This window comes from Candidatus Flexicrinis affinis (assembly GCA_016716525.1).
In the GTDB taxonomy this organism is placed as follows: Bacteria; Chloroflexota; Anaerolineae; order Aggregatilineales; family Phototrophicaceae; genus Flexicrinis; species Flexicrinis affinis.
Map to the genome: position 1 here is coordinate 1 of JADJWE010000005.1, position 57,671 is coordinate 57,671.

Consider the following 57,671-nt stretch of genomic DNA (forward strand, 5'->3'; position numbering starts at 1 on the left):
CTGAAGTCCTCGCCAAGTTCCGACCTCGCGCTCTGCGACAATCGAAACGGATTTCTTTCGGGAGTCGACGAGCCAATGGCCAACAAAACAGTGCGACGCAGCATCAACATCACGCCGGAGATGCGCGACATGCTGGCGCAGATCGCCGCCAAACAGGGCCGGGACATCACCGAAGCGGACCTGATCCGCGACGCGATTCGGACTGTCTGGACCAGGCAGACCAGATTGTCGGCAGCCGCCGACACTTCCAGAAATCACTGCAGGCGCATCGAGGCGATTTGAAGCGGCGCTCACGTTTCACCTGCATCGTCATCATTCACCGGTCGCGACGCTCCACGACGGCGAACCGGGTCGATGCGATCGACGAGGCGATCATCGCCGCACGCCGGGATCGCGAGCGGCTGCAAGGCCGTATCGACGCCGTGCGTGACCTGAAAGCCGAGTCGCGAGCAAGGCGATTAGTGTCGCCGCGACTTCGCCTCGGGGGCGGGCGAAGCGGATCGGACGCGGCACCGGGCCGCAAGGACTGAAGGCGACGCTCAAGTACCTGCATTATCGCGACACGCGGAACAATTCACCGCGCAGGCCCAGGACGAACGCTGGCAGGATCGCGGCCCGGGGATCCCATTACGGCGAAATCTTCAAGGAAAGGGATGCGCTGAAAAGCCAGCACGTATTGCGTTGGACGTGGGTGATCTCGCCGGCGCCGGACCTGATGGAGCTGGTGCCGGAAAGCCAGCGCGCCGCGACCTGATGTACGACCTGACCGACCGGGTGGTTGAGGGATTACTACACCGAGCGGGCCTCGACGTGCCGGAATACAGCTAGGTCGCGCACTGCGCGACAACCACGGTGAAGGACGGCCAGCTGTCGCGCGACCACCTGCAGGCCGCATGTGATCCGCCCGGCACCACGCCGTCCACGGCTTGACCGCCTGCCGGTCTACAACAACGCGACGCGCGGGCATGACCGGCTTTCGCGAGATCGCATCACGCCATTCGCCGATGCGCTCGACGTGCGGATCGGCTCCCAGTGGCGCGGCTGCGCGAAGAGCCGGCCCGCAACGAACCTGACAGCGCCGTGTCGCGTTAGGCGGGCAGCGTGATCTACTGGTTATTCACCGGTGGGCGTGACCTCGTGTCCGGATTGCTGTGGCCGCTGCTGTGCCTGACGCCGGTCCTGCTTGTCATCACGGCGTCCGGACTTGGCGCAGGCATCCGCCGAAGCAGCGACGATCACGCACGGCGCCCCGCCATGGCACGTGCCCTGCTCGTTCTCGTTTATGGCGTCACACACTGCTCACGTCGCGTCGCTGTTTCTGGTTGTGGTCGGCGATCAGGCGGTCCGCCGCGGAGTGCCAGCGCCAACAACCGCGTGACGTCAATCGTCGGCGCGCCGGGCGGCTTCAACAGCGCACGCCTTTTCCTGTTCGCAGCGCTGCTCGTATTCACCCTGCTGTTCACGGGGATCGGCGTGCACAGCCTGCTGCGTGACGGCGGCTGGCTGCGCGAGCGTATGGACTGGCTGAGGTCGCCGCGTGTCAGGCGCAGCGGCGCTCCGGATCGGCGTTTGCACCCTGCGCCAGTATCGCCGCTTCCGCCGTCCAGACGGCGAAGGACTGACGCTGCTCGGCGCATTCTGGGGCGAGCAAAAGCGACGGCTGGACGCTGGGACGGGGCGTTTGTGTTTGGGTGGCGAAGACATCGCGCGCGGACTGCTGACGCTCGGCGGACCGGGATCCGGCAAGACGCAGGGCATCATCCTTCCCGCCATTGCCGACCGCATGCTGGCCGGCCACTCGCTGGTGATCGCCGATCCGCAAGGCGAGCTGAAGGCACACATCCTGAGGTACGCCGCCGTCACGCGCCATCTCGTGGTCGTCCACGATCCGACCAGCGCCTCCGGCCCGCGGTACAACCTCGCCGAAGGCATCGACAACGTCTCCGACGCGCGGTCGATCTCAGACGTGCTGGTGCCGACGGTGCTGGGCGACAACCGGTTCTGGACCGACAGCGCGGCCGCCCTGCTGGCTGCCTGCCTGATCCGGTTCAATACGCTGGGCGCGATCTACAGCGCGATGCGAGACGTCAAGGCGTTGGCGAAAACGCTCACGTCGCGGAAGGACGACGCCGCGCTGCTGGCCAACGGTTTCGCCGCGTCGGTCGGGACGGACGGAAAGGTCGCAGCCAACATCATCGCCACGCTGGCAACGGCACTGACGGGCTGGGCGTCCGCCGACGTCCGCGCCAATACGTCGATGTCGGATTTCGACGCCGCGCTGATCGTCGAACGGCCGACGGTGGTCGTGCTGACCTGCCCGGGCCGGATGCGCGCGGTGATGCCTCGTATCTGGGCGCGACGCTGCGCAAGCTGATGCTCGACCTCGGACGATCGGCGAGCAGAACAAAGGCCCGCTGCCGGTTCCGGTCGGCGTGATCCTCGACGAGTTCCCGACGCTCGGCAAACTCGACAGTCTGGTGGCGGATGTCAACCTCGTCCGCAAGCGGCGCATCTCGATCCTGATCGGCGCGCAGACCAAGGGGCAGTTCGAGCTGATCTACGGTCGCGAAGGCACGCAGGCGCTGCTCACCGGGCTGGCGACGCAGGTGATCTACGGCGGTTGCGATGCCGACACCGCGGAGTTCTACAGCAGGGCCAGTGGAACGGCGACCACCGACGCCAACACCGACGATCCGGACAGCCTCCTACGCCAGCGCCCGCTGCTGACCGTCGACGAAGTGATCACGCCGCAGGTCGGCAACTGCACGATTTTCGCGCGCTACGTTGAGGCCGGATTCGCCACGCAGGTGATCCTGAACGCCCGGCTGACGCGCTTCTACGAGCGCGAGGACTGGAAGCGACGGCTGCGCGGGGCGGGTGACGATGCGCTGCTGCTGGAACGCGGCATCGAACGCGTCCGACGATCACCGGCGGCCGAGCTCGAGGATTCGGTTACGACGGAGGATGAAGAAAAGCCGTCGACGATCGAGATTGCCGCGCGGCAGGTGCTGGCCGAGACCGACACGGGTGACGAAGCGAAGCTGAAACAGGGGAGGCTGCTATGAGCCTGAACAAGAAATCGATGGTCCGTGAGATCGGCCGGCGAACGCGTCTGACTAATCGCGACGTGCAGGCGGTCATCGAGACGCTGATCGACGTGTGGACCGACGAACTGGTCAGCGGCGGCCGGATTGAGATCGAGAATTTCATGGTGATCACCACACATCCGGCGAACAAGCGTGTTCTCGTAAGGATGAGTAAGCGCCTTTTGAGCCTATGCAAGACCGAATTGGGTAAAAGGTACTAGCGAGATACAATTCATTTCGCATCGTTTCCTTATCTCAGCGCTTATGTCGAACAGCCTAGCAGGCCAAACCCTTGGGAAGTATGAACTGCGCGACCTGCTTGGTGAAGGCGGTATGGGTGCGGTTTATCGTGCCTACGACCACAGCCTGAACCGGCAGGTAGCTGTCAAAGTCATCAGCCTCGCCAAGAACGATCCCGAGCTGCAAGCCCGCTTCATCCGCGAAGCGCAGACCGCTGCCGCGCTCGAACACAGCCACATCGTCCGCGTCTACGACTACGGTATCGATCGCGAGATCAGCTATGTCGTGATGCAGCACCTGACCGGCGGATCGCTGTCCGAGCGCATCAAGCAGGCGACGCGGCAGGGACGCCCGCTCGCCAGCCTCAGCGAAGTGTCGCTGCTGCTCGACCAGCTCGCCAGTGCGCTCGATTACGCCCACCTTCAGGGCGTGATCCACCGTGACATCAAGCCGCAGAACGTCATGTTCAACAATCAGGGACAGGCGTTCATCGTCGATTTCGGGATCGCCAAGCTGATCTCGGGGTCGACCAACCTGACCCATTCTGGCATGGCGATGGGCACGCCAAGCTACATGTCGCCTGAGCAGTGGGCGAGTAGGGAACTCACACCCGCTGCCGATCAGTACGCGCTCGGCATCATGACCTATCAACTGATCTCGGGCCGGCTTCCGTTCGAGGCCGAAACGCCGCTGCAGGTCATGTACAAGCACATGAACGATCAGCCGACGCCGCTGAGCACGTTCCGGCCGGACATCCCGCCCTCGCTGCTGCTGGTGATCGACCGCGCGCTGTCGAAAGACTATCATCAGCGGTTCCCCAACTGCACCCAGTTTGCGCAAGCTTTCGGCGCCGCGGTGAGCGGGACGCAAGCCGGCAGCACGGAGTACTTCACGTTCAAGCTGGCAGCGGCCAAACCGTCCGGGTTGCCCTACACTCCGACCCCAAGCCAACCTCCGCCGGCGACACCGACGCCCGGCAGCAGTCCGTCGATGCCGGCGCTTCCTGCGGCACGTCCGGCACAGCGCTCGCGCGGTTTGCTGATCGGCGTGATCGGCATCGTTGCGACCGTAGCAATTCTGGCCGCGCTGCTGCTCGGCGGACGCGGCACAGGCGACGTCGAGATGACCGTGACTGCCCAGCATCTGACGCTAATTGCAGCAGGTCTGTCCACCGACAGCGCGGCGACGCAGCGGAGCGGCATCGAAGTCCTCGTAACCGATACACGTGAGCCGACAGTTACGGACACGCCCAGCGCGACACGGACCGCCACGCAGACCGTTCCGCCGACAGCGACCGCGACGCTGAGTGCCCGCGAAGCCGCGCTGGCCACGGTGAATGCAGCGCCGGCGCTGACCGAGACGCAGCGCGCGCTCACGCCGACCGAAGACTTCGAGGCGACGATTCGGGCGGAGATCACCAACGTATATCTCGAGGCGCTGACCGAGACGGCGACGCACCGACCGCCGACTGCCACCCTCACACCAACGCCATCCTTCGCCGCGACGAACACGCCCACCTACACGCCGTCGGTTACGGCATCACACACACCAACATTCACCCCAACCGACACGGCAACGGCCACCAGCACCGATACCCCGACCGTAACCCCGTCGAACACGCCGACGGCAACCGCGACGCTCACCTTCACGCCAACCGAGGATGTTGCGGCAACGCTGGCCGTCGAGCTGACGGCCGCGTTCATCGTCGGTGAGACGGCAACTGCCGAGTCATGGACAGACACGCCGACGGCCTCGTTCACGCCAACCGTGACGGCGACTCCCACAGGTACGCTGACGCCGTCATCGACGCATACGTCAACCGCGACTCCGACCGATACGCCGACATTTACGCTTACACCCACGGACACGCCAACCGCGACGCCGACGGCGAGTGACACACTCACTCCGACGCTGACCTCGACGCCGACAGAAACAGCGACTGCCACAGACACTGCCACAGCGACGCCAACGCTCACCGCCACCCGGACACCGACGCTCACCTTCACGCCAAGCGTGACCCCAACCCAGACCGCGACGTCCGATCAGCCGACGCCGACATTGACCCCGACTGAGGTGATCACTGGTAGAGTGGCATCGTCGCAAGCCGTGAACGTGCGGCAAGGGCCCGGGACAATATACGATCTCGAATTCGTCTTGCGTTCCGGAGCGCAGTTCACGGCATCGGGTCAGAACAAGGACGCTACCTGGCTGAAGATCAGGTCCGAGGACGGTCGTTCCGGCTGGATTGCGTCCTCACTCGTTAGGCTCGACACTTCCCTTCCTGATCCTGGTTACGTACTACGGAATGCAGACTGGACTCCGGTCGAGCGCGAGTTCGATGGGGTGCCCATGATGCTTGTCCCCGCTGGATGCTTCGACATGGGAAGCGAGAACGGAGCGTCCGACGAACGGCCTGTGCATGAGCAATGCATTCTAGAGCCATTATGGATCGACAAGACTGAAGTCACTCAAGAACAATTTCGACGTTTCGGCGGAGTACAAGCACGTCCTAGTGTATTCCAGGGAGAAGACCTTCCCGTCGAGAACATTACTTGGTTTGAAGCACGCGACTTCTGTGCCTTGCGCGGAGCTCGCCTGCCTTCCGAAGCAGAATGGGAATACGCGGCACGCGGTCCAGATAACTTGGCATATCCTTGGGGCGACACGTTTGAGTCGCCACGAGTAGTATTTAGGCAAACTGCAGGCGGGTCTACGAATGAAGTGGGAACCCTTGGGTCAAATGCGTCATGGGTAGGTGCGCTTGACCTAATCGGCAATGTCTGGGAATGGACTGAAAGCGATTATGCGCCTTTTCCCTTCAGTGGAATGGGTGTCACCCCTCCAATCAACACCAGTTCATCGACACTTCGAGTTCTCCGGGGTGGATCATACACAAGTCCTGCAGAGAACTTGAACGCGTTGCGTCGCTTTGCGCCTCAAGCGACTTACATCTACTCCAATATCGGCGTTCGGTGTGTGAAGGACCACGAATCTGGTGAGTCAATCGACCCCGACAGTGCGGACAGTAGTACCGTAGAAAGTATGGTTGAGGCTACATCTGCATTTGAGCTTCCTCAGAATTTGCCTATACTGATCAACTCGGTCGAGATCCCTGGTCGAGTCATCTCGCCCCAGTCAGTCAATGTTCGGTCTGGGCCAGGAACCAACTATGGAATAATCGCAGTCGCACAACCGGGTGAGATCGTGACTGCTGTTGGCATCAGTACGACGGGAGATTGGGTACGGATACGTGTCGCTGCAGAGCGCGTGGGGTGGATTTCCTCATCTTTTGTGGAGCTAGACGGTTCATTCGACGATTCCGGTCTTATACTGCGTAATTTGGATTGGGATCCCGTCATCCGTGATTTTGGAGCAGCGAACATGGTCCTTGTTCCATCAGGATGTTTCGAAATGGGGACAGAAGGTGCTGAGCCCGCCCTACGTCCGACACACGTTGTATGCATAGAGAAGCCTTACTGGCTCGATCAAACAGAGGTGACGCAGGCGCAGTTTGAATCGAGTGGCGGAATCAAGGCCAAGCCAAACTACTTCACTGGATCAAGCAATCCCGTTGAACAAGTAACTTGGTTTGAAGCACGCGATTACTGCCTAAGCATTGGTGCCAGACTTCCGTCCGAAGCGGAGTGGGAATTCGCGGCACGAGGTCCTGACGGTCTTACGTATCCTTGGGGCAATGAACCAACAAGCGACGTAGCAAGTGTTCTTTCAGAACCGCGCGCCAGGACCGCAGCCGTTGGACGCTATCCCGATGGAGCTTCGTGGGTTGGTGCGCTTGACATGTCCGGCAATGTCTGGGAGTGGACGAGCAGTGTCTACGCTGGATATCCATACGGCAGTCAGAGCGAAAGCGAAGCTACTAGCGCCGATCTCCAACGGGTTATTCGTGGAGGATCATGGGTCTATGATCCCCGAGATCTTAGAAGTGTTATCCGAAGTAGAATCGGTCCGAGCTATTGGAACAAGTATCTCGGCTTTCGTTGTGCGCGAGACTATGACGGCAGTTGAGTTGATTGATTAAGCAAGCTCATATTGGTCGTTGTGGTGGCTGTCTATATTGCCTGCAAGCCTCTATTACCCATATCGTCTCACGTGCCGGCTCCCGCTGAAGCTAAGCGCGGATCTGCGCGATGATCGCCCCCAGCACGGTGTCGGCCTGAGCGTTCGTCACGCGCGCCGGCCGACATCGAGTTCCAGGTACGATAACGGCGCAGTCGGCCATCGGCTGCGCTAGACTCCTAGCGAGCGCTTGTTGAACTGAGTGACCCTCACAACTCCAGATCGAACGTATCCACTGGATCACGGGGTTCCCGGGGGGTATGCGTATCGTGCAGGTGCCAGTCTGCATCATCTTTGATCACCGCGTGCGCGCCGCTCATGAATGCAGAGATGTCGTGAAAGCCTAGCGGCTCCCATTTACCGGATAGCCCTTCGAGCTTCGCCACCGCCGGCGCGAGATCGGGGCCTTCCATGATCCCCGGCACCAGAAAGCTGCGGAACTCGGCCTCGAACTTCCGCGAGGCGTCTTCGTCCGCGAAGTGACCGACTTCCAGCCGGCGCGCTTCGGTCGGGTAGACCGTGTCGTCCATGCCGTGCTCTTCAAGATACGTCCCAAAGTCCGGCGGCAGCTGCGGGAACTCGATCAGCACCAGCGCGGTGCCGAGCGACTCACCCGCCGGCGTCTCGACCGGCCGATGGTGCATCTGCCAGTAATGCCGCTCCGGTTCGGGCTGATCGTTCTCGGCCCGGTCGATCAATTCCTGCCACACGTCGGGTGCAGGCGCATCCAATGAGCGTCCGCGGCCGGCCAATTCCGCCTCGCGCTGCGTTGTAAAGCGATCGGGCGGGCCTTCGAAGAACAGCCGCCCGTCTGCGCGTTCCGGGTCGAGCTCGCCATGGCCGACCGACCATGCTTCGGCTTGCCGCATCGAGGCTTCCAGGCCTTCCCGGAAGTGAGTGTGTTCGAGGTCGTCGCGGTCCATCGCGGCGACTTCCTGCTCGTGCTCGCGCTCGAATTCGAACGACTCCAGCGAAAAGCTCTCGACGGTCAGCCCACTGTTTTGCAGCGTGCCGTCTTGGCCGATCCACCACTTGTTCGCGATCAGATCCAGCGTGTACGGATCAGTGCTGACGAGGTCGAACGAATAATTGACGACCGGATCGATTGGCTCCAGCAGCCGAGTGTCGGTGCCGGCCATGGCGTCGTGAAACCGCTGAGTCGGATCCGTCTGCGCGTCACCTGTGAACCCGTCAACCGGACCGGTGCTGAACAGGAACTCGCGATCCGCATCAATGTGACCGCTGGCCTCGGCGATGTGTTTTGCGAGATCCATGGCGGCCTGCAATCCTTCGGTTTCCGCCAACACATTGAGTTCACGCGCCACAACCGCCGCTTCGTCGCTCATACCGAAGGTGTCGAGCGTTTGCCTTTCTTCACGCGTGTCGCCTTGCTCAGGCCAGCGCTTGACGGCCAGCAGCGCGGGCTCACCGTCTTCCGAAATACCCGTGGAGAAGTGGTACTCCGCTTCGATTGGAGGTTCCGGCGCGTCCAGTGACCGGATCGCCGCGTAGGCGGCGTACTCTGCCGGTCCGGCGGTCCGCCACACCGGAGTCTGTTCGCCGCGCTGCTGTGCCCGCTGATCCAGATAATCGGTCAGTTGGAACGGCAGCAGCATGCGCTCATCGACTTCCGCTTGCAGGTCACGATACATGTGCGCCGCGCGGTCGATGTCCTCGAATGCCGCCAGCTCGAGATAACTGCCACCGAGATCACCGGTATTGGCGTTGGCGTACAGGTCGACCGCGCCGACGGCGTACTCGGATCGGCCAGCGTTCTCCCGCTCGAAGACGATCAGGGTGGCGTCGTGCCAGTGCCAGCCCGCGTCCACGTCATACGAGGTTGCTTTGTCCTGAAGCGGCGGAGTCATCGCGCTCATAGCAGCACCTCCTTGCTGGCGCCTAGGCGTTCACCGTAGCGCGACCAGAACGCGCTCAGGACATCTGCGCGGGAGGTCTCACCTGCCGCGACGCGCTCGATGTCCGCTGCCAGCTCCTCGGCGCAGGTCGTTCCGATCAGGTCGTCGAAGTGTTCGACGAGGCGTTGAGTCAGCGATCGGCCGGCCTCCGTCAGGGTCTGCGAGCCGTCGACGCTGGCCAGCAGCCCGGCCGAATGGAGGTGCGCGATTGCCGCGACTGCTTCCGTCATCGGCATGCCTGCACTTGCGAGCGCCAGCACCAGCGTTGATTCGGTGTATGGCTGCACGTCGGGCAGAGTCACCTGCCGCGTATCGACGCGTTCCAGTTGCAGGGTGACGCCTTCCTTGAGGCGAGGCAGCCACGCATCGGCCGTTTCCTGCACGCGGTCCTTGAGCACGCGCGTCCAGCCGTCGAAGAGCGTCGTCCGCGATGTCGCACGCAGCTCGATCGGGTACTTCTTGTCAGGCACCGGCCCAACACGGATGCGCGCCGCGGTGATGCTTTCCTGCGCCGATGTCATGTGCGAGGCGACAAAGTGCCGCCAGATCAGGCCGTAAAGCGCGGCACCGTCACCGCCTTGATCTTCCGGCACCCGGGCGATGTCAACAGGCGAAAGGCCGACGGGCCCGGCGAAGTCCGGTGCGATGTAGTCCTGACCGTACTCGCGTCGAATGTAGGCGAGTGCCGCCTCATGTGTGCCTTCCTGTCGCTGAGCGTCGGGATGCGCGATCCACCCGGCCTCGTAAAGCGTCGCCAAAACCGACAAGACGCGCGCTGGCGTCAGGCCGAGGTCACGGCTTGCCGCCTCGATCAGCGTGCCGACCGTGAGGCTGGCCGGTGCCGGATGAGTCCGGGCACCTCGGATCAGGCCTTCGACCCAGTACACCGCCGGACTGAGTATACGCACTAGGTGGTCGGCCTGCGCTTCGGTACGCAGCGCCAGCGGCGATCCCTTGGCGTTGAGGACTCTTGCCGTGAATGAGAAGCCCTCTACGTTGAGCTCCGCGGACGCCATCCAGCAGCTCTGGGACTTGTGACTGGCGATCTGGCGTTCCCGATCCTGCACCAGGCGCAGGCCGAGCATGCTGGCATAGGACAGCGAGGAATAGCTCTCGTCTGCACGCGATATCGCCGCGTTCACGCCGGCGCTGATGAGCCGGCCAACGATCCGCCGTGTCAGTTCGGCGTCGATCAGGCGGAGATCGAGCGGGCGCGGCAGCCTGAAGGCGTCGCGCACGGCGTCCGGCGTCAGAGCACCTAGCTCGACGCGGAAGACCGGCTTGTCTGCCGAATCGGCCACCAGCGCCAGCACGTGCCAGGCCATCAGTTCGCCGCCACGCCCGGGCGGAGTCGCCGCGTAGATCACGTCGGCCTGCCGCAGCAGCTTCTTCAACCGCACGACCAGCCCGCCTTTGCCCGGCGTGATGCTGAAATCCGGCGCGAACCCGTTATCGACGCTTACGCCGAGTTTGCCGGCCCGGAAATCGCGTACGTGGCCGTGGCACGGTTCGACGCGCCAGCTTTCGCCGAGGATGGTGGACAGCGTCTTCGCCTGCGCGGGTGTTTCTACGATTACGAGTTTCATCGGTTACGTTCCTTTCGCAGCCAGCGGCGGATCGCCGCGCGTGTGTGCAGATGCCGCGCCAGCTGGCGGAGTCTTCGCCGGGCGCTGCGCCGCGAGGTGTGCGTCCAGCTCACGTCCACGCAAGACCAGCCAGACCGGCCACTCGCGGTAGGCGTGGTAGGCTTCTTCTTCCAACGCCTGAAACGGACTCTCTTCGGTTTTCTTCGGCATGGCGCATCCTCCATCAGCGGTCAAGTGGTCTGGAAGCGGGCGAGTTCGCCCGCCGTCGGACGGTTGTACAGGTACCAGAGGCCTTCATCCTGAATGTCGAGGACGTAGTGGAAGCGCGGCAGGGCGGCGATGATGTCGCGGTGCTGCTGGTTGAGGTGCTGGAAGGCCGCGTCTTCGTGAAAGACGTTCATGCCCTGCCGCTGGCTGAACACCACCCGGATCGGGCAGTTCTCAAACACCAGCCGCGCTTTGCCTTCCAAAAAGACGCTCATCTGCTGATCCACGCAGATCAGCTTCTTGCGACGCGTGCGGAAGGTCTTGGCCGCTTCGATTAGGAAGTCGAGCAGCGACGGGTGGCGCATCAGCCGGTAGACCTCATCCACAGCGATGATGCGCGGCTGTTCGTCGATGAGGCTGTCACGGCGGATCGCGCTCAGCACCTGCGTGTAGGCCAGCGCCTGCAAGATCGGGTCGCTTTCCAGATCGTGAAAGCTGAAGACGCGCGGACCGACGGACGCGCGGCCGCCGCGTGACAGGTCGATGTTGGTCGCGCCGTTCAGAAAGTCGGCCCACGGTCCACTGCCGGTACACAGCCCGGCGATCTCGTCCGCCAGATCCTTGGCAATCACCCGGGTCGACTCCTTGTCGCCGAGGCCGGACAGCGCGTCGCACACGGCGTCACAGGTGGGCGCCAGGTCAGGCGTCACCTGACTCAGGTCGCGGAAGCCGCGGTACAGCAGCTCCAGCGCCTCGCCGAGCAGACCGCGCTCGAGGTTCTGCCGCTGAGAGCCCGACAATGAACGCCCCAACACCGTCTCGTAAATGCGCGTGACGTGGCTGACCTGTTCGATCAGCGTCGGGAACATCACGTCCTGCGGGTTGAGCCGCGTCGCTTTGGCGCTCATCACCGTCCACGGCAGGCCAAACGCATCCGCGATGTGCCGCGCATGTCCCATCGGTTCCAGCAAGTCGAACGGGATGCCGTTCTCGGCGTATTCGCGCGTCAGGTAGCAGTTCAGACCGAAAGTCTTGCCGAAACCGGGCACGCCAACCCACGCCTCATGCGTGGCGCGCTTGTCCCGCCACGCGTTGTGAAAGACCGGATAGGCCGCGCCGACCGCCTCACCGCGCAGCACGCCGTCGGTGGTCGACAACTTGCGGTAACCAAGCGGCGAGAGCATCACCGCCAGCTCGCGTGACGTGACCGGCCACGTCGTCGTCGGTACGTTGATTTCCTTCGTCGGTCTGGTGGTGAAGAACCCGACCGCGCGCGCCAGCAGCTCGCCCGCTTCCTGCCGCAGCGAGAACCACGCCCGCGTCTCGTTGATCACGGTCTGCACGCGCTCGCGCAGTGCCTTGAGGGTGTCGGCAGCGACCGCGATGGTGAGCTGGACCGTATGCAGCGCGTCGCCGTTGTTGATTTCCTGAAGCGCGCGCCGGCAGTCGGCGATGCGCTGAACCGACCGGCTGTCCTCGCCGCTGATGCCCGCCAGATGCACCTGATAGGCCTGAATGATGCCTTCCAGCGCGTCGATCGCGGCGTTGCGGTCGTAGGTCCTGCCGATGTCGATCGCCAACGCCAGCGGAACGTTCAGGCGCAGCAGCGGTGGCAGCGGCCGGAAGAAGTTCCACGTCGCCGGCGCGAACTCATAGCTCGTCAGGATCGCCCACAGTGGACGCCCGCCCGGACGCCCGGCCGGCGCCAGATGCCCAAATGCGCCGTCGCGGATCTCGTAGCGCCCGGTGAACAGTGCCGGCCACGCTGCCTCGGCAACCGGTGTATCGAAGGCCGAGGCCATGCCGGCAGCCAACGCGCGCGGATTCTCGTCGCTCCACAGCGCCATGCCGCACAACGCACGCTGATAGTCGGCGCTGTCGTTGAGGCTCTCGAAGTGACGGCGGTATTCCATCAGCAGCAGGCGGCGCTGCGCATCGTCCACGTCCTGCGAAAGCCGGCTCAGGCGGTTGATCTTGTCATCGAGCGTGGCCGGCATCTGCCAGCAGACGAAGCGCGCCGGCTCGCGCAGGGTGCGCAGCCACGTCGAGAAGCGCGCCTGAAGCGCATTGACGCCGTCTTCCGTGGCGTGCAGCATGATGTCGAACGGCTCGACGAGGAAGGTGCGTGTCGGGTTCATCAATCGGATACCCCGGTCAGCGGCGCATCGACGAACAGCAGCCCGTCGTCGTGGTCGGCCTCGGCGGCGCGCGCGAACGTCACCCACTCGCGCATGTCGATCTCGGTGTCGGGGCGTGCCGGCGCGAAGATCACCGCTGCATCCAACCGGACCAGATCGACCGGGAGATCGAGCGCCAGCGCGAGGCGGCTGAATAGGCTATGCGTGTCGCGAGCCGCGGCCAGCAGCAGCGATCCGCGCACGCGGTACATCAGGCGCTGCCAGAGTGGGATGCCGCCGCGCGTGCCGGTCATGACGACCGTGGCGACTGCGACGCTGACACCTGCGACCAACGCCAGATCGGGCACGGCGAGGTTGAACAGCGTATAGGTCAACCCGCCGCCAACGCCAGCCAGCAGCAGGCGCTTGAACGGCACGCCCATGAAGCCCTTTTCGTCGCGCAGCAGCACGTGCGACTTGAAACTCGCGGCCATCGCCTTTGTCCTCGCGGTTCGGGACGGCTAGGCGAAGGTGATGAGCGCGGTGACGCTGGAGGCGAAGACGACGAACAACAGGCCGATGACGACCTGATTGGCCGCCTTCGGGTTGTCGCGCTTCCAGTCGCCGATGATCGGCCAGCTCGATCCCATGTACATCAGGCCGAGGCCGAGAAAGCCGATGACGGCGGCAATGGGCGCGATGAGCTGCGCGATGTCCTGCAAATCGGCAAACAACTGTTGAATGGCATCGGAAAGGTTCACGCGAGACACTCCCCACTCGAAATTGAACGGCTGTCTTTCAGCCTATCTGAGCGGGCGCGTGGGACGTGGCGAGAATTACAGTTTCAGGTTGGCAATCGTGACAACAGGGCCTTCGAAGTGAGGGGCTGTTCTGAGCTGCCCAATTCGCTTACCTGTTCCAAACCGGACATAATTGTGACATGTGAAACACACGCAGCAGGCATGTCAGCATGGCACGGCGTATCAAAGAGCTTTTCGTCAGCTATTCGCGCGATGACAAACACTGGACCTATGAGTTTGCAAAGGCTCTGCGCGAAGACCTGACGTACTCGCCGTTTGTAGATTATCGAAGCGTCCACGTCGGCACCGACTGGTGGCGGACGATTTGCGAGCACATCGAGTCGTGCGATTGCGTCGTCTACGTGATGACGCCCAAGTCAACCGAGTCGATCTACTGCCGTGCCGAGATCGAGTACGCGTTCGCACTCAACAAGCCGATCCTTCCGCTGATGCTGAAGGACTGCACGTTCCCAGCCGATCTTGCGGCAAAGCGTGTACAGTATCTGTCCATCAGTGACGAAATGCAGATCGATCGCGTGCTGCTGGAACTCCAGAAAGGGATTGCTGAGGTTCAGCACCTGATCTACGAAGGGGAGTACGAGTCGCCCAATCCACTGCCGCTACGGCCACCGGAACCGAAGCCGAATGACACCAAGACGGCCGAAGAGGTTTTCGATTTGGCCGCAGAAGCTGCCGAAGATGGGCATCTCGAACAGGCCGAGCAGTTATTCGGACAGGTCGCCGTGGCGGATCGCACCGGGCGTCTCGGCAAGCGGGCACTCGAACGGCTCGAAGAACTGCGGTCGTATATGCAAGTGGCACGGCGGGCGAACAAGCCGGCAACACTTCGAGACGCACGCAAGCTGTGGCATGATCATGTCGCTGTATTCGGCGATGACTTTGACCCGCTGGAACTGTCAGAGAAGCTCACGGGGAAAGGCGATACGAACAATATCCTGTCCGACGCCACAGCACGAGCGGTAGAACGATTTCTCTCGCCGACTGTACCGCCGAAACCGAAGCCGCTGAGGCCGTCCAGTGAGCACCTCTTGCCCGCGCCCTTCGCATGGATCGACATCCCCGGCGACAAGGGCAAGAACTGGCCTGCAGCATCGTACAAGATCGCCAAGTATCCGATCACGAACGCGCAGTTCAAGGTGTTCATCGACGCGGGTGGGTACGGCCAGAACAAGTGGTGGACGGCGGCAGGTTGGCAGCAGCGTGAAGAGGATAAATGGACCGAGCCGCGCTACTGGAAAGATGCCGAGTTGAGCGGCGCGGAGCAGCCCGTCGTAGGCGTGTCATGGTATGAAGCAGTGGCGTTCTGCCTCTGGCTGAGTGAAGCTACAGGTGAGCAGATCATGCTGCCGACCGAGAAACAGTGGCAGTATGCGGCGCAAGGGGACGACGGCCGGAACTATCCGTGGGGGAATGACTGGGATTGTAGGCGATGCAATAACTCGGTCAGCCCATGCGAAAGCAATTCTACGACGCCGGTGCGGCAGTATGAAGGCAAGGGCGACAGTCCCTTCGGTGCGGTCGATATGGCGGGCAACGTGTGGGAATGGTGTCTGACGGATTACGAGACTAAGACCAATGACCTGAACAGCGCGGCTACGGATCGCGTGGTGCGCGGCGGGTCGTGGTACATCAACGATACTCACTACTTCCGCTGCGATAGCCGTTTCTGGTTCTACCCTCACTTCGGGTTCAGCCACTTCGGTTTCCGCATTTCCCGCTCTTAGAATCCTGTTTTCTGGGTTTCTGACTTCTGTTTTCTGACAGGCGCGAAGCGCCTTCTGAAGCGCCGTAGGCCAGCCTATTGCGTCACGCGTACCGCATACCGCCACGCGCCGATCCCCAAACTCCCATACGGCTCGCCCGACCACAGCCACACCAACTCCACGTCTGCCGCCTGACCGGGCAGCAGATCGAAGGCCAGCATCCCCTCCGCCGGCGATCTTGGCCCCGGCGGATTCTCGACATAGCCGAGCGCCAACCAGATATCATCCGGCGTGATCGGGATCGGCGACGATCCGCCGTTGTACAGGCGAAAGCGTATCGTGAGCCGCCCGCTCTGTGTCGTCACGCGGATGATCTGGACGTCCATACCGGAGACGGCGTCCGGCGCAGGCGTCGCGGTCGGCTGCACCGTCGGCGCAAGTCCGGCAACGGAGAGGTCAGTCAGGCCTATACCTTCGGTGTTGGCAGAGCCAATCAGCTCGCCGGTGCGGCCCAGTTCCTGCTCCGGCGGATAAGCGGCCGTGATCAGCGTGCGCGCCGCCGTCGGGAGACCTTGCTCGTCCGTCTCGCCGATCAGCAGCAGCACCAGCCCCGGGCTCACCTGCCGGAAAATGTCGGTCTCGCTGCGCCGCACCGCGCGCTTGTCGTCGAACTCGAAGGTCAGGATCGCGCCGGTGTTCATCGTGAGCTGGAAGCGCGTGCCGTCACCGATCTGATCGAAATACGCAGCGTTCTCGTCCGACCACGGGATGCCGATCACCGGCCGCACCGACATGCCGCTGACAAACGACGCGGTGTCCGGGTTGTCGTCGTAGCGCCACTCGGACGCCTGTACGCGGCGGCGCTGCACCACCCACAACCGCGGCGCAGAGTCGTCAGGCAGGATCACCTGCAAACTGACCGGGTAAGCGACTTCGCGGCCGCCGTCGCTGCCTTGAATCACGTCGTCCTGCGACTCAAGCGCCAGCGGTGTCGGCGTCGGGCTGATCGCAGGCGTCGGTGTCAGTGTTTCCGTCGGTGCCCTGTCAGCGACGACGGACGGCGATCCACCACCCAGTCGCGAGAACAACATCACGACGAACAGCAGCGCCGCCAGCCCCATTCCCACAACGACCACGCATGACGGCTTGCCGGATGCGGCGTTCGCATCGTCTTCCGGCGCATCCAACACGACGTTCTGCCGGGCGGCGTCCTGCACGCGCCCTGGTGTCCTCGCCCAGCGCGAGCCGATCGGGATCAGCGCCGATGTCGCGTAGCGCTGGAGCAGTTCGCCGGCCACTTTGCGCTCAAGCTGGTCCGAGCCGACCGCGCCAGCCGTGCGGACTTCTCGCTCGTAGGCCGTCTTGTACGCGCGCTGGCGCTCGGTCGGCACCAGCTCCCACAATGCCTGCAACTCGCTCAGGCTCAGCGTCTGGAGCTCCTCCACGGTGTGATAGCGCAGCGTCTCCATCAGTCGTCGCCTCCAACTGCGCTGCCGCTGGATTCCGAGGCCGTGTCGCTAAGTGTCGTCACTGAGTACACCGTTCCACCGTCCGGCGTCGGCGCGTTCACGGTCACGTCAATCTGCGGCGGGACGGTGACCAGCCCGTGCGTGGTCAGCGTGTCCGGCAGCAGCCGCGCCGTGACTTCCAACCGCGTCACCTCACGCTCGGCCTCGTCTCGCGACGCGCCGGCGTTCACCATCTGCTGGATCAACTGCGACCGCGACTCGTCCGTCAGGCGGCGATCCGGCGTCTGGTTGATCTCCCGCGCAACGCGCTCGGTTTGCTGCGGTGAGAGGCCGAGCCGCGCGGCCTGATCGATGAACACGCCAAACCGCGAGAGATCGTCGCGCACCGGCGGCCGGTCCTCCGTCGGCTTGACGCCAAGCGCCTGCGCGATGGCCAGCCCGACGCTCAAGGTGTCGATGCCCAGCGCACCATGACCACCCAGCAGCCGCATCACGTCACCCATCACGCTGGCGATGTTGTCCCTGCCGGTGACTTGCAGCTGCCCGAGGCGTTCAGTCAGGTGCGTCTCCAACTCTTCGCCGCGCATGTCGTCCGCATAAGTTTGACGCTCGACCGCCTCACGCGGCGGCTCGGCAGGCGTGAACGTGCCGGTGCGGCGCGGTGCTGGTTCACCGGAACCCTCATCGCTCTGTGTCGATTTCGCGCCGCCGCTGCCTCCCGGTACGGTCCAGCTTGCCAGTGCGTCACCGACCGCCGGCACCAGCATCGGACGCGCCAGCATGCGGCCACGTTCGTCATTGACGGCGTGGTCCGGATCACGGTCGCTCAGCAGCCGTGCGCCGATCAGCGGCCCTGCGATGCGCCCAATGACCGGCAGGTTGTCGGCTACGCGTCGCGTGGCCGCGCCTTCGCTGAACTGTTCTGCTGCGCTGCCGAGCGCCGTATTGCGCAAGCCCGGCAGGTGGGTCAGAGTCCGCGCCGCCCCAGTCAGGACGCTGCTTCCGCCGAGCATCAAGCCGGCCGCCTGTGCCGCCGTCGCCCCGCTGTGCAGCGCGCTCATGCCCGCCAGTGCGTTCGATCCGACACTGGCTGCCGCCGATGCTGTGCCCAATGCAGCGCTTGCTGTGCCCGTCACCGCCGCCGATGTGACCATTCCGGGCGTCATAAACACCCGACCGGTCGCCTGCCCCATGGCGTTGAACAACCGGTTGAAGCTGTTCCAGACGGCCTTGACGCCCGACCACAACGTGATGGCGATGAACACAAGGCAGATCAGGCCAATGCCGATGATCCCGGCCGCGCTGCCGGTCGCTGCGCCGGCGAGGAAGAAGCCGATCACCAGCGCCTGAATTAGGGCGATGATCGCGGTCTGCACGATCAGCTCGATCCACTGGTTGATCATGTTGTGGGCGATGCTTTCGGTGCGCTTGAAGAAGGCGAACAGGATCGCCAACCCGAACGAGACGAAGGTGATCCCCATCGCGATCGTGATCAGCAGATGCACGATCTGCTCGACCAGCGCGAACAGCAGCAGCGGCCAGGCGCTCAAGGCGCGCTGCTGCGACGATCCTGCCATCGACACTGCCGCGGCACGCGCCGCACCATCGACGCCGTCCCACGTAATGGGCGCAAAGTTGTAGTCGAAGTAGCCACCGTCGAAGTTCCAGTCCATCGGAACGACCGACGTTCCGCCAGCCCCAGCCCAGGTCGACGGATTCGGGTTCTGGTAGTAAATGCCGCAGCCCGGCGAGTAGACCGGCTGCGGATAGCCCATGACGTCCTGAGCGTGGCCGCGCAGGTACGCCATCGCGATGTCCAGCCCGTCGATCGGTCCCGGTCCGGTCGCGCCAGGCAGATAGACGTCGAACTGGTCACACAGACTGCCTAAGCCGAGGTCGTTGGAGTTGACCTGCGCCAGCGAGGAAAAATCGCCGGCGTTGGCGCCCATCCCGTTGAGCACGCTCACATACATCACCTGACCGATGTTCAGCCGGAAGTCGTTGAGGCTCCGATAGAAACTTGGCCCGATGCTGAAGAACAGCGCGCCGGCGACGTACCAGATCAAGGCGCTGCGTGGACTGACCACATCCAGTCGGATGAACGATGCCAGCATGTAGGTGATGCCGAGGACCAGCATGGCCGCGATAAACACGTAGCCGACCGCCACGCCGAGGCTTCCGTTGGTCTGCGCGATCACCGGCGCGAATACGTGATCAATCAGCCACTGGTTGACCAGTTTCACCGTGTAGCCCGCCATAATCAGAGCTTCTTGCAGGTTCCAGTGAATGCCGGCGATCAGCACGATGATGCCGTACATCAACTCGTCGAGCATGCGCGCGAAATCAGGCATTGGGTTTCCCTCTAGTCGGCGACATCGCCGCTGCAAAACGGGTTGGAGGCGTTGATCCAGGTGATCCGGTTTGCGCCGCCATCCAGCGAGTACACAAGCTGGTGCAGACTCCCGGCAGGCCCGAACGCGGCCAGGCGGTAGATTCGTGAGCTGCCGGGCGCGAGCGCGGCGTAGTCCTCATTCCAGTAGCCGGCGGCCTGCATCGCCGCCTGTGAGGTCGGCCACGTCCCGATCAACGGTCCGCTGAAGGTGTCGATGCGCGTGATCGTCATCAGCGCGACCGGGACCGTTTCGTACACCGCGCTGCCAAGATTGGCGATCTCAAGCTGCCACGTGTACAGACTGCGCGGCTCGCCGCTGATCGGCTCAGCGGGCGTCGATTCCGGATTGAGCAAACGGAAGCGCAGCCGCAGCGGTGCGCCGGACTGCCCGACAAACACGGCATCGCCGACATAGAAATCCTGTGGCGGTGTGATGACGTACGGCGTCGGCGGCAGCGGAAGCAGTGTTGGCAGCGGCAGCGGCGTGCCGGGGAGCGGCGTCGGCTGTGGGATGACCGCTGTCGGCACGGGAGTCGGACAGACATAGTACGCCGTCTGCAGAACCGCCGTCCCGCAGGCCAGGATCGCCGAAATAACGGCCACTGCCGCGGTCAGGAAACGCAGCATGTGCGACATTCGCGTTCCTTCCTATGGAATCAACCCGGGCTGGTTGCCGGGTGTGAGCAGATGCGTGAAGCGAACGTTTCCGCCGCGCCGGCCGTTCGGCACCGACCACACTTTGCCGAAATACGGCACCGCGACCCGTACCGGCATATCGGTCACAAGTTGTATCTGCGCGTAGCCGCTGACATCCGTGAACGCCTGCGCGATCACCCGATTGGTGCCGGTTTCGACCACACGCACGGGGATACCAGATACGCCTTCAGCCGGATCGACAGCGCGGTTTCCGTTCTCGTCGTAGGCAATGACCACGGAGATGATCATCTGCGCAGGTGGCATGGGCGTGGTGATCGGCAGAACCATCTGCGGCGCGGACACCAGCTCAATGCGTGCAACGTCGCGCGGCTCGTCGGTCGATGGCGGCATCTGTGGCGGCGCGCCGATGATCGTGTTCGGGTCGGCGCGATATACCTGCACGGCGTCCAGCGCGATGGTTGAGCCTTCGCTGTCCGGATTGCGCTCGCCAGCGCTGCGCAGAGTGAGAACGTGAGGTCCCGTGCCGAGGCTGTACACCGGTGAGCCGGGAAATGCGAGCTCGGGCGAATAGGCATCGACCGTATCGATGACCGTTCCGTCGACAATCACGTCGAACACGCCCATATTGCGCGCTGCGACATAACGGATCCGCAGGCCCTCACCATCGAACACCATGCTGACGGCACTGTTCGGTTCGTCTGTGCGGTGATACTGACCGCGACTGGCACCGGCCTGCTGTCGCCGCTCCCACGGCGTGCTGTAGCGTATGGCCGGATGATCCGACTCGTAGCTGATCCATCCGGTGTAAGGCGGCGGCTGATCGGTTGCATCCGGCAGCGGCTCGAACGGCAGTGGTGGCGCGGACAGCAGGATCGTACCGGCCGGAAGTCCCGTGGCTGTCGGTGGGACGAACACGCCGGGCATGACCGCATGGACTTCCAGCACGCGTGTCGATAGCGTCGGTGTTGTCGTTGCGGTGGACGACGCGGTCTGCGTTGGTGTCGCGGTCGCCGTCCATGTCGCTGACGGCGTCGGTGTCCGGGTTGCCGTGGCGGCTTGCGTAGACGTCGGGGACGGCGTCAACGACGGCAGCACCATCAGCGTGGGCAGCGGTTCGCTGGCCCTGACATGTCGCTCAACGACAAAGAAGGCTACTACACTCCATGCCATCAGGCATACAGCCGTCAACACCAGTATTCGCCGCATGTTCGCCTCCGCCGAGTATCCTGTATCTCAGCGTAGCCGCTGCGGCGATCTCAATCTGACGAGAATTTCAGTATTGCCTTGGTGATTCTGCTAACATGACGTGACGACGTCAGTTGGACGGGAACGCGAAGCCTTCCTGAAAGGCCATGCTGATCAGGTGTTCGTTGGTCTGAACGCCGAAGCGTCGGCGCAGCTTCTGGCGCACCCAGTAAATGCGCCGCAGCGGTACGTCCATCTGCCGGGCGATATCGCTGACATGCAAGCCTTTCGCGAGCAGTCGCAGCACGGCGCGGGCTTCCGCGTCGAGCTTCCAGTCGCGCAGCGGGGACTGCATCGCGGTCAGGTACTCGGCGTTCGCGGTCGGCGAGAGGTAGGGCCACCCCCGCAGTGCCATATCGACGGCGATCGGCAGACAGGTATTCAGATCGTCACCGACCATCAGGTAGCCTTTTGCCCCGGCCGCGAGCAGGTCACGGATCAGCAGTCCATCGCTCAAGGTTCCCATGACGATGATGTGCGCAGTTGGCACAGCGTGTCGAAGTCGCTCGACCAGCGCCAGCGTGTCAATGAGCGGATCGAAGCGATCCCCCAAGAGGATGATATTGGGCTGTTCCGACTTGGCTTTCGCGATCAGATTGCTGCCGTTATCGGCCCTGCTGAGGGTTGTCTGCGCTCGCCGCAGGAGAACGGTTTCCGCGCCGATGACACTCAGGCTGTTGCTGTCTGCGACCAGGATTCGCGCTGACATCGTTCTACCCTCGACTGATAGGCTGTCCTCTCAGCATATCGCAGGTAGTTCCGCGCGCGATGTCACGCTGTGACATTCTGGGCACAAAGATTTGCATCGATATGAAAATCACGAGACTATAGACTACGGGTTCTACTCGCGTGAGCTTCGAGAGTATGTCAGATACCGTGCCGCCGGGCGGGACATTTGACCTTGCCCCTGACATGCTTGCCGTCCGTTGAATCGGGGTTAGGTCAATGCCCGCCTGGGCTCAACTCTTGACCGATATCCAATACAGGATGTCTGCTTGACCAAATCGATGTGACAAACAGAGATATCGACAAGGTATACTAAGTGCTGGGCGAAGATCGATACTCATTAAAGTGTTGCTTCCAATAAGGAAACCGTATGCGTAACCAACCGCGCTACAGCAAGGGACAACGTATTGGAGGCTACTTCCTCGTCCACGAAGCGCTGATGGGCGGAATGGGCGAGGTGTATCTTTGCCTTGACGAGAGGCAAGATGTCCCCGTCGCACTCAAGACGTTTCAGGGTGGTGATCCGGGTTTGGCCGACATCTTCGAGAAGGAGGTGGCTACGTGGATCGCACTCGAAAGTCATCCCAATATCGTGCGCTGCTACTATATGGAGCGGTTCGACAATATCCCGTTTATGGCATTGGAGTGGATAGCCGGCGTAGCCGGCAAGGGTACCGACCTGCGAAGTTGGCTCAAGCACGGCGCACTGGAACCGGCACTGGCGCTGCGCTTCACCATAGACATCGTCCGTGGACTTCAACATGCCAACACCACGTCACCCGGTATCGTGCATCGTGATCTGAAACCAGACAATGTATTGGTTAGCCAAGCGCATCAGGCCAAGATCACTGACTTTGGTCTGGCGACTCTGGCATACAAAGGCAAGATAGACATCGGTGTCAATGATGAGATTGACATGCAGCGGAGTAGGTATGTAGCAAACATCGTGGGCACTCCGGCCTACATGGCACCAGAGCAATGGCGCGGGGACGTTGAGATCGACTTCCGAACTGACATCTATGCAGTTGGATGTATCCTGTACGAGCTGCTGACTGGCAGACGGCCGTTCGACGGGACAACAGTCCAGCAACTCCGCTTACAGCACTTGGCTGCACCGGTTCCAGGTCTCAATGTCGGCGTATCATCTCGTATCACCGGTGTTCTGAAGGGGTGCCTAGCAAAGGAACGCAGGGACCGCTTCGAGCGACTTGACCTGATGCTGACCGAACTGATCGAATTATATGATTCTGTCAGTAATAGTCCGCTGCCAGAAGTAACGATTGAAACGTTGACGGTGATTGATCTCAACAATCGTGGGATGACGTACGGTTTCTTGGGCCAACATGAACGCGCCCTTATGGACTTTGACGCGGCCATCGCACTCGATTCCGATACCGCGGTCGCATACTATAACCGTGCGACTGCCTACCAGATCTTGGGTCAGCATGAGCGAGCAATAGAAGACTACAATTTCGCTATTCGACTGACGCCAGACGACGCCCACAGCTACAACAACCGCGGTGCGTGCTACGATTTCCTTGATCAGCACGAGCGGGCGATCGAGGACTATGACGCGGCCATTGGACTGGATCCCGATTATCCAGAAGCCCATTCGAACCGCGGTGATTTGTACCGAAAGCTAGGTCAGTTCGACCAGGCAATTCAGGATCATAACACTGCCATCAGCCTCGATTCTGGTAATCCGATATCCTACTTCAATCGAGGTGAAACCTACAGCGACCTCAACCAACATGAGCGGGCGATCGCGGACTTCGACGTCGCCATCAATCTGCGGCCCAACTACGCCATTGCGTATGCACATCGCGGCTTCAGCTACGGGGTCTTGGGGAAGCATGAGCGGGCAATTTGGGATCTCGACACCGCCATCAACCTTGATCCTTCGTACGCGTCAGCGTATTCGTTCCGTGGCAATCAACACGGGCACTTGGGCCGGTTCGTGTTGGCGCTCCGTGACTATGATACGGCGATCCGCATTAACCCGAACTTGGACATCGCACACCTCAATCGAGGATCTGTGCTAGCGAACATGGGGCGTCTTCACGACGCACTACCGTCACTGGAAACGGCGTACGCGCTCGGGATGCGTCAGGCTTTGGGCAAGTTGCAGGACGTGCGCCGGAGATTGGGTCTGGCACCTTTGTCAGTGCAGCCAAAACCTGACGATAGTTTGGCGGCGGCAAATGCGTTTTCCGGTGCAAGTTCATTCGCAATGATGCAGCACGCAGTACGCCAGTTTCCTGTCTTGGCTAACATGATTCCGGCTATTGAGCAGGTGATACAGGAGCAAGTTCCACCGGAACAGCGCGGCGTCTTCATACAGAAACTAGCGTGGTTACGCCAGATCGTAGGGTGATAGATGATTACATGTGATTTTGAAGATGTTGGATTACCCGCTGCAATTAAGGCGTTCAAGAGGTCACGCGGTTGCGGGTGCCGTTGGCCTTAACGTCGCAGCGAGCAGCAGGAGCAGTCCCCCCGGCACGAACAGCAGACCAAAACCCCACGCCCCGACAATGGCCATGCCCACCGTAAAGAGCACCGCTATCCAACGAAAGCGTCGTGCCAGCGCGGCATTGTCGATGCGCGTACTGACCAGCGCCATGATGCCTGCGACAACCATCAGGGCCAGAAAACCGTACCCCAACGGGCTGCCTCCCTGCTGGATATACGACTGCTGGTGACAGACCATGTCCTGACCCTGCGGCAGGCACGTGGCGAATACCGGAAGGAACAGGATACTGATCGCCAGAGCGATCTGCATCAACCCGCCGGCCAGCGCAAATAGGGACGCGCGATTTCGGGGCATTGATGACTTGCCACCAATGACAGCCGGACTACTGATGTCTGCGATCAGAATACTTGTGGTCATCCCGTTTTGCCCTCGCTTCTTTGCCCTCTTTCAGAGCGTAACGCTTAGTCAACGCCTTGGTGTGTCACTTTTTGACATTTGATGCACAAAAATTGACATCGCCTGGATAAACTCTTGACATCCGCGGCCGACAGACAGGTGTTGGATGATGACCTTGCCCCACTGATAATCGCGCAGTCTAGCCGTCCAGTTCCGGGTACATCACATACGCGCGCTTATGCTGGCCAGGGTAACAATAATGGTGTGTGCTGGCGCTTTTTGCTCTCTCAATCAATAATTACGGCATATTGCTAATTCCAGACAGCTTCAGTTTAAGCGATAGTAGTCATTTAACATCTCAAAATGTTCTCAATAACTTCTGAACGCGCTCAGAGCACAAGGCGGACTGGGGCATGACTTCGAGCCAACCTGTACTCAGAATTGATCTGAATTCGCTTGAGGTGCACAAAGGCGAGGAGACAATCCGGCTTTCTCTCACCGAGTGGGGTCTGCTTCGAGTCCTGATCGAACACAAGAATCAACCACTGTCACACGAGTTCCTGCTGCAAACCGTTTGGGGCGAGGGTTACGGGAAAGAGAGTAACTATCTACATTCCTTCGTGGGACAGCTGCGAAAGAAACTCGGTGTCCGTGCGGGGGATCCGCAGTACATCATGACCGTGCCAAGGGTGGGATACAAGTGGGTTGAGCAAGCCGACTCAGGGATGCATCCTCAGTTTGCGGCGGCAAGACAACCGGACCGCCGCAGTTATCTACCCGCTGCCCTGACGTCATTCATTGGTCGCGAACGAGAACGCAGTCTGTTGGAACGAATGCTTCGGAAACGCGACATACGCCTGATATCGCTCACGGGTCCTGGCGGCATCGGCAAGACGAGGCTTTCGCTTGAGGTCGCTGAACACCTGGCGAATGATCAGTTCTTCGCTGATGGCATTCACTTCATTGCTCTCGAAACGATCGATACGGCCGATCTTGTCGTGGGCACCATTGCGCGCGCATTCGGAATTCGAGAGAAACTCGGCGAGGACGTGCTGTCGTCCCTCAAGCGGCATTTGCGCGATAAGGACTTGCTGCTCATTCTCGATAATTTCGAGCGCGTTCACTCAGCCGCAGAACAAATACTCGAGATTCTGAAAGCTGCATCCAGTGTGAAGGTCCTGGTGACGAGCCAGGAGAAACTGAACCTGTACGGTGAGCACAATTTCGAAGTGCCGCCGCTATCGCTGGCTTCCGATCCTGCCCTTGCCGGTGACGAGAATATTGCGCTGAGCGAAGCAGTGCAGCTCTTTGTTGATCGGGCGCAAGCGGTACACCCCTATTTTGAGATCACCTCAGACAATCTCGCTGTCGTTCAGCAGCTTTGTGACCGGCTCGACGGACTGCCACTCGCCATAGAACTGGCCGCCGTTCAAAGCAAACGGTTTGCACCTCAGGATCTGCTGTCAAGGCTGGACAGCCGACTATCGGTGCTCGTTGACGGTCAGTCCAATCTCCCGCCGCGCCATCAGACACTGCGGGCGGCGATCGACTGGAGTTATCAACTGCTTGACACGCAGGAACGCAAACTCTTCGTCTCTCTCAGTATCTTCAATGGGAGCTTTTCGCCTTCCGCAGTTGCGACCGTATGCGCGAGCGACGCCAACCAAGCTACGCGTGTTCCACAAAAGCTTCTGTCCCTCCAAGACAAGAGTCTGCTGACCTCCCAATCGGATGACGTCCACGGCGAAACACGCTATACGATGTTGGGTTCGTTCCGCGAGTTCGCCGGTCAGTTGCTCGGCCGGCGCGATGCAGAAGAACTGGGCCGGCGTCACGCAGACTACTACGTGGGGCTGCTGGAGGAGACAAATCACGTTCCGCCCGACCAGCGCATGGGGTGGCTCACTCGTGATGTGGGTAACTTCCGCGCTGCGCTGCGATGGGCGCTCACCAACAGGGCCGGTGAGACGGCGCTGCGTCTCGCGGTCGGCATGTATGAGCTCTGGCAGCATTTGGGCATGCTGCGTGAGGGGAAGCAGTGGCTCTTTGATGCGCTCGACGCCACACAGGATCTTACCGGTCCTTTGCGCGCCCGTGCCCTGTATTGTGCTGCTGCGCTCGCGGACTGGCTGGGCGAATATCAGATCGTTCAGAGCCTCTACAGAGAGAGCCTTCGCTTGTACGAGGCGTCCGGCGATGCCGCGGGAGTCACAAGCGCCCTGCTGGTGCTGGCCTCGGCGCTCATCAATCAGGGTGATTTTGTCGAAGGGCGCGAGCTTTCTGAACAAGCGTTGCGCGTTGCACATGACAACCAGAACCTGTCAGGCATCGCCTTCGCCCTCAACAATCTGGGCATGGTAGCAACCTATCAAGGAGATGCGCCGAAGGCGCGGGAATACTATCAGGAGATGCTGTCCCTCTGGGAGGCGCTCAACTACAGCCAAGGGACGGCGTGGGCGTTGACTGGCCTGAGCTGGGCAGAACTGCTGCATGGCAACTACTCTGAAGCGCAGAAGCATATCGACAGAAGCCTGGAACTGCATCGGCAGTCCGGGGATCTGTTGAGCTCGGCGCTGGCGCTTGCCTGTGACGGCTGGATCGCGCTGTATACGGCAGATGTCGACGCAGCCGTGCAGAAGCTGTCGACCTGTCTGGCGCTGTGCCGGGAGCTGGGACTGGTCAATCTGAGTGTGTGGCCGCTGGTCGGCCTCGGACGCAGCGAGCTGTTTCTGGGCAATCCGGCGCAGGCGCGACACTGGTGTGAAGAAGCACTGCACCTCTGCAAGGAGTTGAACTTCCCGCCCATGACTCCGTGGGTCTACATCGCCTTTGGAAAGCTCTACCGCCTGGAGAGGGATGTCGAGTCGGCGTTTGACTACCTCGATCGCGCATTGACTCTCAGTCACAAGCGCGAGGACAAGAATGCGTTGACTGCGGCGCTGGAGGAATTCGCCGCTCACTTTGCCGATCAAGGTCATGCGAAGTTGGCTGTACAGCTCTACGGATTTGCAGAACAATCGCGTGCTACTCACGGCCTGCCGTTGTCGCTGATCGACCGCGCAGAGTACGACGAAGTGACGGCGGCTCTGCGGGCAAACAAGCACGCCGACTGGAATACGAATTGGCAGGTCGGCCGGTCACTGAAATGGACGGATGTCACCGCGTTGATCTACGATCGGCGGATCGGATTTGACCAAGGCATCGGCCAATAGCTGGTATCCCGTTGGCGGATGTCACCTACATCCCTGCTCAATGCCTTGCGCGTCCAGCAGCCCGCTCTGGTGTGCGGTCGCAATCAGGTGTGTATTGCTCTGCACATTGAACAGAGCCCGTAGCGACTGGAGAATCCGATACACCGTGTGGCTTCTCACTCCGATGTGTGACGCGATTTCCTTCGCGTCCAGGCCATCCGCCAGCAGTCTGAGCACATCAATGTCACGCTGAGACACGCCACTCGGCAAGCGGCGCTGCGAATCGATGAATTCTGAGATCCCCGGTGACAGATAGGTGCCCCGCTGCTTGCCCAGGATAATCGCCTGGGCGAGATAGCTCTCCAGATCGTCATTCCTCTGCAGGATTCCGCGAACGCCGTGCACTTGAAGCAGCTTCAAGACCTGGCTGACGGTAGGCCGCTGCAGGATGAGGATCACGGCGACTCCGAAGTGCTCGAAACAGAGCGATTGCACTTCAAGCAGGAGATTCGTGTGCCTAGGCAGCGACTCATCAATCAGGATCACATCGACCGGGTGGTCGTCGAGATACAGATGAGCAGCCGGGAAATCTGACACGGTGCAAACCACGTCAATCGACGGCTCTGACCTGGCCATGATCTGATGAATTCCGCTGCGCGTAAGCGCGTTGGTGGAAACAAACGCCAGTCTGATCGGTCGCATCGGCTGCTACTCCCTGCTTGGACTCCGCCCCTTCAAGCCACGCGTCAAGTGGTTGCAGTCGCCATTCTATGCCGCCAAATGGCCGTCTGATCTCAACGAGTTCTCAAAGATTCTTGAGAAGACCGCTATCTCAAGATTTTCTATCGGTTTCTCGAGGTCGCGTTGCAAGTTTTTCGCATTCGATAGACATAGATTTGCAGCGTGCAAATCTGTGATGATCGATTGTCAAAAAGTTGCATTTCGTACCCCAAATGGTGGGTTACGCTGAAACCAGTGTTTGGATTCCAGAGGGAGTCAGGTGCGGGCCGTGTCCCGCGAAAGGAGACCTCTATGCTCGCGACACCCGCTTCGAAGAAGGCCTCGAAAGACATGGTTCGGCGCATTATCCGTGTCGCGGAGATTCTTGTCCGGGTTCAATTCGAGATTCCCGCTGGTAACGTTGATACGGGCCCCTCTGAGCATGAGACCGATGAAAACCGTCCCAAAAAACACAGATCGGACGTCTCGATGTAAGCTATCCAGACGAATGATTGGAGTGTGTGATGAGTCGTCAAGGCAGTCGGAGACCGCCACCCATGCACGGATGGGCTGTCTATCTCCGCACCAGCAGCGAAGAGGCACAGAACCCCGAGAACTCCCAGCGGCGGCAGCGGCATACGATCGAGTCATCGCTGTTCAGCCGGGCAACACTGCCGGTGTTTGGCGAGTACATCGACAATCTGAGCGGCCGATCCGCTAACAACCGCCCGGGCTTTCAACTCATGCTTGAGCATGCCCGTGCTGGACACTTCTCACATGTCGCGGTAGAGAATGCTGAACGATTCGGTCGCAACGATACCGAGGCTTTGATGGCGATCGATGCACTCCATGAAATCGGAGTTGCCGTTCGCTTTGCAGATTACCCTGATCTTGATCCCATTGATCCTGATGACCGAATTCTCGTGAGTCTGTCATTCACGCTTGCCCGGCGTGAGTCGATCAAGTTGGGGCAGCGCGTTACGGGTGGACTGCGCGCGAAGCAACGCGCCGGGGGATTTATCGGCAAGGCGCCGGATGGCTACATCAACTGCGAGGAGAAGGCGGAGCAAGCCGACAAGACTCACACGGGTCGCTACAAGCGATGGATCGAGCCGGATCCTGAGCAGTTCAAGGTCTGGCGTACTGCATGGGACCTACTGTTGACCGATCAGTACACGCTGTCGCAAATCTGCGATGAGCTTCATGCACGGGGTCACCTTTTTCGGAGTGGACGTCCCTTTGTGACAGTCGATGCTTCCGGGAAGCGTAAGGACGCGGCCAATGGTCTGTCGCGCATATTCTGCAACTGGTTCTACGCCGGATGGGTGGTCAGCGAGAAAGCCTGTATTGCGCCCAAACAGGTTCGGGGATTATGGAAACCGCTCGTCACAACTGAGGAGTTTGAACAGGGATTGGCGATTCTTGCTGCACGCCATACGCAGCGCCCCAAGAGCGTCACCAAACTTGATTACCTCCTGCGCGGGCTCATTCATGTGCAGTTGAACGATGGAAAGATCCAGCGTCTGAGTGGATCAACGTCGAATACTGGGCGTCCTGGCGGAGGCACATCCTACTACTGCATCGAAAGTAGCGCGGTCAACATTCGCTGCAACAAAGTCGATTCGTTGATCCCCGCTGAACTTATGAAGATACAGGTCGATCCCGAGTTGATTCCGCAGATTCAGGCCAGCTATAACGAGGAGGTGGCAGACAAACTGGGCCGAATTCGGCCTGATCAACGCGTCGACCTCAAGCGCAAATTGAAGGACATCGATGGAGAAGAGGCGCGTGCCTTGCGACTGTATGCATCCGGAAAGATTACAGATCAAGCTTGGGATAACTTGTGGACGGAATGGCAGGATCGGCGTCGCAGCTTGCGTCAGGCGCTCGAATCGATTGAGACGAGCAATGCCGTGCATATCGCGAATTTGGATGCCGCGATTACAGTGATTGCGAAAGTGGGTGTACTATACGGCAAGCTGGAACGCAGCGATCAAAGGAAACTGCTGCGTGAAATGGTCGACCGGGTGGTTGTCTCCCCGGAGGGAACAATACTACGAATGGAATTGCTGCCGCCGTTCGCGTATCTCAAGGAGGTAATCGATCGCGTGCGGGAAGGTGGTGGAGTTGAGGCGCAAACAAAAACCAGCCTCGCGGCTGGTCAATGTTCGAGTTTTCCCTCGTCAGGTACCCCCAGTAGGACTCGAACCTACGCTTCTGCCTCCGGAGGGCAGCGCTCTATCCACTGAGCTATGGGGGCGTAGAGTTCATTGATCGTAGCGCAAAAGCGAGAACGTGTAAAGCGGCAGGGTGGGCTAGCCCAGCGTAAGCTGATAGACCGTGTGTCCGGATTGCGGCAGATACCCCAGCGCGGTGTTGATGCGCAGCATAGGTGCGTTTCGGTCGTCAATGTTGGTCGTCACCACGTGCGCGCCGTGATCGATCGCGTAGCGGATCGTGAGCAGTTTGAGTGCCAAGGCGATCCCCCGCCGCCGATACTCGGGCCGAACGCCGGTCAGCCCGTTGAACATCGTTTGCGGGTGATCCGGATCGTTATAGACACCGGCCAACCCCACCAACGTGTCACCGTCCAACGCGATGAACTGGCTCTCGGCGCGATACCAGCGTGCATTGACGACGATCCGCAGCCAGTTTTCGTAAGCCGGAAAACCGCCGCTCGAGCCCGGCTCGTCCAGAACCGCCATACGGTTGAGATCGTACAACTGGCGCAGAACAGGCTCGGTCTTGCCGAGCGCGGCCAATGTGGTGAACCGGATGCCCGCTAACTCCGCCCGTGCGATAGTTTCCGCGTGGTCGACGTCGCTCATGTCGAACGCGGTCAGATCGAGCACGGCGTCGAGAACGTGGTGCGAGCGACGAAATCCGTGCTGCTCGGCGAACCGCCTCCCGTTAGGCTCGCGATCGTTAACTTCCACGACGAGCGTCGCTGCGCCGTGCTCGCGCGCATAGCCGAGCGCCGCTTCGTACAACATGGTTCCGGCGCCCTGCCGCCGATATGCAGCGTCGACCACCAGCTCCATGTTCATCCACCCGGGCGGTTGAGACGGATAGCGGATAACCATGGCGTAGCCCATCACGCCGCTAGCGGAATCCTCGACCACCCAGCGGCGCCAATGCTTACCCGTCATCGTTCGCGCTTCGTCCTCTTCCAGATCCGCGACGGTCACCGGCTCAGGGCTGATCGACGTGAGCAGGCTGGCGATGCGCGGAAAGTCACGGCTGGGCACAGCCAATCGCAAGTTCATAGACCCTCATAACGGTTCATAACGGCGCAGAGAAGCGTAACATATCGGCAGCTTCGTGCGCAAGGAACACGACGGGTGTCCCGCGATCTACTCGTGACATCTGTCACAAGCGGTCGGGTCGAGTCTCACTGACCGGCATCGACGCTGACTCGGTATGCTGACAACAAGGGCAGTGTCACCGCGCCTTGTCGACGGTGGACTGGCCGCGTTGCCGGCTCAAGCTGGAAGGTTCCACGATGTGGAAATCGCGCTTCTTCCTGTTTCTCGCGCTGATCGCCCTGCTGGCGATCCCGGCGTCCGCGCAGGACGCACCCGCCGAGACCGCCATCCCGATCTACTTGTTTTGGGGCGATGGCTGCCCGCACTGCGCCAGCGAGAAGATGTTCCTCGCGCAGCTGACAGAGTCGTTTCCTCAAGTCGTCGTCTACGACTACGAGGTGTGGTACGACGCCGAGAACCGCGCGCTGATGGAGCAGTTCGCCACTGCTTTCGGCTTCGAGCCAAGCGGCGTTCCCGCGACTTTCATGGCGGACCGCTACTGGGTCGGCTACGCGGAGTCGGTCGGTCGGCAGATCATCGACACGATGTATACGTGCATGGAGCAGACCTGTCCCGACGTCGGCGCGGCGATCCTCGCCGGCGAACCGCCCGCAACCGCGATCGAGGCGGCTATCACCGCAGCGTCGGCCTCTGCGACAGCACCGGTCGCCGCCGCCAGCGTCATCACCCTGCCGCTGATCGGCGAGATCGACCTCGCTGCACAATCGCTCGGCGTTAGCACGGCGCTGATCGCGCTCGTGGATGGATTCAATCCGTGTTCGCTCTGGGTGCTGTCTATTCTGCTGGCGCTGGTCATCCATTCGGGTTCGCGCCGCCGGATCGTGCTGGTGGGCACGACGTTTCTGACCGTCACGTCGGTTGCCTACATCGTATTCATCCTCGGGCTGTTCGGCGTGTTGAGCTTCGTCGGCTACATCGGCTGGATTCAGGTCGCCGTTGCGCTGATTGCGCTGGCGTTCGCGGTGATCAACATCAAGGACTATTTCTGGTACAAGCAAGGCGTGTCGCTGACCATTCCCGACAGCCAGAAGCCGCGGCTCTATCGCCAGATGCGCGGCGTCATGGCCCCCGACAAGACCCTGTTTGCGGTGGTCGGCGCGACCGGCGCGATGGCGCTTGGCGTCACGCTGCTCGAACTGCCGTGCACGTCCGGACTTCCAGTGCTGTGGACGAACATGATCGTCGCCAACGACGTGCCGACCAGTTCGTTCATCCTGCTGCTGGCGCTCTATATGCTGATCTTCCTGATCGACGAACTGGCGCTGTTCCTAACGGCGGTATTCACGCTGCGCGTGAGCAAGTTCGAGGAGAAGCACGGCCGCGTGCTCAAGCTGGTGGGCGGTATAGTGATGCTCGCGCTGGCGATCGTGATGGTGTTCGATCCGACGCTGATGAACGACCTCGGCATGTCGCTGCTGGTGTTTGCGGTCGCGCTCGGCGCGGCGATACTGGTGCTGTTCCTGCATCGACGCGTGCTGCCCAAGCTGGGGATTACGATCGGCACCGAATTCGAGTCGAAGCGGGAGCCACACGCGATCTCGCGCTAGCCGCCGTCCAACACGGTTACATTCGATGGGATGAACATGCCTTTGCCCATGAACGTGGGCACGCTGTCCGGCACGGGGCCGCCCGGCGTCGGCATCTGGGCCGGTGTATTGACCGTGAACTTCGCGTCAAACTGCGTCCCTTGCAAGATCGGCGCTTTGCCTTCAATCGTCGTCTTCTTGGAGGTCTGATCGCCACCCAGCGCCTGTATCGTCAGCACGCCGACGCCCGGGATCGAATACGCGGCGTTGATGTAGACCACGCCGGGCACGGTGACCTTCTTTTCGTCGCCTTCTAGGCAGACCGGCTTGCTGGTGACGAGGGTCTTCGTCGCCGAGCCGCTAATGACGCCCGGAATCGGGGTGATGATCGCCGAGCCGAAGTTGGGCAAAAAGACCACTTGATCGCCGGTGACGATGTAATTGTCCATTCAGTATCTCCGCCGTGCGTACGTCCCTCTGACATGAGTGTAACACGATGCACGGAAATGCGGCTAAAGCCTCTCTCCTCTCCGATACCATTCTTTTTCCATCCTCAAAGACGGATGCGGCAACTCAAATCTCCTATATGATGAAACTGTCCATTTGGACACAAGGGAGGAGTCTGTCATGAGCACTACATCGATAGGTTCGCTGACTCGCCGCAATTTCTTACGGACAGGGGCGTTGGGCGCGGCAGGCATGGCACTTGCCGCCGCGTCCCCGCTCGCCGCACAGCAACTGGGATTGGAGCTCGAATACGTGTCGGCATGGGATGTCAACCTCACTCCGCCGCAGGTGATTGGGCCCACTCCGGACGGCTTGCGTCAGATCATCTATGCCGTCGACGGTACCGCATCTGGCCCGAAGATGAACGGGACGTGGCTTTCCGGCGGTGGCGATTGGTTGCGCGTGCGCTCGGACGGCGTGTTCGCGCTCGACGTTCGCGCAACGATCCAGCTTGACGACGACTCGCTGGCCTTTGTCCACTACCCCGGTTATGGGGTCATCGCGCCGGAGGTATTCAACCGGATTGCCAGCGGAGAAGAAGTCGATGGTGCCGAGTATTACTTTCGCATGACGCCGCGCTTCGAGACCGCATCGGAGCAGTACGCGTGGCTGAACAGCACGATTTTCGTCGGTACCGGACAGCTTGGGCCGTTCCTCGCCTCTGTCCACTACGATGTGTATCAAGTGTTGTAGATCGTTCACGTAGCGAGGATTCGAACAGCCGCACGCGGGGGAGTGATTCTCCCGCGTGCGGTCTTTTTTTCCCGGACACGGCACCGCCGTGTCCCTACGGTCCGGTCAGGATTGGCACGGCGCAAGGCAGGGGGCGACCCGCCGGGTCGCCCCTACAGATCGACTCTGTTTGCTCGGTGGCCTCTGTGAGGCAATCGTTATTTCGCGGACACCAGACCGTGGCGTCCCCGCGATGAAGATATCGGATATCATACAACCAGCGACGACGTTCTGACAACTGACGACTGAATCCTGATTCCAAGCGCGGAGAGTGCCATGCCCATCGACTTCGGAATGACCGCGTCTGATTACGCTAAGCACCGGCATGGATTCCCGCCGTCGTTCTTCGAGCGGCTCATCTCACGTGGTCTGATCGGCCCCGGCGTGCGCGTGCTCGACCTCGGCACCGGTACCGGCACGATCGCGCGTGGATGCGCGCTGGCGGGCTGCACGGTGGTTGGCACCGATATCGCGGCGCCGCTGATGGAACAGGCCGAGCAGTTGGATCGCGAAGCGGGCGTGCACGTGACCTATCACGTCGCGCCCGCGGAAACGACCGGCCAACCTGAGTCTGCGTTCGATGTCGTCACCGCCGGCCAATGTTGGCACTGGTTCGACCGGCCCAAGGCGGCGCAGGAAGCCCGCCGTGTGCTGGTTGACGGCGGCGCGCTGGTGATCGCGCATCTGGATTGGATTCCGCTGCCCGGCAACCTGGTCGAGGCGACCGAGGCGCTCATCCTCAAGCACAACCCGGCGTGGACGATGGGCGGCGGCACCGGATTGTATCCGGCGTGGCTGGCCGATCTGGCGACGGCGGGGTTCACCGGCATCGAGACGTTCTCGTACGACCTCGACCTGCTGTATACGCCCGAAGCGTGGCGCGGGCGCATCCGGGCCAGCGCGGGTATTTCGGCGTCGCTGACACCTGACGCCGTGCAGCGCTTTGACGATGCGCACGCCGCGATGCTTGCCGCCCGGTTCCCCGGCGACGTGCTGCCGGTGCATCACCGCGTGTGGGCGGCCTACGGATGGAAGCGATAGCCCCCGATTGCTGGGGGTTGCGGTCATTCGCCGCCTGTATCAAGGTAGAAACGACACCCGCGTGATCGTCTAATATGCGGTCACTCGACGGTGGTTCAGAATAGACTTTCAGCAGGGGGGATGCGTATGAACGACTACAGCACCTTGCGTATCCGCGAAGGCCAAGGAGTCTTTCAGAAAGCCAAGCGCGATGCCCTGTTTCAGGAGATCATCGGGCGCATTCGCGGCCGGCCGACGGAACTGCTCAGCTTCGAAGACATCCGGGCGCGCCTGCGCCTGAACATCCAGAACTACCGCGGCCTGCAAGATGTACCGCTCGACAAAATTGTCGGGAGCGTGGGCCGCTATCACGAGTTCACGCGGACGTTCCTGCCGCGCCGGGGCGCGACAGAGGAACGCTGGAGCCGGGTTTACGCCCAGACGATCGGCACGGAAGGGCTGCCGCCGATTGAGGTGTACAAGATTGACGATGTGTATTTCGTCCGGGACGGCAATCACCGCGTTTCGGTGGCGCGGCAGCTTGGCGCGAAGACAATTCAGGCGGAAGTCACCGAACTGCCTACGCCGATCGGGCTGCGTCCGGACTACACGACCGCCGACCTCGAGGCCGCTGCCTGTTACGCCGAGTTCCTGCAGCAGGCCGGATCGGTGTTCCGCACCGCGCCTTCCGGCGCGTTCCGGCTGACACACCCGGCCGCGTACAACGAGCTGATCGGCCACATCAACCTGTATCGCTGTGTCGATCAGGCGCGCCTTGAATGCAACTTGAGCGTCGAGGAGGCCGCCGATCACTGGTACAACGAGGTGTATCAACCGGTGATACAGACCATCCGCGCCTACGGCATCATGCCGGCGCTGTTTCCGAACTGCACCGAAACCGACCTTTACCTGTGGGTGACGGAACATCTGCGCGAATGCGAGGAAGACCTGGCCGGTGCCGTTCAACCCAGACCACTGAACGACTTCCTGTTGAAGTTCCTCAGCGAGCACAACATCCCGATCCCGGCAGAGGCGCGCGCTCGTGCCGAGGACGCCGCGCACAACTAGCTGCGCGCGCGGCTACCGCACGCGGACGGTTCCCAGCGCGATCAGGCCGTCCTGCGCGCGCGGGCCTTCGGATGTCACGGCCAAACGCGTCACGTCCGGCAGGCGGTACCACCCGGCGACCAGTTCGTAGTCTCCCGCGGGTAGGTCCGCAGGCAGGGCGAGCGTCACACGGTCGGTGCGGACGGACCCGGCCGGAACTGGGCCGAGCGCCAGATCCTGCCCGGCGATCTCGTTGTTTTCGGCGTCGAGCAGCTTGACGAAGCGCACGGTCTGATCGTCTAGCGCCGCTTCAAACGACCACCACAGCCCCGCGTCAAGCATATCGCCGGCCTGCGCCGATTCGGGAAGGCGCGCGGCGTGCAGCGTGATTCCCTGCTCCACCGTGGCAGATACCGGCGCTGTGTCGAGCAGCTCGATCTCCAGACCGAGGTTGCTGGCGCCCAGCGTGCTGCACGCGACATACGGGCTGGGGAACACGGTCGGGCAGTCCGGCGACAAGGCCAGCGTGACCGTATGGAATCCGGCTTCCGCCGCGTACAGGTCGATATTCAGCGTCTCGCGGCCGTTCAACGTGCGGGCCTGCGCGGTCGCGCCGTCCAGCGCGATCGTGAACGCACGTCCGGGCGACGTGCGCACGTCGCCGGTGAGCGTCATCCAGCCCGCGCCGGTCAAGTACGCGTAGACGTCTATGCGCGTCCCGCCGGCGGTGGTCGGGCCGATGACCGCACCCGACGTCGCGGCTTGAGTCGGTTCCGGCACTTCGAACATCGCGAACTGTGCATCTTCGTAGACCGGCGGACCGAACCCGTCGTTCATTCGGCCGAACATGACGCCACCGGGGTCATACGCGCGGTGCACGATCACGATATCGACACCGGCGAGGTCGAACAGGGCCGGATCCATCCACGTTTCGAGTAGGTCGAGCTTGGCCGGATCAACCGGCGTGCGCCGCGTGACCTGCCCGGCGATCAGCGGCTTCTCGTGGCCGGTCTGCAAGTACATGCCGTGCTTGGCCGCCAACAGGTTGCCCCACGGCATATCCATCACGGCACGCACGTCGGTGCGGTCGCGCAAGGCGAGGATCGGCGCGGGGATCGTCGCATCCATCGACGGCATCGGCCAGAACGACTGATATTCGACGACGATCAGCACGCCAAGCAGCGCGGCAAGCGCGCGTCCGCGGCCCCGCCATAACACCGCCGCCCCCATGCCGATCAGCACGGCCGCCGCCAGCGCCACCGTGAAGCTGAAGCGCCCGGGCGTGCGCGCAAGGCTGAAGCCGGGTAGGTTGTAGGCGAAGCCCCACGGCATCGTCACGAAGCTGTCGACCGTGTCGAGGCGCAGCGTCGCCGGCCTGCCGAGAATGGTGACGACCGGGCCGAGGGCCAGTACCGCCGCCACGACCGCCAGCAGCAGCCACCAGCGCGACTCGCGCAGTTTCCACACCGCCAGCGCGGTCAGTCCCGCGGCGATCAGGCCATAATAGGTCAAGCCCTCGATCAGGTTAGTGCCAAGCACCGACCGCGACCACGACACACCGCCCAGCAGCGGGCTTTCGAACGACGGCGTGACCAGTCCGAGCAGGTCGGCGCTGAATGCGACATAGCCTTGATCGCCGCTGTACGTCTCGCTGAAGGCGTCGGCGGCGACCGGCAGCGCGAACACCGCGATCAGGATCACGGCGCCGAGCGCTGCGGCACTCACAACACGCATGGCCGCCCGCCACTGCCGCGCGGCGATCAGCGCCAGCACGAACAGGCCGGTCAGCGGCATCAGCACGTAGATCGCTTGCAGCGTATGTCCCCACGGACTGACGACGAACCACAGCACGGCCGCGCCGAAGCGCCGCCACGTGAAGCCGTCGCGCAAAGCCAGCAGCGCGGCGGCATACAGCGGCACAGGCCACATCACCATCAGTCCGCCGTGACCGCCGAACAGGTGCCCTTGAAACACCGGGAACGTCAGGAAGGCCGCGCCGGCGATCAGGGCAGGGCCGCTGAGCAGGCGATCGGCATTCGTCCAACCGGCAAGTTTGCCGATCCGCGACAGCAGATAGGCCATCGTCACGCCGTTGAGCGCCATCGTGAGCAGCACTTGCAGGTTGTAGGCCAGCGCCACCGGCAGCGCCATCGCGAACAGCCACGCCGGGAAGAACTGCAGCGGATTGCTCCACAGGCTGATCCCGGCGATTCCGTCCGGGTAGCCGAGCAGCGCCTGCGTGAACACGGGCTGTCCGGTCTTGAGCGCGTAGCCGATCCACCACAGATGGTGGCCCATTTCGTACGAGTCGCCGGTGTGGTGCCCGATGAACGCACCGGACAGATTGAGCACGGCCGGCCATGTCACGAGGCACGCCAGCGCCAAGTACAGCGCGAGGGCGATCAGCCACGGGCGAAGGGCAGTCAGGAAGGACGCGGAGCGCGAATGGGTCGACATGTCGGGCATTGTGGATGAGGATGCGGCGCGGCGCAAGTCGGCAGTGGAGATGCGCCCAACACGCGCCGGAAAACCCAAGTACTTGACAAAGTGAAAACTATTCACTATAGTGAAAATATATCGCGATAGAGAAAGAGTTTCAGGATATGGGACGGCGCGAGCAGTACCGCGAACAGACCCGCGACGAAATCAAGGCGCTGGCCCGTCAGCAGTTGGCCGACGGCGGACCGATGAGCCTGTCACTGAACGCCATCGCCCGCACGATGGGCGTGGCGGTCTCCGGCCTGTATCGCTATTACGACGGCCGCGACGCCCTCCTGACGGCGCTGATCCTCGACGCGTTCCACGCCCACGCCGATGCAATGGAGCAGGCCGAAGCGGCGCATCAGCCACGCACCGACTACGCCGGACGACTGCTGGCGGCATTGATCGCGTACCGCGAATGGGCCGTGACGTATCCGTCCGAATTCGCGTTGATCTATGGCACGCCGGTGCCCGGCTATCACGCCCCGCGCGAGGAGACGGTCGCCGCCGCCTCACGCGCGATGAACGTCGTCCTTGGCGTTCTGGGCGAGGCGCACGCTGCCGGCCACATGCGCGATCCGAACCTCGCTGGCGAGCCCGTCGGGCTGATAGACATGGGCGTGTCGCCCGCGCTCGCCGAATGGGCGATGATGGGCTGGACGCGGATCCACGGCGTGACGGTCCTTGACGCCTTCGGCCACTTCAACGACATGATGCAGGATCGGTCGACCTTCTATCGTAACGCGTGCATGCGTCTGCTGCGCGAAGGAGGCCTCCTCCCACCGCCCTAGTGGCGCGCAGAGGCATCGCCTCCGCACCTCCACCAGAGGACTTGCGCCCTCTGGACTCCCTTATCTGCGGAACTGCGCCGCACGCGGCGCAATTCCGCGAGTAAGGAGGTGCAGGAGTGCAAACTCCTGCCGGGGTGTGGGGCAGCGCCCCAAAGTCCTGTTCCATCGGTATCGAGCACGTTCATACAACGCCATTCGTGTGTCATGAGACAAGGAGCAACCTGATGTCTGAGCGTTCCCTGCATGTCATTTTCGGGACGGGTCCGTTGGGCAAGTCGGTGATGCGGGCCGCCCTCGCCCGTGGGTACGCCGTGCGGATGGTCAACCGCAGTGGCGAGGCCGACGTCCCCGCTGGCGTCGAGGTCGTCGCGGCCGACCTCTATCAGCCCGACGACGTCCGGCGCGTAGCGTCCGGCGCAGCCGTTACGTACCAATGTGCACAGCCCGAGTACAGCGCGTGGGCCGAGAAATTCCCGCCGCTGCAAGCCGCGATCATCGACGGAGTCGCCGGTTCCGGCGCGCGCATGGTCGTCGGTGACAACCTGTACATGATCGACAACACCCACGGCGCGCCGATCCACGAGGGCTTAGCCCATAACTACACCACCAAAAAGGGCAAGATGCGCGCCGAGATGGCGGACCGCGTGCTGGAGGCGCATCGCACCGGTGCGCTTTCAACGGCGTTGGTGCGCGCCTCAGATTTCTACGGACCCGAGGTGCTCGGTTCGGCGGTTGGCGAGCGCACGTTTCCGCCGCTGCTGACAGGGAAGCCTGTGCAAGTCATCGGGGATCCGGACGTGGCACACACTGTGACCTATATCGACGACTTCGGCATGGCGATGGTGATGGTCGGAGAGCGCGAATCTGCGCTGGGGCAGAGCTGGCACGTCCCGACCGCTGGTGTCACGACCATGCGCGACTTCCTCACGCTGGCGGCGTCAGTCGCCGGTACGGAGCTCAAGGTGTCGCGCGTCCAGCCGTGGATGCTGCGCATGCTCGGGATTTTCGTGCCGAACGTGCGCGAGATAGCGGAGATGCTGTACCAGTTCAACACGCCTTATGTCGTCGATCACAGCAAGTTCGTCCGCGAGTTCGGAGATATTGCGACGTCGTACGCCGCCGGCCTGCGCGCCACCATCGACTGGTATCGGGCGCATTCCACAGCACAAAAAGCCGCCTAAGAGGTCCAGAGAGTCTTCGCCTCCGTACCTCCACATGGGGTTTACACCCCTTGACCCCGTGACTGCGAATTGGGAGACCAGAGGGCGAAAGCCTTCTGGCGGATTGTGGGGCAGCGCACTGATGAGGGGGATCTGAGACGATCACCCTTTTGGGGTATGGATCGGCAGACGATTCGGGAGGAGGATGGGCAAGTCGACGCCGCTGAGAATTGATGAAGAATTAAGGCAATTGGACGGAATCTACACAACGACAAGTGATACGATGGCTGTGTGATCCGTTCGTGCAGTTTTCGGGGCAACCATGCCGAAATCGCGTACCACCGTACTTCTTCTCATCGCCATACTCAACGCACTGTTGGTCGTCGTTGCAGGTTCGCTGTCTGCGCAGAGCGCCGGGAGTCCGCTGGCCGGGTACATCGGCGTGCGCTATTGGGACGCGCGCAATCCGGCCCTGCACAAGACCACCTATACCCTGACCACCTTCACGGGCGAGACTCTGCCGCTCGACATCCCCGACGACGTGATTAACGCCGCCGGCGGCGTGATGGCGCTGCGCGACACGCCGTTTGAGGTCGTCCTCGGCGTGCCGACCCGCAGCGGCGGGGTCACCGCTGCCGCGCTCGTCCCGACCACTGCACCGCGTTGGTTCAACGTCGACCCGATCGGCACGCAGCATTGGGACATCCTGCTGTGCAAGTTCAGCGATGTTTCAGCGACTCCGCGCAGCAAGGCGCAGGTGGAGACGATGACCAGCGGCACGTTCCCCGGAATCGCCAGCTACTGGTCGACGGTGAGCCGCGGCGTTAGCCCGATGACGCGCACGGTGCATGACTGGAAGTCGCTCGGAAAATCGCGGTCGTACTATCACGGCCTCGGTGACTCTGCCGCCGATCAATACATCATCGACTGCGCCGCCGCCCACGGCCTGTCATCGAGCGGTGCATTCAATTACGTGATCGCCGTGAACGGGCAGATGTTCAACTACGACTACGCGCTCGGCGGCTATAGCTACGGCTACGGCGGCATGCAGCGCGTCGCGTGGCTCCCCCAATGGGCGCTGGTCGACCAGACGTATTTCGTCCATGAGATGGGCCACGGGTACGGCATGCCGCACAGCGATAACAGCGACAATGACGGCTATCCCTACGACAACCCGTGGGACGTCATGAGCGACGCCTTCTATAACTACTCGGTGTCTCCGTACGGCTTTCTCGCTACACCGAGCAACCTGTGGTACCTGCGGCAGATCGGTCTGCTGCCGGCGGGCGAGGTGTACACCCTGCCCGATAACCGCGCCGAGACGTTGGTCATCGACGATTGGCTAGCGCCCGAAAGCGGCAACTACAGCGCGATCTTTATTCCGATCCCCGGCACGTCGCGCCTGTACGTGGTTGAAGCCCACAAGAAGAGCCTTGGCGGGTTCAACAGCGACTACGACACCGACGCAGTCGTGATCTACGAGATCAACCCGAACCGGAGCCAACCGGCTTGGCTGACCGGCGGCACGAGCGACTCCGCGAGCTACGGCTCCGGCGCGCAGTGGGTCCCCGGCGAAACCTACACCAACGGCGCCGACGACGTGAAAATCAGCGTCCTGAGCGCGACGACCAATGGCTATCAGGTGCGGGTCGAGCTGGGCGATCCGATCAACGTCTTCGACCTCATTTCGCCGGCGGACAGCGCCGTCGTGACGACTTTCAGCCCGACGTTCAGTTGGAACACCGCGTCCGGCGCGGCGTCGTACAAGCTGAAGCTCAAGAACACGGTGAGCGGCGCGAAGATCAAGATCACGTTGAACAGTGGCGCCTGCGGCGGGACGTGCAGCGTCACGCCCGATCTGTTCGGATTGGGCTGGACATGGCAGGAGGGTGCGCTTCACAAGTGGTCGGTGAACGCCTACGACGGCAGCGGCTTCAAGATCGCCAAGAGCAGCAGCAAGCGCTTGCTAACGCCCGACTTGATCCCGTCGTCGCTGACGCTCGACGCCCCGAGCCAGAGCGCGACGGTCGAACTCGACGCACTGACCGTGCAGTTCACCGGTGACACACGTTTGACCGAGTACAAGCTCAAGTTCAAGACCGTCGACGGCTCGGTATCGGCCAGCATCGGCTGGACGCCCGCCGCTAGCGTGTGCAGCGGTACGAGCTGCACGTTCAACGTCAGCCCGGGATTGTTCCCCGGCGGCGCTCCGTCCAGCCCGATGACCGTCAAGGTACAGGGTCGGCGTGCCGGCGTAAGCGGCAAGGCCACGTCTGGAAAGCCGACCTTCACGCTGATCGACTGATCCGCCGGCAATGCGCAGCATGTTTGGGTCGGGCGCACTCGGAAGGGTGCGCCCGACGCGTCCAATGGAACTTGTGTGGTTATGGCGCGCTGCGCACACATCGGGTAGAGTTGCTTATACCTTAATTTCGATACCTTTTATGTCCTCCCTGATCCGCGTTACGGTCACACAACTTCATGACAGCCCTCACCAGCTCGCAACCGACTGGACGGCGTTGGTGCAGCATGTGCGGGAGAATCAGCCCGATCTCGTGCTGCTGCCGGAGATCCCGTTTTCCCGCTGGTTCTTTCAATCGCGCCGCTTCCAACCGGCACTGTGGAATGCCTCGGTTGACGAACACGAACGCTGGCTCGGCCGTCTGCCCGAGTTGGGACGGGTGGCGGTGTTGGGGTCGCGCCCGGTCAACGACGGCGCCTCTCGCTACAACGAGGGTTTCGTATGGGATGCGACGCGTGGCTATCAGGCCGTGCATCGCAAGTGCTACCTGCCCGACGAAGAAGGATTCTGGGAAGCGTCGTGGTATCATCGCGCCCCGCGCGAGTTCAACCCGGTCGAGATCGGCCCGCTCAAGGTCGGCTTCTTGATCTGCACCGAGATGTGGTTCACCGAACACGCCCGCGCCTACGGACGGCAGGGCGCGCATCTGATCTTCACGCCGCGCATGAACGAGCCGGCCACCGTCAACCGTTGGACCACCGGCGCGCAAGCCCTCTCAATGGTGAGCGGGGCATACGTCGCGTCGTCGGCGCGCTACGGCATCAGTTTGGCCGGCGGAGTCGGGTGGGTGATTGCGCCGGACGGCGACGTAATGGCGCTGACCAGCGAGGAGCAGCGGTTCCGCACCGTGGCGATCGATCTGGCTGTCGCCGACGCGGCCAAGCGAACCTATCCGCGCTACGTCGACGACGAATAGCCTCAGAGTCTCACACTTGTTCCGGGGCGCTGCCCCGAACCCTGGCAGGAGTTCCCACTCCTGCACCTCGTTACTCGCGGTTTGATGCCGCACGCGGCATCAAACCGCAGAAACGGGAGCCCAGAGGTCGTAAGCCCCTTGGTAGAGGTGTGGAGGCGAAGCCCCCGCGAAGAAATAAAAGACCGGCGAGTGCCGGTCTACTTGATGATTGCGAGGATGTCGTCCAGCACGCTGGACAGGCGGTGCGCCTCGTGTGCGATGCGGTCGATGTGCTCGCGCCGCCGCTCTTCCGACATCGTTTCGAAGTACAGATGGAGCAGCTCGGCAGACGACGCCACGCTCGCGAGCGGATTGCGGAACTCGTGCAGGATACGCTCGACCATCTGGTTCTTGAGCTGGGAGATTTCGCCGTCTTTGCGCGCCTCGGTACTGCGCAGTTCTTGGGTAAAGCGCTGCGCGTGGGCGTCGGCGACGTCGCGAATATCGCGCACCAACATGACGCCGCCGTCGTTGGTCGGCTTGGCGACGACGTGGAGGTGCATCTGCTCGTGCGGGTATTCGATCCGGACCGTTTCTCCGGTCATGACCTTGGACACCAGCTCGGAAAGCCACGCCGCCTTCGACGGCGGAAAAACGTCGCGCAGCAGGCGCCCTTCCACTTCGTCGTGGTGGAAGCCCCACCGCTCGAGCAGCTCGCCGCCCGCCCGCACAATCCGCAGGTTGGAGTCGAACAACGCGACCGCACAGCTCGGCAGATTATCCAAGAGCACGCGCATCATGGGGTCGTCGTAGTGGGTGGTGGTCGTGGTTACAGCCTTCACAGACCCATCCGTTGAGGAATGAGCGACTATGTCCATTATGTATGCGAAAGTTAGAATCCTGTCAACGGGCTGCGACAATGGTTTTACACAACCCCGACAATTGTGTGTCAATTCTTGACAGGTGACGGTCACTTGACACGCGATTCGGCGTGCGGTTGTGAGGCGCAGCGAGGGAAAAATCGGCCGCGTATGCGCCTCAATGCTCGGCCGAAACCTCAACGCATCGCAGTCCGGGAGGCGATTGCCGGCGCGCGGTCATATCGCCTTGACTCCGCCGCCGCGAGACGGCAGAATCATTCGATTAGGCGTGTTTAACCGATACAAAGGGAGTCGGCATGGCTCACCACGAAGAAGAACAAGTGTCCGGCATGGTCCACGAGTTCGGCATGACGCCGCTGACGTGGTGGCTGGCCGGCTTGGCGGGGACGGGACTGACCCTGATGCTGGTGGCCGCCGGCGTGGGCGTGATTACCGGCGGAGACGTCGGAATCTGGTTTGTGCTCGGCCTGCTGATGATGGCGGGCGGCATTGGCGCGTGGATCGCCGCGACGCGCCCGTTCGAGAACTTCGACAACATCGACGTCCCGGTCGACGGCGACCACGGCGCGCATGACGACCACGCCGACGAGTCGCACGACGAGCACGGCCAAACCGCCGCGCCCGCCCATCACTAGACCCCCGTGTCACGCTCGACCATCCCCGCGCGCGACCCGTACGGGGAAGACTTCCCCGGCGCTGTCATACGTCACGGCGGTCGTATCCTCTTGAGTGCCGACGCTGCGCCCGACGGCGAGGCTCTTGCGCGCAGCGTCGTGATTCGTTACGGCGTGCGCTATCTCGAAAAGCACTTTCTCTCGCTCGTCCCCGGACTGATTGCGCTGGAACGCGGCGAGATGTTCACCGGGGAAGACGCGCTCGATTTCGTCGTCAAACGCAGCAACTTGTATCCCCGCACCGAGGTCTACGGCTACAGCAGCGACGGCGCCGACGAAATGAAGACGGTCAAGTGGCTGGACGTGGCCGAGCCGTTGATGGTGCTGGCCTACGCGAGCGCCACTGATGCGTCGCCGGTCGCGGTGATCGACGGGCTGGTTGGCCCGGAAGGCGCGTTCTCGGCGCGCATGTTGGCGGCACTCCCGCGCTACGATTCGCTTGACGCCGTGCCGCCCGCCGAGGCGGAATGACCGCGCTCGGCCCGCTGCTGGCCGCCGCCCGTACACGCTTCACCGACCACAGCACCTCGCCCGGGCTGGACGCGCAGCTGTTAATGGCGCATATGCTCAATGAGAGCCGCGCGCATGTCATCGCGCATCCGGAGCGCGAGCTGACTTCTGCACAAGAAGCGCGGTTCGCCGCGTTGGTCGAGCGCCGTGCTGCGGGCGAACCGATGGCCTACATCCTCGGCCAACGGGCGTTCTTCGACCGGGCCTTCAACGTGACGCCGGCCGTCCTTATCCCACGTCCCGAGACCGAAACGCTGGTCGAGCTGGCGATCACTGCGCCGCAGGCACAGCGCGCCGGCGCGGTGATCGTCGACATCGGCACAGGCAGCGGCGCGATTGCGATTACAGTCGCCGCTCACTGCCCGCAGGCCGACGTGCACGCCGTCGACATCAGCGCCGCCGCGCTCGACGTGGCGCGCGGCAACGCGACCCTCAACGGGGTTACGCTCACGTTTCACCACGGCGATTTGCTCGCGCCGATCCACGACGCCGGGCTGCAGGTCGACGTGCTGCTGGCGAACCTGCCGTACATCGACAGCGGCGTGCTGCCGGGGTTGGACGTCAGCCGCCATGAACCGGCGCTGGCGCTCGATGGCGGTCCGGACGGGTTGGACGTGGTGCGCCGGTTACTGGCACAAGCGCCACACGTGCTGGCGCCGGACGCGCTCGTGCTGCTGGAGATCGGCGCAGATCAGGGGGAGCGGGCGAGTGATCTGGCGCGTGCCGCCCTGCCTGACGCGCAGGTCGATGTCGTGAAAGATTTGGCGGGCTTGGATCGGATCGTCCGCGCGGTTAGGGTTCCACGCACGGGATGATGCGGTCGAAGTCGGTGTGATAGATGTACGCGTCGCCGCCGGCCTCGACCACGATGCGGTAGCCGGCGACGCCCGCGGATGCAGATTCCGGCGTGGGCGCGAGCGCGCCTTCGGCCGTGCATCCCAGCGTGGCGTCGGGCCAGTTGAAGGGCCGCGCGCTGACCAGCACGACATCCGCTTCTTCGACCTCGGCCGTGCGAGCCGCACGCGTGCGGGCGATCAACACCAACCCCTCGGCAATCGGATCGCGCTGGATGAACAGGTCGGGGCGGTCGTCATACAGGTTGACCGTGCCGCACACCTGCGCGTCCTCCGGCCCGACCAGCACCTCGATGACCGACTCGCCGTCGAGAATGCTGACCAGCGTCTGGCCCGAGACGGCGCGCCCGCATCCGTCGATCATGCGCCCCGCGCGCACGCCAGTCGCGGCGATGACGTCCAACTGGGCGGCGGGCCGGCCGCTTTCGGCCGCAGCGGCGTCGAGCGCCTGCGCTGCGCGCGCCTCCCGCGCGATTTCGGTCGGATCGGGTGTCGGGGCCTCGGCAGTCAGTGTGAGGGCGATGTCGAACGCAGACGGCGGCAGCGTGACGGTCGGCGTCGGCTCGACAATCGCCGGGGTAGCCGTCGGCGGTGCGGGGTTAAGGGCTTGGGTCGGAGGGGGTGTGGCAGACGGTTCGGCAGGCCCGCCGGTGCAGGCCGCCAGCCCGGCGAGCGCCGCGCCGATCAGTCCCGCCGTGCGGGCGAAACGGCGCATGAGTCGCTACAGCCCCAGCTTGGCGAGGAGGTCGGTCTTGTTGAGGTCCATGACTGACAGCAGCTTGTCGCGGCCGTTGTGCCCGACCACGATTTCGATTCGCTTCGGGTCGACCTCGAGCAGTTCGGCAAAGAACTGGATCAGCTCTTCGTTGGCGGCGGCACTGCCCGCCTCTTCGGCGACGAGCTTGACGCGAAGCGTGCTGTCGTCTTCCATCAGGCCGGCCATGCCCGTGTAATCGGAACGCGTCATGACCCGAACCGTAAAGGCTGCGCCGCGTGTCGCGGACGTAATCTCGAATTTGCGCTCCATAGCGGCCGTCCTTTCCATCGCACATACACTATACCGCGAAAGTGTGTCAAACGACTACGCCTTGACTCGCGGTCAGCGCCACACTGGACGGTTCCCACCGCATGACCGAGAATTCGAGGTGGGCCGCGGCCCCACGCCCCGGCAGGAGTCGGCACGCGTGCACCTCCCGAGTATTAGAAACGGGCGACCAGAAGGCGAACGTCCGTCGGAAAAGCAGTTCTCAGAGAGCCGGTAAGGAAAGGCACCCAATGACCGATATCCCGCGCCTGCGGCTGATGACCGCCCTGCAGCGCCACCTTGAACGGCTTGACCGGCGCAGCGATGCGCTGGCGCAGCGCGAAGACCAGCTCAGCCTCGTGCGGCTTGGCGCGTTCCTGGCCGGCGGCGCGCTGACGTTCCTCGGCGCGCCGGGCGGGCTGGCGCTGCCGGCGGCGGTGCTGTGGATCGGCGCGTTCGCGGCGGCGGTCGTGGTGCATCGACGGGTGCGCGAGGCCGCGCAGACGACACGCCAGTTGGACGCGATCAAGCAGGCACACTTGGCGCGGATGCTGTTGGCGTGGGACGGTCTTCCGCCTGCGCGCCATACGAGCGCCGACCCCCATCACCCGTATGCCAGCGACCTCGACATCACCGGGCCGCGCGGCCTGCTGCGCCTGATCGACACGACGACCTCGACGGCGGGGAGCGGCCGCCTGCGCGATTGGCTGTTGGCCGGCACGCCAGACGCCGAAGCCATCGCCCGCCGGCAGACATTGTTGGCTGAACTGCGCCCGCTAGGCGCCTTCCGCGACCGGCTTTCGATGAGCGCGCGTCACCCGGCCAGCGACGAAGGCGCGCTGCAAGCGTGGCTCGACGATCCGCACAGCGCGCCGCCCGTGCCGCTGGCCGCGCTCGTCGGCCTTGCCATGCTGGCGGTCATCAACGTCGTGCAGGTAGTCGCCTATCTGTCCGGCGCGGAGGCAGGCCTGCTGCCGCTTACGCTGGTGCTGTACGTCGGCCTGAGCGCCGTGTTCATCCGCGCCGTGGCGAAAGTCAGCGAAGACGCGCTCACGGTCTCGTACGAAGTCGGCCGGTTGGCCGCGGCGTTCCGGGTATTGGAGCGTCGACGCACGCCGGGTCGTCCACAGCTCGACCTGCTGCTGGCCCCGTTCCGCGACCCTGCCGCGCGTCCATCGTCGCTGCTTCGCCGGATCAGCCTGATCGCCGGAGCGGCCAGCGTGCGCGCCAATTTCATTGCATGGCTGGTGCTCAACCTGCTCACACCGTGGGATCTCATCACCGCATCGCTGCTGGCGCGCAGCAAACATGCGCTGGCCGCGGCGCTGCCGCGCTGGCTCGATGCGTGGCACGAGGTCGAGGCGCTGTCGGCGCTGGCGACGTTCGCCGACCTGCACCCCGAGTACGCGTTTCCCGCGCTGATCGACGCGCCCGAGCTGCACGCCGAGTCGATCGGCCACCCGCTGATCCCCGCCGAGCGCAAGGTGCGCAATCCGTTCCACGCCGACGCCGACTCGGCCGTCACACTGCTGACCGGCTCGAATATGTCCGGCAAAAGCTCCCTACTGCGCGCGGTCGGCCTCAACATCGCGCTGGCGTATGCGGGCAGTGTGGTCGATGCCGACGCGATGCGCCTCGGTCATTTCCGCCTGTTCACCTGCATCCGCGTGAGCGACTCGGTGGTCGAGGGCTTGAGCTACTTCTACGCCGAAGTGCGCCGCCTGCGCGCCTTGCTCGACGCGCTGGACACGCCCGACGGCTTGACGCTGTTCTACCTGATCGATGAGATCTTCCGCGGCACCAACAACCGCGAACGGCTGATTGGCGGGCGGTCGTATATCCGCGCACTGGCCGAACAGCAGGCGCTCGGGATCGTCGCCACGCACGACCTCGAGCTGACCGCGCTATCGGACGCCGTACCGCACGTGCGCAACCTGCACTTCCGCGAGACGATCACCGACGGACGCATGGCGTTCGACTACGTGCTGCGCACCGGCCCCAGCCCGACGACCAACGCGCTCACCATCATGCGCCTCGAAGGGCTGCCGGTGGACGCGCCCGAATCGGGTAGCGAGGCCGCGCCGGAGACGTTAGGCTAGTGTCGTGACTCCACGCACTTCACACGGAAGGCCGTTCCGACCATGACCGATTCGTTCCTCAAATCGCTGTTCGACCTGAACGGGCAGGTGGCGGTCGTCACCGGCGGGACCGGCGTGTTGGGCGGGGCGATGGCGCGCGGATTGGCGCAGGCTGGGGCGAAGGTCGCCGTTTTGGGCCGCCGCCGCGAGGCCGCCGACACTGTCGTCGCGCAGATCGAAGCTGCGGGCGGCACGGCCCTCGCCACGCCGGCCGACGTGCTCGACCGCGCCTCGCTGGAATTGGCCCGCGACGCCATTGTTCAAGCATGGGGCGGCCTCGACATCCTCGTCAATGCGGCTGGCGGCAACGTCCCCGCGGCAACGGTTGGGCCGGACGGCTCGTTCTTCGACGTTCCGGCGGACGCCTTTCGCAGCGCGCTTGACCTCAACCTGACCGGCACGCTGCTGCCCTCGCAGGTGTTCGGCGCGGTGATGGCCGCACGCGGCAGCGGCACCATCGTCAACATCTCGTCGATGGCGGCGCATCGCGCGCTGACGCGCGTAGTCGCGTATGGCGCGGCCAAAGCCGCTGTCGAGAATTTCACCCGTTGGCTGGCGGTCGAGCTGGCGCAGAAGGTCGGCGCAGGACTGCGCGTGAACGCCATCGCGCCCGGCTTCTTCGTCGGCGAACAGAACCGGCGCCTGCTGCTCAATGAGGACGGCACGCTCACGGCACGCGGCGGGACGATCATCGCACATACACCGGCGGGCCGTTTTGGCGAACCCGAAGACCTGCTCGGCGCGCTGCTGTATCTGGCGGGGCCGGCCAGCCGATTCGTGACCGGCACGGTGATGATCATAGACGGCGGCGTCGACGCCTTCAGCGGGATCTAGGGGCGAGGTTCGCTTAGGCGACGGCTGGCGGAGGCTGCGGCGAAGGAAAACTAACCACAAAGGACACAGAGGACACAGAGAAAAGGGAGCACACAGAGACGGTTTGTAGGGGCGACCCGACGGGTCGCCTTGCCCCTTGTCCCTCCCTTAAACGTCAAGGGCGTAGACGTCGTTCTTCTTCCATCCGCTTTCGGCGGCGACCTGCTTGGCTGCGGCCGACCGGCTGTCGCCCTTGTCGAGGCGTTCCTTGAACGCAGCGCGCACCTGATCGGCGTCCCAATGCAGCGCCTCGGCCGGCGCGCCGCCGATCAGGAGCGTGATCTCCCCGCGTGGGGGCTGCTGACGCATGTGTTCGCGCACCTCGGCCGCGGTGCCACGCACGAATTCTTCGAACTTTTTCGACAGCTCGCGCGCCACCACCACCGGCCGATCCGGTCCGATCCCGGCAACAATCGCGTCGAGCGCGTCGGTCAGGCGGTGCGGGCTTTCGTAGCAGATCATCGTGCGGCGCTCGTCTCTGAGGCCAGCGAAGTAGTCGCTCAGGTGCTTGCGCGGGAGGAATCCGAGGTACACGAACGAGTCGGTCGGCAGGCCCGAGCCGACCAGCGCCGTAATGACCGCGCTGGCTCCGGGCAGCGGCACGACCGGATAGCCGCGCTCGATGGCGGCGCGTACGAGTTCGAAGCCCGGATCGCTGAGGCCGGGCGTGCCGGCGTCGCTGATCAGCGCGACATCGCCGGTATCGAGGACGTCAAGAATGGCGTCGAGTTTGACCAGCTTGTTGTGCTCGTGATAACTGGTCAGCGGCGTGTCGATTTCGAAGTGATTCAGTAGAACGCGGCTCGTGCGCGTATCCTCACAGGCAATCAGCGCGGCGGACTTCAGAATTCGCAGCGCGCGCAGGGTGATGTCCTCGAGATTGCCGATGGGCGTAGGGACAAGATAAAGGGTGCCGGTCATGGTGCGTCCATCAGTCGCATGTTAACAGTGGGTCAGGCGGCGTGCATGCATCTAAACGCCCGCCGGCCGCTGTGCTATTATACGGGCAATCATTGAGAGCAGGCTGAACCATACCCTATGTCCCGAGTGCTGATCCTCCTTGGCGTTGTGTTCGCGGTCGTGCTGACCGCCGCCCCGGCGTCCGCCAACCTCGACTCTGCCGCCTGTGCCGGCATCGACCTGTCCGTCGGCGTGCCGAGCGCTTGCCTCGACTACATGCGGGCGTTCCCAAGCCCGACGCTGGCGCAAGTGCGGCGCGACGGCTACACCATCAACAACTACAGCTTCTGGAAGGTCGACTCGGCCGGCGCGCCGGTGTTCGACGCGCCCGGCGGCAGCGTTATCCGCGAGATCCCATCCGGCTTCCACGCGGTGCAGTCGCTCGACTGGACCAGCGTCGAAGGCTGGGTGCAAATCGAAGGCGGCGGTTGGATGACGGCGGCGTCGCTCAAGTACACGCCGGCGTCGGAGTTCCGGGGCGTGCAGGTGCTGGACGGCTTGCAGAACCAGTTCGCGTGGGCGCTCGACACGATGTACACGTCGGACTATCCCGGCGGCCCGCAGAACGCCGACAGCGGACGCTTGCTGTATCGCTACGACACGATCACGCTTTTCGCCGAAGCCTACGACGAAGAAGGGTGGCGCTGGTACATGGTCGGCCCCGATCAGTGGGTCGAGCAGCGCGTCATCAGCAAGCCGCTGAAGACCGAGCGCCCGGAAGGCGTCGAAGGCCGGTGGGTCTCCGTCGACCTCTACGAGCAGGCGATGGTCGCCTATGACGGCGATACGCCCGTGTTCGCCACGTTGATCGCGTCCGGCCTGCCCGGCACCGACACCAACGAGGGTCTGTTCCGCGTGTGGGCCGATCTGCCGCAGGACCGCATGAGCGGGTTCGCCGGCGCGCCCAACGCTTACGACCTCAGCGGCGTGCCGTGGGTGATGTACTTCGACGACTCGATCAGCCTGCACGGCACGTACTGGCACGACAACTTCGGCTACCGCCGCAGCCGCGGGTGCGTCAACCTGAGCATCAGCGATGCACGCTGGGTGTTCGAGTGGTCGCAGGAAGGTTACCGCCAGCAGGGTATCGACCGCACGAGCCGCGAGACGCCCGGCATCTACGTTCTGGTGTGGAGCAGCGGAGAGTATCGCGCCACCGGCGCCGCCACGAAGTAGACCGCACGCCGGGGCGCTGCCCCAAGCCCCGGCAGGAGTTTCCCTCCTGCACCTCCTTGCTCGCGAAATCATGCCGCATGCGGCATGATTTCGCATAGAAGGGAGTCCAGAGGGAATCCACCCTTTGGGAGAACAATGTCCGACTTCGAACATCTGGACGACGCGCAGCGGGCGGACGCCATGCTCAACGCCGCACGATCCGCGCTGGCGGCGTGGGGCTGGCGAGACGCGAATCCAAGCCTGCTCAGCCTGCGCAGCAACGCAGTGTATCGCGCCGAGTACAGCGGGCAGCAGGCGGTCGTGCGCGTGCATTGGCCGGGGCGCAAGTCGCAGGCGCGAATCGACTCCGAACTGGCGCTATTGGCGCATCTCGGTGGGTTGGGAATCAACGCGCCTCGACCGCTGGCAGCGTCCGTGCGCGTTTCACTTACTGAGCACACGCCGGCGATCTGTACGCTGGTCGCGTGGCTGGATGGCGAGTCGGTGCCGGTCGATCAGTTCATGCCCGAACACGCTGCGGCGGCGGGATCGGCCATCGCCGCGCTGCACGCCGCGGCGCGCTCGTTCGATCCACCCGCCGGCTTCGACCGTCCCACGCTCGACATCACCGGGCTGTTCGGCGCGAACTCGCCGTATCAGCCGGACGCGGCCGGACAGGCGCTGCTCGAGCCGATCCAAGACGTGCTCGACGCCGTGATCGAACGCACACAAGCGGTGTTCGACCGGCAACGCGCAGCGGGCGCGGCGAAGCAGCTCATCCACGCCGACCTCAAGCCCGACAACCTGCTGTTCGATGCCGGCCGGGTCGGCTTCCTCGATTTTGACGACTGCGCGTGGGGTTGGCCGCTGTACGATCTCGCGCCGATGCTGTTGTTCCTGCGCGCCAATCCGGCGTATGCCGCGATCAAGGCAGCGCTGTGGGAGGGGTTCGCCGGCAGCGCGCTGGACAACACGACCGGCGCCGACCTCGAAACACTGGCCGCGGCGCGCTACGCGACCTCCTGCCGGTGGGTGGCGGTGCATCACGATCACCCGTCGTATCGGGGCAAGGTGCCGGGCATCCTCGCGGGGAGAGCGTCGGAATTGGTGGGATATTTGGACAAGGGAATGCTATGAATAGAACAACGTTGCAGCGAATAGCGATACCCGTGATATTGCTGATGGCCGTCTGGCTGATTTTTCTGCTGTCGGTTCATCGATCAATGCAGTATGACGAGTCGTTCACGTTTCTCCGCTATGCACAGTCTCCCTTCGTTGCACTGTTTGCTTACGAACTTCCCAACAACCATCTCCTGCACTCTTTTGGCGTCTGGTTGATGACGTCCTTGATGGGCGATTCGACCATAGTCATCCGGTTCGTCTCCATGGCGGCAGGGCTTTTGTGCACGGCCGTGCTGTTCCGGATGACGCGACGAATTGCAGGGACCGGGGCCGGGGCTCTTGCCGTCGCGCTGCTCATGATCACGCCGATGTGGGCGGAGATGATCGCCAATGCCCGCGGATATACCCTGTCGGCTCTTTTAACCCTCTTATTCATAGGTGAAATCATAGGCACTGGCAGGCGATATTCGTTCCCCAACCGGCGTGTACTCTTTGTACTGACGCTGTTATTGACGATAACTCTGCCGACAATGGCACTGTTGTATGGAGCGGCGCTGATATGGGTTCTGCTGCGAATGTGGCGCGGTGATCCGAGAAAGCGATTGGTTGAGACAACCCTCCTGCCCATTATTGCCGGTGCTGTCACCGGTGGGGCCTTTTACGTATCGGTGTTCGTGTATGGACGCACCAGCGTATTCGGTGGTTTTGGCGAGCCGGGTATTGTCGAACTCATAACCGTATGGACCACGCAAGTCTTTGCGATGCCGCTTTCGCTGGTGCTGTTGATCGGCATTGTCATCGGTATTGCTGTGCTGTGGCAGAGAAACCGGGATTTCCTGGCCCTGTGCGGCATCATTGTCGGCGTCGTGCTGGCTTTCTCAATCCTGCAAGATATCGTGACCGGGCGGACATTTTTTGCGCGCAACTTTTTCTACCTCATTCCGCTCGTGACACTCGTGGGAGGAGTTGGTCTGGCACGGGCAATACGTGCCGTGCCGATTGCATCTGCTGTCCTGACGACGTTCCTGCTCATCGCGAGTGCAGCGTTGTTTATCAGTCTCAACGAGCCGACAGCATCCGAACGATTTACGATAGAGGTCGGCAAGCACATCGAGCCGGGAGATTTGCTGCTCGTTGATTGTTGCTATGATGCGCCACTCGAGTACGCTTACCGGGCCACTCCCGAATTGTTCGCGTATTCTCCGGACAAGCAGCGGGCCATCTTCGTGGAGCCAAAACAAGAGTCTGCGGAAGCATTGCCGGAACTATTCAAAGATATGCTGCCACTAGACCTGGCATCGTGTCATCCGGAAGACTGGGGCGAAACACGGGTAGAAATATGCGCGCTGGTGGCCGATTCGGCTGACGGCTGAGGCTCCTTATTCCATCGTATCAGGGCAAGGTGCCGGGCATCCTCGCGGGGAGAGCGTCGGAATTGCGCCGGTATATCGAGCGTGGCGCCCTGTGATACAATGCCGCCGTTTGACGTAGCGATGCAGGTCGGTTGAATGCGCGGTATCCCCGGTTGGATGTTCATCTTGAGCGTATTGGCGCTGGTCGGCGCGACGGTATTGTGCTCGATCGTTGCCTACGGCGTCGCGCAGCAATTCGCCGTCGATGCGGGTGATCGCGGCATCGACACCGCGGCGATCTCGTTCGACGTGTTTCGCGAGCAGCTCCCGACGCACACGCCGACGCTGACCCCGACCGACACGCCGACACCGGAGCCGACGAGCACGCCGGAACCGGGCGTGACGTTCACGCCGGCGCCGCCGACCGAGGAACCGACACCCGATCCGCTGGCTGGCATCCCCGAACTGAACGACCCGACCCGCAAGACGATCCTGCTGCTCGGCATTGACGAGCGTTCCGGGTTCGATACCGACCGCGCCTATCGCAGCGATACGATCATCCTGATCAACGTCGATCCCGCGCGCAAACGGGTGGGCGTGCTGAGCATCCCGCGCGACATGTACGTCAGCATCCCCGGGCAGGCGCAGAATCAGCGCATCAACACCGCCAACTATGTCGGCGACCTGAGCAATTATCCGGGCGGTGGCGGTCCCGCGCTGGCCGCAGAGACGATCCGCCAGACGTTCGGCATCCGTGTCGACAACTACATCCGCATCAACTTCGACGTGTTCGAGACCGTCGTGGATTCGCTCGCACCGCAGGGCATCGAAGTGTGCCCGACCGAAGCGATCGACGATCCCAAGTATCCGGACGCCGGTTATGGCACGATCTCGATCCATTTCGACCCCGGCTGCCAGCGCCTGAACGCCGAGCGCCTGCTGCAGTACGCCCGCACGCGCGCCACCCAAGGCGGCGACTTCGACCGCGCACGCCGCCAGCAGGAAGTGCTGAAGGCGGCGCAGGCCGAGTTCCTGAGCCTCGGCGGAATCGCCAACTTTGTCACGCAGGCCGTGCCGCTGTACCACGCGTTGATCGACAGCATCAAGACCGACCTGTCGCTGGACGAACTGCTGGCGCTCGCCCGCCTCGCCGGTGAGATCCCGCGCGAGAACATCACGACCGGCGTGATCGACAATCGCTACGTCAGCTTCGCCAAAGATCCGACCGGCGCGGACGTGCTGGTGCCGAACATCGGCGCGGTGCGCGGCCTGATCCAAGACGTGTTCAACCCGCAGCCCTCCCGCACGCTGGCCGAGCT

At 62.7% G+C, this 57,671-nt stretch carries 46 protein-coding genes, 1 tRNA gene and 1 pseudogene (1 of these 48 running past the window's edge); 27 read left to right on the forward strand and 21 right to left on the reverse strand.

The annotated features are described in order from the left end of the window. From IPM16_15010 to IPM16_15035, 6 genes are all read left to right on the forward strand, one after another. A partial coding sequence (locus IPM16_15010) for a hypothetical protein (GenBank protein MBK9124412.1) occupies positions 1 to 282 on the forward strand: 282 nt, incomplete at its 5' end. Next, complete coding sequence (locus IPM16_15015; GenBank protein MBK9124413.1) at positions 279 to 530, forward strand: hypothetical protein; 252 nt, start codon at positions 279 to 281, stop codon at positions 528 to 530. The genes IPM16_15010 and IPM16_15015, both read left to right, overlap by 4 nt. Positions 531 to 1,537: 1,007 nt before the next feature. Continuing rightward, on the forward strand, positions 1,538 to 2,374 hold the full coding sequence (locus IPM16_15020; protein ID MBK9124414.1) for a type IV secretory system conjugative DNA transfer family protein: 837 nt from the start codon (positions 1,538 to 1,540) through the stop codon (positions 2,372 to 2,374). A gap of 58 nt (positions 2,375 to 2,432) precedes the next feature. Beyond that, complete coding sequence (locus tag IPM16_15025; GenBank protein ID MBK9124415.1) at positions 2,433 to 3,065, forward strand: type IV secretory system conjugative DNA transfer family protein; 633 nt, start codon at positions 2,433 to 2,435, stop codon at positions 3,063 to 3,065. Next, positions 3,062 to 3,307 (forward strand): HU family DNA-binding protein, encoded by a 246-nt coding sequence (locus IPM16_15030; protein ID MBK9124416.1) that lies wholly within the window; start codon positions 3,062 to 3,064, stop codon positions 3,305 to 3,307. Before IPM16_15025 ends, IPM16_15030 begins: the two co-directional genes overlap by 4 nt. Before the next feature lie 43 nt (positions 3,308 to 3,350). Next, positions 3,351 to 7,352: an SUMF1/EgtB/PvdO family nonheme iron enzyme gene (locus IPM16_15035; protein ID MBK9124417.1), complete on the forward strand. Its 4,002-nt coding sequence runs from the start codon at positions 3,351 to 3,353 to the stop codon at positions 7,350 to 7,352. A 260-nt stretch (positions 7,353 to 7,612) separates the two neighbouring features. Here IPM16_15035 and IPM16_15040 read toward each other — a convergent pair whose 3' ends face one another. From IPM16_15040 to IPM16_15065, 6 genes are read right to left on the reverse strand one after another with little or no spacing between them, the layout of a single operon-like run. Then, complete coding sequence (locus tag IPM16_15040) at positions 7,613 to 9,280, reverse strand: hypothetical protein (GenBank protein MBK9124418.1); 1,668 nt, start codon at positions 9,278 to 9,280, stop codon at positions 7,613 to 7,615. After that, positions 9,277 to 10,905: a hypothetical protein gene (locus IPM16_15045; protein ID MBK9124419.1), complete on the reverse strand. Its 1,629-nt coding sequence runs from the start codon at positions 10,903 to 10,905 to the stop codon at positions 9,277 to 9,279. The genes IPM16_15040 and IPM16_15045 overlap by 4 nt, the downstream gene beginning before the upstream one ends. 3 nt (positions 10,906 to 10,908) lie before the next feature. After that, positions 10,909 to 11,115, reverse strand: coding sequence for a hypothetical protein (locus IPM16_15050; protein MBK9124420.1), 207 nt, complete (start codon positions 11,113 to 11,115; stop codon positions 10,909 to 10,911). A 20-nt stretch (positions 11,116 to 11,135) separates the two neighbouring features. After that, positions 11,136 to 13,250 (reverse strand): hypothetical protein, encoded by a 2,115-nt coding sequence (locus tag IPM16_15055; protein ID MBK9124421.1) that lies wholly within the window; start codon positions 13,248 to 13,250, stop codon positions 11,136 to 11,138. Further along, entirely contained in the window at positions 13,250 to 13,723 is a 474-nt protein-coding gene (locus IPM16_15060; protein ID MBK9124422.1) for a hypothetical protein, read from the reverse strand. The genes IPM16_15055 and IPM16_15060 overlap by 1 nt, the downstream gene beginning before the upstream one ends. 27 nt (positions 13,724 to 13,750) lie before the next feature. Then, positions 13,751 to 13,990, reverse strand: coding sequence for a hypothetical protein (locus tag IPM16_15065; protein ID MBK9124423.1), 240 nt, complete (start codon positions 13,988 to 13,990; stop codon positions 13,751 to 13,753). Positions 13,991 to 14,199: 209 nt separating this feature from the next. Here IPM16_15065 and IPM16_15070 point away from each other — a divergent pair, with 209 nt between their 5' ends. Next, complete coding sequence (locus IPM16_15070; GenBank protein ID MBK9124424.1) at positions 14,200 to 15,774, forward strand: SUMF1/EgtB/PvdO family nonheme iron enzyme; 1,575 nt, start codon at positions 14,200 to 14,202, stop codon at positions 15,772 to 15,774. Positions 15,775 to 15,848: 74 nt separating this feature from the next. Here the strand turns inward: IPM16_15070 and IPM16_15075 are convergent, their stop codons facing one another. From IPM16_15075 to IPM16_15095, 5 genes are all read right to left on the reverse strand, one after another. Beyond that, the gene (locus tag IPM16_15075; GenBank protein MBK9124425.1) at positions 15,849 to 17,222 is read right to left on the reverse strand and encodes a hypothetical protein; all 1,374 of its coding nucleotides are present in this window, start codon (positions 17,220 to 17,222) and stop codon (positions 15,849 to 15,851) included. Then, positions 17,222 to 19,573, reverse strand: a complete 2,352-nt coding sequence (locus IPM16_15080) for a hypothetical protein (protein MBK9124426.1) — start codon at positions 19,571 to 19,573, stop codon at positions 17,222 to 17,224. Before IPM16_15080 ends, IPM16_15075 begins: the two co-directional genes overlap by 1 nt. Positions 19,574 to 19,584: 11 nt before the next feature. Next, complete coding sequence (locus tag IPM16_15085; GenBank protein ID MBK9124427.1) at positions 19,585 to 20,250, reverse strand: hypothetical protein; 666 nt, start codon at positions 20,248 to 20,250, stop codon at positions 19,585 to 19,587. A gap of 12 nt (positions 20,251 to 20,262) precedes the next feature. Beyond that, entirely contained in the window at positions 20,263 to 21,477 is a 1,215-nt protein-coding gene (locus IPM16_15090) for a hypothetical protein (protein MBK9124428.1), read from the reverse strand. A 109-nt stretch (positions 21,478 to 21,586) separates the two neighbouring features. After that, positions 21,587 to 22,225 carry a response regulator transcription factor gene (locus IPM16_15095; protein ID MBK9124429.1) on the reverse strand — a complete coding sequence of 213 codons (639 nt, stop codon included), beginning with the start codon at positions 22,223 to 22,225 and terminating at the stop codon, positions 21,587 to 21,589. Positions 22,226 to 22,612: 387 nt separating this feature from the next. Here IPM16_15095 and IPM16_15100 point away from each other — a divergent pair, with 387 nt between their 5' ends. Continuing rightward, a complete protein-coding gene (locus IPM16_15100) occupies positions 22,613 to 24,616 on the forward strand; it encodes a tetratricopeptide repeat protein (GenBank protein MBK9124430.1) in 2,004 nt (667 codons plus the stop codon). A gap of 63 nt (positions 24,617 to 24,679) precedes the next feature. On the opposite strand, the gene IPM16_15105 is transcribed toward IPM16_15100, so the two are convergent. Next, entirely contained in the window at positions 24,680 to 25,069 is a 390-nt protein-coding gene (locus tag IPM16_15105; protein MBK9124431.1) for a hypothetical protein, read from the reverse strand. Positions 25,070 to 25,524: 455 nt separating this feature from the next. Here IPM16_15105 and IPM16_15110 point away from each other — a divergent pair, with 455 nt between their 5' ends. Continuing rightward, on the forward strand, positions 25,525 to 28,323 hold the full coding sequence (locus IPM16_15110; GenBank protein MBK9124432.1) for a tetratricopeptide repeat protein: 2,799 nt from the start codon (positions 25,525 to 25,527) through the stop codon (positions 28,321 to 28,323). 21 nt (positions 28,324 to 28,344) lie between these two features. Here IPM16_15110 and IPM16_15115 read toward each other — a convergent pair whose 3' ends face one another. Further along, positions 28,345 to 29,004, reverse strand: a complete 660-nt coding sequence (locus IPM16_15115; GenBank protein MBK9124433.1) for a response regulator transcription factor — start codon at positions 29,002 to 29,004, stop codon at positions 28,345 to 28,347. A 542-nt stretch (positions 29,005 to 29,546) separates the two neighbouring features. Here IPM16_15115 and IPM16_15120 point away from each other — a divergent pair. Next, a pseudogene (locus IPM16_15120) lies at positions 29,547 to 30,035 on the forward strand (recombinase family protein). Positions 30,036 to 31,210: 1,175 nt separating this feature from the next. Here IPM16_15120 and IPM16_15125 read toward each other — a convergent pair. Together IPM16_15125 and IPM16_15130 are read right to left on the reverse strand one after the other, a co-directional pair. Then, positions 31,211 to 31,282, reverse strand: a tRNA-Arg gene (locus IPM16_15125). A 55-nt stretch (positions 31,283 to 31,337) separates the two neighbouring features. Then, a complete protein-coding gene (locus tag IPM16_15130) occupies positions 31,338 to 32,288 on the reverse strand; it encodes a GNAT family N-acetyltransferase (protein ID MBK9124434.1) in 951 nt (316 codons plus the stop codon). 236 nt (positions 32,289 to 32,524) lie between these two features. Here IPM16_15130 and IPM16_15135 point away from each other — a divergent pair, with 236 nt between their 5' ends. Beyond that, on the forward strand, positions 32,525 to 33,895 hold the full coding sequence (locus tag IPM16_15135) for a hypothetical protein (protein MBK9124435.1): 1,371 nt from the start codon (positions 32,525 to 32,527) through the stop codon (positions 33,893 to 33,895). Here IPM16_15135 and IPM16_15140 read toward each other — a convergent pair. Beyond that, positions 33,892 to 34,323, reverse strand: a complete 432-nt coding sequence (locus tag IPM16_15140; protein ID MBK9124436.1) for a hypothetical protein — start codon at positions 34,321 to 34,323, stop codon at positions 33,892 to 33,894. The two genes, IPM16_15135 and IPM16_15140, sit on opposite strands and share 4 nt — an antisense overlap. A gap of 178 nt (positions 34,324 to 34,501) precedes the next feature. Here IPM16_15140 and IPM16_15145 point away from each other — a divergent pair, with 178 nt between their 5' ends. The 3 genes from IPM16_15145 to IPM16_15155 all read left to right on the forward strand — a co-directional run bounded on the left by IPM16_15145 (position 34,502) and on the right by IPM16_15155 (position 37,201). Further along, positions 34,502 to 35,074: a DUF3237 domain-containing protein gene (locus tag IPM16_15145; protein MBK9124437.1), complete on the forward strand. Its 573-nt coding sequence runs from the start codon at positions 34,502 to 34,504 to the stop codon at positions 35,072 to 35,074. A 315-nt stretch (positions 35,075 to 35,389) separates the two neighbouring features. Continuing rightward, the gene (locus IPM16_15150) at positions 35,390 to 36,154 is read left to right on the forward strand and encodes a class I SAM-dependent methyltransferase (GenBank protein MBK9124438.1); all 765 of its coding nucleotides are present in this window, start codon (positions 35,390 to 35,392) and stop codon (positions 36,152 to 36,154) included. 126 nt (positions 36,155 to 36,280) lie between these two features. Then, complete coding sequence (locus tag IPM16_15155) at positions 36,281 to 37,201, forward strand: hypothetical protein (GenBank protein MBK9124439.1); 921 nt, start codon at positions 36,281 to 36,283, stop codon at positions 37,199 to 37,201. A 12-nt stretch (positions 37,202 to 37,213) separates the two neighbouring features. Here the strand turns inward: IPM16_15155 and IPM16_15160 are convergent, their stop codons facing one another. Continuing rightward, positions 37,214 to 39,637, reverse strand: coding sequence for a hypothetical protein (locus tag IPM16_15160; protein MBK9124440.1), 2,424 nt, complete (start codon positions 39,635 to 39,637; stop codon positions 37,214 to 37,216). 146 nt (positions 39,638 to 39,783) lie between these two features. On the opposite strand from IPM16_15160, the gene IPM16_15165 reads away from it, so the two are divergent. From IPM16_15165 to IPM16_15180, 4 genes are all read left to right on the forward strand, one after another. After that, positions 39,784 to 40,452: a TetR/AcrR family transcriptional regulator gene (locus tag IPM16_15165; GenBank protein MBK9124441.1), complete on the forward strand. Its 669-nt coding sequence runs from the start codon at positions 39,784 to 39,786 to the stop codon at positions 40,450 to 40,452. 224 nt (positions 40,453 to 40,676) lie between these two features. Beyond that, positions 40,677 to 41,633, forward strand: a complete 957-nt coding sequence (locus tag IPM16_15170; protein ID MBK9124442.1) for an NAD(P)H-binding protein — start codon at positions 40,677 to 40,679, stop codon at positions 41,631 to 41,633. Positions 41,634 to 41,934: 301 nt separating this feature from the next. Then, a complete protein-coding gene (locus tag IPM16_15175; protein MBK9124443.1) occupies positions 41,935 to 43,917 on the forward strand; it encodes a hypothetical protein in 1,983 nt (660 codons plus the stop codon). Positions 43,918 to 44,056: 139 nt separating this feature from the next. After that, a complete protein-coding gene (locus IPM16_15180) occupies positions 44,057 to 44,830 on the forward strand; it encodes a carbon-nitrogen hydrolase family protein (protein MBK9124444.1) in 774 nt (257 codons plus the stop codon). Between the two features lie 197 nt (positions 44,831 to 45,027). Here IPM16_15180 and IPM16_15185 read toward each other — a convergent pair whose 3' ends face one another. Beyond that, positions 45,028 to 45,651, reverse strand: coding sequence for a PAS domain-containing protein (locus IPM16_15185; GenBank protein MBK9124445.1), 624 nt, complete (start codon positions 45,649 to 45,651; stop codon positions 45,028 to 45,030). Positions 45,652 to 45,986: 335 nt separating this feature from the next. On the opposite strand from IPM16_15185, the gene IPM16_15190 reads away from it, so the two are divergent. From IPM16_15190 to prmC, 3 genes are read left to right on the forward strand one after another with little or no spacing between them, the layout of a single operon-like run. Then, complete coding sequence (locus IPM16_15190; GenBank protein ID MBK9124446.1) at positions 45,987 to 46,325, forward strand: hypothetical protein; 339 nt, start codon at positions 45,987 to 45,989, stop codon at positions 46,323 to 46,325. A 6-nt stretch (positions 46,326 to 46,331) separates the two neighbouring features. After that, entirely contained in the window at positions 46,332 to 46,835 is a 504-nt protein-coding gene (locus IPM16_15195; GenBank protein MBK9124447.1) for a hypothetical protein, read from the forward strand. Next, positions 46,832 to 47,689, forward strand: a complete 858-nt coding sequence (gene prmC, locus IPM16_15200) for a peptide chain release factor N(5)-glutamine methyltransferase (GenBank protein MBK9124448.1) — start codon at positions 46,832 to 46,834, stop codon at positions 47,687 to 47,689. The genes IPM16_15195 and prmC overlap by 4 nt, the downstream gene beginning before the upstream one ends. On the opposite strand, the gene IPM16_15205 is transcribed toward prmC, so the two are convergent. Together IPM16_15205 and IPM16_15210 are read right to left on the reverse strand one after the other, a co-directional pair. Next, positions 47,667 to 48,443 (reverse strand): hypothetical protein, encoded by a 777-nt coding sequence (locus tag IPM16_15205; GenBank protein ID MBK9124449.1) that lies wholly within the window; start codon positions 48,441 to 48,443, stop codon positions 47,667 to 47,669. The two genes, prmC and IPM16_15205, sit on opposite strands and share 23 nt — an antisense overlap. A gap of 6 nt (positions 48,444 to 48,449) precedes the next feature. Further along, positions 48,450 to 48,755, reverse strand: coding sequence for a DUF167 domain-containing protein (locus IPM16_15210; GenBank protein ID MBK9124450.1), 306 nt, complete (start codon positions 48,753 to 48,755; stop codon positions 48,450 to 48,452). A 248-nt stretch (positions 48,756 to 49,003) separates the two neighbouring features. Here IPM16_15210 and IPM16_15215 point away from each other — a divergent pair, with 248 nt between their 5' ends. Continuing rightward, the gene (locus IPM16_15215; GenBank protein ID MBK9124451.1) at positions 49,004 to 50,851 is read left to right on the forward strand and encodes a hypothetical protein; all 1,848 of its coding nucleotides are present in this window, start codon (positions 49,004 to 49,006) and stop codon (positions 50,849 to 50,851) included. A 42-nt stretch (positions 50,852 to 50,893) separates the two neighbouring features. Next, complete coding sequence (locus IPM16_15220) at positions 50,894 to 51,724, forward strand: SDR family oxidoreductase (GenBank protein MBK9124452.1); 831 nt, start codon at positions 50,894 to 50,896, stop codon at positions 51,722 to 51,724. Between the two features lie 147 nt (positions 51,725 to 51,871). Here the strand turns inward: IPM16_15220 and rsmI are convergent, their stop codons facing one another. Beyond that, positions 51,872 to 52,684, reverse strand: coding sequence for a 16S rRNA (cytidine(1402)-2'-O)-methyltransferase (gene rsmI, locus IPM16_15225; protein ID MBK9124453.1), 813 nt, complete (start codon positions 52,682 to 52,684; stop codon positions 51,872 to 51,874). Between the two features lie 117 nt (positions 52,685 to 52,801). Between rsmI and IPM16_15230 the strand changes: the two genes are divergently transcribed. The 4 genes from IPM16_15230 to IPM16_15245 form a co-directional block, all read left to right on the forward strand. Continuing rightward, positions 52,802 to 53,899, forward strand: a complete 1,098-nt coding sequence (locus tag IPM16_15230; GenBank protein ID MBK9124454.1) for a L,D-transpeptidase — start codon at positions 52,802 to 52,804, stop codon at positions 53,897 to 53,899. Between the two features lie 135 nt (positions 53,900 to 54,034). Next, complete coding sequence (locus IPM16_15235) at positions 54,035 to 55,015, forward strand: phosphotransferase (GenBank protein ID MBK9124455.1); 981 nt, start codon at positions 54,035 to 54,037, stop codon at positions 55,013 to 55,015. Next, complete coding sequence (locus IPM16_15240) at positions 55,012 to 56,373, forward strand: glycosyltransferase family 39 protein (protein MBK9124456.1); 1,362 nt, start codon at positions 55,012 to 55,014, stop codon at positions 56,371 to 56,373. The genes IPM16_15235 and IPM16_15240 overlap by 4 nt, the downstream gene beginning before the upstream one ends. A gap of 135 nt (positions 56,374 to 56,508) precedes the next feature. Continuing rightward, on the forward strand, positions 56,509 to 57,671 hold the 5' portion of the coding sequence (locus IPM16_15245; GenBank protein MBK9124457.1) for an LCP family protein. The gene runs 337 nt beyond the window's last position; only the first 1,163 of its 1,500 coding nucleotides appear in the window; its start codon is at positions 56,509 to 56,511; the stop codon falls past the right edge of the window.

What these genes read in the sequence shown, in the direction of transcription:
- IPM16_15030 (MBK9124416.1), top strand. Translation starts at nt 3,062, where the DNA reads ATGAGCCTGAACAAGAAATCGATGGTCCGTGAGATCGGCCGGCGAACG.
- IPM16_15035 (MBK9124417.1), top strand. Translation starts at nt 3,351, where the DNA reads ATGTCGAACAGCCTAGCAGGCCAAACCCTTGGGAAGTATGAACTGCGC.
- IPM16_15040 (MBK9124418.1), bottom strand. Translation starts at nt 9,280, where the DNA reads ATGAGCGCGATGACTCCGCCGCTTCAGGACAAAGCAACCTCGTATGAC.
- IPM16_15045 (MBK9124419.1), bottom strand. Translation starts at nt 10,905, where the DNA reads ATGAAACTCGTAATCGTAGAAACACCCGCGCAGGCGAAGACGCTGTCC.
- IPM16_15050 (MBK9124420.1), bottom strand. Translation starts at nt 11,115, where the DNA reads ATGCCGAAGAAAACCGAAGAGAGTCCGTTTCAGGCGTTGGAAGAAGAA.
- IPM16_15055 (MBK9124421.1), bottom strand. Translation starts at nt 13,250, where the DNA reads ATGAACCCGACACGCACCTTCCTCGTCGAGCCGTTCGACATCATGCTG.
- IPM16_15060 (MBK9124422.1), bottom strand. Translation starts at nt 13,723, where the DNA reads ATGGCCGCGAGTTTCAAGTCGCACGTGCTGCTGCGCGACGAAAAGGGC.
- IPM16_15070 (MBK9124424.1), top strand. Translation starts at nt 14,200, where the DNA reads ATGGCACGGCGTATCAAAGAGCTTTTCGTCAGCTATTCGCGCGATGAC.
- IPM16_15075 (MBK9124425.1), bottom strand. Translation starts at nt 17,222, where the DNA reads ATGGAGACGCTGCGCTATCACACCGTGGAGGAGCTCCAGACGCTGAGC.
- IPM16_15080 (MBK9124426.1), bottom strand. Translation starts at nt 19,573, where the DNA reads ATGCCTGATTTCGCGCGCATGCTCGACGAGTTGATGTACGGCATCATC.
- IPM16_15085 (MBK9124427.1), bottom strand. Translation starts at nt 20,250, where the DNA reads ATGTCGCACATGCTGCGTTTCCTGACCGCGGCAGTGGCCGTTATTTCG.
- IPM16_15090 (MBK9124428.1), bottom strand. Translation starts at nt 21,477, where the DNA reads ATGCGGCGAATACTGGTGTTGACGGCTGTATGCCTGATGGCATGGAGT.
- IPM16_15095 (MBK9124429.1), bottom strand. Translation starts at nt 22,225, where the DNA reads ATGTCAGCGCGAATCCTGGTCGCAGACAGCAACAGCCTGAGTGTCATC.
- IPM16_15100 (MBK9124430.1), top strand. Translation starts at nt 22,613, where the DNA reads ATGCGTAACCAACCGCGCTACAGCAAGGGACAACGTATTGGAGGCTAC.
- IPM16_15105 (MBK9124431.1), bottom strand. Translation starts at nt 25,069, where the DNA reads ATGCCCCGAAATCGCGCGTCCCTATTTGCGCTGGCCGGCGGGTTGATG.
- IPM16_15110 (MBK9124432.1), top strand. Translation starts at nt 25,525, where the DNA reads ATGACTTCGAGCCAACCTGTACTCAGAATTGATCTGAATTCGCTTGAG.
- IPM16_15115 (MBK9124433.1), bottom strand. Translation starts at nt 29,004, where the DNA reads ATGCGACCGATCAGACTGGCGTTTGTTTCCACCAACGCGCTTACGCGC.
- IPM16_15130 (MBK9124434.1), bottom strand. Translation starts at nt 32,288, where the DNA reads ATGAACTTGCGATTGGCTGTGCCCAGCCGTGACTTTCCGCGCATCGCC.
- IPM16_15135 (MBK9124435.1), top strand. Translation starts at nt 32,525, where the DNA reads ATGTGGAAATCGCGCTTCTTCCTGTTTCTCGCGCTGATCGCCCTGCTG.
- IPM16_15140 (MBK9124436.1), bottom strand. Translation starts at nt 34,323, where the DNA reads ATGGACAATTACATCGTCACCGGCGATCAAGTGGTCTTTTTGCCCAAC.
- IPM16_15145 (MBK9124437.1), top strand. Translation starts at nt 34,502, where the DNA reads ATGAGCACTACATCGATAGGTTCGCTGACTCGCCGCAATTTCTTACGG.
- IPM16_15150 (MBK9124438.1), top strand. Translation starts at nt 35,390, where the DNA reads ATGCCCATCGACTTCGGAATGACCGCGTCTGATTACGCTAAGCACCGG.
- IPM16_15155 (MBK9124439.1), top strand. Translation starts at nt 36,281, where the DNA reads ATGAACGACTACAGCACCTTGCGTATCCGCGAAGGCCAAGGAGTCTTT.
- IPM16_15160 (MBK9124440.1), bottom strand. Translation starts at nt 39,637, where the DNA reads ATGTCGACCCATTCGCGCTCCGCGTCCTTCCTGACTGCCCTTCGCCCG.
- IPM16_15165 (MBK9124441.1), top strand. Translation starts at nt 39,784, where the DNA reads ATGGGACGGCGCGAGCAGTACCGCGAACAGACCCGCGACGAAATCAAG.
- IPM16_15170 (MBK9124442.1), top strand. Translation starts at nt 40,677, where the DNA reads ATGTCTGAGCGTTCCCTGCATGTCATTTTCGGGACGGGTCCGTTGGGC.
- IPM16_15175 (MBK9124443.1), top strand. Translation starts at nt 41,935, where the DNA reads ATGCCGAAATCGCGTACCACCGTACTTCTTCTCATCGCCATACTCAAC.
- IPM16_15180 (MBK9124444.1), top strand. Translation starts at nt 44,057, where the DNA reads ATGTCCTCCCTGATCCGCGTTACGGTCACACAACTTCATGACAGCCCT.
- IPM16_15190 (MBK9124446.1), top strand. Translation starts at nt 45,987, where the DNA reads ATGGCTCACCACGAAGAAGAACAAGTGTCCGGCATGGTCCACGAGTTC.
- prmC (MBK9124448.1), top strand. Translation starts at nt 46,832, where the DNA reads ATGACCGCGCTCGGCCCGCTGCTGGCCGCCGCCCGTACACGCTTCACC.
- IPM16_15205 (MBK9124449.1), bottom strand. Translation starts at nt 48,443, where the DNA reads ATGCGCCGTTTCGCCCGCACGGCGGGACTGATCGGCGCGGCGCTCGCC.
- IPM16_15210 (MBK9124450.1), bottom strand. Translation starts at nt 48,755, where the DNA reads ATGGAGCGCAAATTCGAGATTACGTCCGCGACACGCGGCGCAGCCTTT.
- IPM16_15215 (MBK9124451.1), top strand. Translation starts at nt 49,004, where the DNA reads ATGACCGATATCCCGCGCCTGCGGCTGATGACCGCCCTGCAGCGCCAC.
- IPM16_15220 (MBK9124452.1), top strand. Translation starts at nt 50,894, where the DNA reads ATGACCGATTCGTTCCTCAAATCGCTGTTCGACCTGAACGGGCAGGTG.
- rsmI (MBK9124453.1), bottom strand. Translation starts at nt 52,684, where the DNA reads ATGACCGGCACCCTTTATCTTGTCCCTACGCCCATCGGCAATCTCGAG.
- IPM16_15230 (MBK9124454.1), top strand. Translation starts at nt 52,802, where the DNA reads ATGTCCCGAGTGCTGATCCTCCTTGGCGTTGTGTTCGCGGTCGTGCTG.
- IPM16_15235 (MBK9124455.1), top strand. Translation starts at nt 54,035, where the DNA reads ATGTCCGACTTCGAACATCTGGACGACGCGCAGCGGGCGGACGCCATG.
- IPM16_15240 (MBK9124456.1), top strand. Translation starts at nt 55,012, where the DNA reads ATGAATAGAACAACGTTGCAGCGAATAGCGATACCCGTGATATTGCTG.